We start from the raw sequence: 57,671 nt of genomic DNA, 5'->3' as shown, positions 1-57,671 counted from the left end.
GATATTATTGTTTCCCTTGGTGGTCGTGTGGCTGAGGAGCTTATTTTTGATGATGTGACCACCGGAGCATCAAATGATATTAAGCAGGCTACACAGATGGCTAGAAATATGGTTACTAAATATGGCTTCTCAAAGAGCATCGGCATGATTCATTATGGCGATGATGACGAGGAAGTTTTCATCGGAAGGGATTTGGCTCATACAAAGGGCTTTTCAGATGCTACAGCAAAGGCTATCGATGACGAGGTTAAGAGTATCATCGATGATTGTTATGAAAAAGCTGTGAAAATTTTGCGAGAGAATGAAACAATTCTACACAAATGTGCTAATCTATTGTTAGAAAAAGAAAAGATTAACCGCACAGAGTTCGAAGCTTTATTTGGAGATGAAGTGATAGATGGAAATACCGAAGAAAGCCTCGAAGGAGTCGCTGTAGAAGGTATTAATTGGGGAGAATAGTGCAATATGCACAAAAAATAATTGAGGGTTTTGGCATGTTTGTGCACACTTGAGTGTTGCACCGCCATATAATAAACATCGTAAAAACCCCCCAATACATTATATAATTTTTACTAACCCCATAGTAAAAATACCTTCTCCTAAAAAGACAGCGATCGTTGCTGTCTTTTTTACTATCTAAAAATATTGCTGGCAGAGGGGAGCACAATAATGAATATTCAAGCAATATACTCAGACGGTACATCTGAATACAGATATCCAATGGAGCCAGAGGCTAATTCTCAGGTTACAATCAGTATCAGAGTTTATCATCAGGAGGATGTGGATGTTTTCCTGATGTCGAAGACTGATAATATCAGCGAGAGAATGCATCTTGACCGTACTCGTGGTGAGTTTGATTTTTATTCATGCACAGTAAAGCTGGGAGAGAAGGAATTCAGATATTATTTTGAACTCGTAGTGGGTTTTGATCATTATTATTATGACAGAGTGGGCTTGTGGCGAGATTATCGCGAGCACTATGAGTTTTCTATCATGCCAGGGTTTTCCACACCTGCATGGTCAAAAGGTGCAGTTATGTACCAGATTCTTGTGGATAGATTCAACAATGGGGATCCTTCAAACGACGTAGAGACAAATGAATATCATTATGTAGGTGCGGCTGTTGAGCATGTGACCGATTGGGATTCTATGCCTGCAAATCTTGATGTAGGTCGCTTTTATGGTGGCGATTTAGAAGGGGTTAGGCAGAAGCTTCACTATCTAAAGAGTCTTGGTGTTGAAGTAATATATTTCAACCCGCTATTTGTATCCCCATCTAATCATAAGTATGATATTTCGGATTATGACCATATCGATCCGCATTTTACAATTATAAAAGTGGATGGCGGAGAGTGCCTGTCTTCGGGAGACTACGATAATACTCATGCTACAAAGTTCAAGCAGCGTGCTACTAATAAAGCAAATTTGGAGGCTAGCAATCAGTTTTTTGCTGATTTTGTGGATGAGTGCCATCAAAAGGGTATCCGAGTTATTATTGATGGAGTGTTTAATCACTGCGGTTCTTTCAACAAGTGGCTGAATCGAGAGAAGATATATTCCAAGGAAGAGGGCTATGCACCTGGCGCTTACGAGAGCAAGGATAGTCCATATCATAACTTCTTCAAATTCTATGAAGATAATTGGCCAGACAATAAGAGCTATGATGGCTGGTGGAGTGTTGATACTCTTCCAAAGCTTAATTACGAGGAGTCACCAGAACTTTACCAATACATTATGGATATTGGTAAGAAGTGGGTTAGTCCACCTTATAATTGTGATGGCTGGAGATTGGATGTGGCTGCGGATTTGGGTCACTCTGAGGACTTCAATCATAAGTTCTGGCATGATTTTAGAAATGCAGTGAAGTCTGCAAATCCTAATGCTATTATTTTGGCTGAGCACTATGGAAATCCTACAGCCTGGCTACAGGGTGACCAGTGGGATACAGTCATGAATTATGATGCCTTTATGGAGCCGCTTACCTATTTCCTTACAGGAATGGACAAACATTCCGACGAATTCCAACCGGCCGCTTTAGGTGATGGCGACAGATTCAAGAACACGATGCTACATTTTATGGCAAGGTTAAAGACTCCATCTTTGTACTGCGCCATGAATCAGCTTTCAAATCATGATCATTCCAGGTTCCTTACCAGAACTAATCATACAGTTGGACGAATTGCCACAAAGGGCTCACAAGCAGCAAATGACGGCGTTAGCATACCGGTTATGAAGCTTGCTGAGATGATGCAGTTTACCTGGCCAGGAGCTCCTACGCTTTATTATGGAGATGAGGCGGGTGTATGTGGCTTTACTGATCCAGATTGCCGTAGAACCTACCCTTGGGGCCACTGTAACTACGATTTAGTGGACTACACCAGAGATATCATTATGATTCACAAGCAGAGCCATGCGATTAAAGAGGGCTCTTTCAGATTTTTGAATTGTGGACAGGGATTTGTTAGTTATGGTCGTTTTACAAGTAATGAGCAAATAATAGTTCTCATCAATGTGAATAGGAATGCTATCGACGTGGACGTGCCTGTGTGGATTGCTGGAGTTCCACTCAATGGAAGGCTTGAAAGAATGATTTTAAGTAATGAGGTTGGCTATTCAATCATGCCGACCGATATAAACATTGAGGGCGGAAATTTACATATTTCCATGGGAGCCTATTCCGGCATAGTATACAAAAGAGTTTAGACAATCTTGCAGATTCTTCTAATTTACAAGAATTTATTCTCTATAGTATAATTTTCTCAGGTTTAGGCTAGGTGTTACATACGCTTGGTTGAATATCAAAGCGGGAGAAATTTTATGGCAAAGAATCTCACATGTCAGAGCAAAATCGACATGCAGGCACTTGAGAGACGACATAAAGAGTTAGAGAAAGCATGGAACGATTTATTAAAAGAAAAGAGAGAGGTAGAGGCTAGAATCCACACTCTCGAGCAGCAGGAGAAGCAGTTCAGTCTCAAATGGGATATGCTCATTCAGGAGACGCAGAAGCTTGCTGATGATAAAAGACAGTTTGAACGCAAGAAGAAATTCTATGAGCAGGTTCAGGCTAATTCCTATGAGCCTATGGTGGAGCAGGACAATATAGTCCATGGCGAGCTGTTCTTTTCCGGCGTCTCAAACAAAAAGGACCTTAAGAAGCGTTACAAGGATTTAATTAAGATTTACCATCCTGACAGCGACGCTGGTGATACAGCTACGGTAGCTGAAATAAATCGCGAATACGAGGATCTTAAGGCACAGATGAATTAAATATTTCAGACATATCATTAGGCAGTGGGGCTACGAACTCCATTGCCTTTTTTGTTATAGGATGTCTAAACTCAATCTTATGCGAGTGTAGCGCTTGCCTCTGCATATACTCCATATCTGGATTATAGAGGTGGTCCCCAATCAGTGGGTGGCCAATATATTTAAAATGAACACGAATTTGATGGGTGCGACCAGTTTCAAGATGAATTGAAACCAGGCTGTGCCCGTTTTCTTCTTTAATAACCTTGTAGTGTGTGACAGCTCGTTCACCATTTTCAAAATCAACCTGTCTGGTGATAATAGAATCATCTACACGTCCGATAGGGGCGTCAATAGTGCCAGAAACAGGCTCTAAACATTCTCTGACTATTGCATAGTATTCTCGATGGAATTCCCTGTTTTTGACCATTGTAGATAGGATATTGGCGCTTACAAGGTGTTTTGCTATTACTGTAAGCCCAGAGGTATTCTTGTCCAGTCTGTTGGCGCAGCGGAAAATGAATGGCTTTCCCTGAGATGCATAGTAGTAGGCGAGACCGTTTGCAAGGGAATCCTCATAATGATTAAGGCTTGGGTGAATAGGCAAGCCAGCAGGCTTGTTGATTACGATAATATCTTCATCCTCATAAACTATATCCAGTGGAATCTCGACAGGTGGAATCTTCTCTGAGGACTCTTCTTCATGAATGTTTACGGTTAAAATCTCTCCTGAGGAAAGTCTTCTGTTCATATGTACCCATTCGTCATTGACTACCACGTTGTTTGGCATTTTCTTAACTGCGGTAATATTGGCAGAAGAATAACCTTGAGTCTTGAGATATTTATCTATAGGAAGGCCATCGGCTTCATTTTCAATTGTATATATTAGTTGTCTGTCCATGATTATCATTAAACAGCAAAAGAGCCAGACGTGTCAACGTCCAGCTCTTTGCTTGAAGGAGAAGTAATAAATATATATGAAGAAAAATGAAAAGAAATTACTGCATGGTTGCAACGACACTAACTGTCTTCTTGCTGCCATCAAATGGAATAATATTTCCTTCTATTTCTTTTCCGTCAACAAGCAAGCTTGCAACACCCTTTTGTACCTTGTTAGGGTTCTTGATTTCGATGTTGTAAGTAACGCCGCGGTAAACACGAGTTACATTGAAATCTCCGAACTCTGCAGGAGTACATGGGTTAACAGAAAGTCCCTCAAGTGTAGGATAAATACCTAAAATGTACTGAGAGATATTTGTAAATGTCCAAGCAGCTGTACCTGTAAGCCAGCTATTCTTCGCCTCACCATGGAACTTAGCGTCTGCGCCAGCTACCATCTGTGAGTATACATAAGGCTCAGTTCTGTGAATCTCTGAGATATCCTCAATGTATGAAGGACATGTCTTCTTGTATACCTCGAATGCTCTATCACCTCTGCCAATGCATGTCTCTGCAATAGAAATCCATGGATTGTTATGGCAGAAGATACCAGCATTCTCCTTGTATCCTGGTGGATATGATGTGATTTCACCAAGCTCTAGATGATATCTGGTATAAGCTGGCTGAAGAATCATAACACCGTACTTTGTATCAAGCTTCTCTTTAACCGAATCAAGAGCCTTCTTAGCGTTGCCATCATCAACGCCAACACCAGCCATTACGCACATACCCTGAGGTTCGATGTAAATCTTTCCCTCGTCACATTCCTTAGAACCAACCTTATGGCTGTATGCATCATAAGCACGTACGAACCACTCGCCGTCCCAGCCATCCTTCTCGATAGCAGCAGTCATCTTGTCAACTTCGCCGAGAACTCTTGCTTCCTCAGCAGAATCACCCATAAGCTTGCAGAGAGCTGCATACTCTCTACCATATTTTACAAACATACCAGCGATGAATACTGATTCAGCAACTGGTCCTTCAGAAGGGCCGAAGCACTGGAAGCTCTCTCCTGGATGCTCAGAGAAGCAGTTAAGATTCAAGCAGTCGTTCCAGTCAGCACGACCAATAAGTGGAAGATCGTGAGGACCCTTGTGGTTTACGATGTAATCAAATGAACGCTTTAAGTGCTCCATAAGAGTGGTTGCAACAGACATATCGTTGTCGTATGGAACCATCTCCTTAAGGATTGAAGTATCACCTGTCTCACGGATGTAAGCTGATGTTCCAGCAATGAGCCAAAGTGGGTCGTCATTGAAGCCTGAACCGATATCAGAGTTACCCTTCTTTGTGAGTGGCTGATACTGGTGGTAAGCAGAGCCATCCTGGAACTGTGTAGAAGCAATATCAATAATACGCTCTCTTGCACGGTCTGGAATAAGATGAACGAATCCAAGAAGATCCTGACAAGAATCTCTAAATCCCATTCCACGTCCGATACCAGTCTCATAGTAAGAAGCAGAACGTGACATGTTGAATGTGACCATACACTGATACTGGTTCCAAATGTTAACCATGCGGTTTACATGCTCATCCTTTGAAGCAATGTGGAACTTGCTGAGAAGACCGTCCCAATAGCTACAGAGCTCTGCAAAAGCTTTATCGAAATCCTCAGTAGTTTGATATTTAGAAAGAAGAGCGTGAGCTTTCTTCTTATTAATGATGCCTGGTGCAGCCCACTTGTCATCCTCGTCATTTTCAATATAACCAAGTGCAAATACAAAGGTTTTAGATTCTCCTGGATTAAGAGAAACATTAAGCTGGTGAGAAGCGATTGGATACCACCCAGAAGCGATTGTGTTGTGAAGCTTTCCTTCGATAACAGCAGCTGGCTTGTCAGGTCCGTTGTAAGCGCCTCTGAACTCATCTCTGCTTGTTTCGAAACCATCGATATCGGCATTTACTGAATAAACAGCGTAATGATTGCGACGCTCTCTATATTCAGTCTTGTGATAAATAGTAGAATCAACAACCTCAACCTCACCAATTGAAAGGTTACGCTGATAATTTTTCATATCATCATCTGCGTTCCAAAGACACCACTCAACGTAAGAGAAGAGCTGAATATCTTTCTTGGCATTACCCTTATTAGTAAGAGTAACTTTTGTAAGCTCAACAGGATCATTTATAGGAACGAATGTAACAAGAGCTGCTTCAACATCGTTCTTAACTCCTGTGAATTTGCTGTATCCAATACCATGACGACACTCGTAAGAATCAAGCTCAGTCTTGGTTGGCTGCCAGCCTGGGTTCCAGATTGTGTCGCCATCCTTAATATAGAAATACTTACCATTTGTATCTGGAGTTGTATCATTATAACGATATCTAGTCATACGAAGAAGCTTTGCATCTTTGTAGAAGGTATAACCTCCGCAAGTATTAGATAATAATGTAAAGAAATCCTTGCAGCCTAGATAATTAATCCATGGCAAAGGAGTCTTTGGAGTTGTGATAACATATTCTTTATTGTTATCATCGAAAAATCCGTATTTCATGTGTTCCTCCCTCGAATAATGAATTTATAAGTATCACAAAATGGAGCTCTTAGTAAACGATTAAGTAGTTGAGAGCTAGTACTAAGCCCCAAACTGTGATTAATATGTGAAATAGCGGCCGTAAACGTTTAAGTAAATGGGCATACTATTTACACCTAAAGAATAACATATACGCGATAAAAAGCAATTAGGTAAATGTTTTTTGTGGAAAATGTACTAAACGAGAAAACGAAACTGTCACGAAAGGACAAATTTTCGAAAAAGACTTGTAACCAAACTTAAATCGAGCTATATTTAAGTTGCGAAAACGATTAAGAAAAACGATTAAGCGTTTTAAATACACTCATAGGGAGAGGGCAATGGTTTCATTGAAAGACATTGCATCAGAGTGTGGCGTATCAATAGCTACAGTAAGTAAGGCGTTAAACGACCACAGTGATATTGGTGCAGAGACTAAGATTAGAATTCGAAGAGCTGCCAAAGAAATGGGATATGTTCCTAATGCAGCAGCAAAATCGATGAAAACGAATCGCACTCATAATATAGGAGTCCTTTTTATGGACGAAGCAAACAGCGGTTTGACACACGATTTCTTCGCAGGAGTATTAGAAAGCTTTAAGAGAGAGGTAGAACGAGAGGGTTACGACATTACCTTCGTTTCAAATGATAGAAGTAAACCTGGCAGGGCTTCATATTTAGAACATGCCAGATACAGAAGATTTGATGGTGTGATTATTGCAAATGTTCATTTTGATGATCCGGAGGTTGTAGAACTTGTTAAGAGCAACATCCCAGTAGTCACCATTGATCACATATATAATGAAACAACCACGATTCTTTCTGATAATGTGGGAGGTATGTCAGATTTAGTTGATTTTGTCATTGCGGCAGGACATACAAGAATCGCTTATATACATGGTGCTGAATCAGCCACAACAAATTTACGACTCACTACCTTCCATAAGAAGTTGGAGGAATATGGAATCGATATTCCAGAGGAATATATAAAGGAATCTCCTTACAGAGATACACACGGTGCATATGAAAGAACACTGGAGCTACTTAAGCTTCGAACAAGACCTACCTGCATCTTCTATCCGGATGATTATGCTACCTATGGCGGGATGAGAGCAATTTCGGAGAGAGGATTAAAGATTCCAGATGATATATCAGTTGTTGGCTTTGATGGAATTAAGGTGGCAAGACACATTAGACCACGTCTTACAACATACCGTCAGAATACTGAGGATCTTGGAACCTTAGCAGCAAAGAATCTTGTAGATTTAATCGAAAGACCTAAAACAACATTAATCCAACAGATTGTTGTTAAGGGCAACTTGCTTGAAGGGGATACCCTTAAAAAGCTTAACTAAGGCATTTGGTGGAGAACCCACTCATATAAATGCAATAACCATTAAAAAATACGTGAATAACACGTAAAAAAATTTGGGAGGAACAAAAAAATGAAAAGAAGATTAGTTAGTTTGCTAGCAATAGCAACAATGACAGCAACAATGTTTGCTGCATGCGGAAGCTCAGACACAGCAGCTACAGACACAGCGGCACCTGCTGATGACACAGCTACTGTAGAGGCTCCAGCTGAGGAAACAGCAGAGCTTCCAGAGGACACAGGTAAGGTCCTCAACATCCAGTGCTGGAATGATGAGTTCCAGTCAAGACTTAAGTCACACTATCCTGGATACGAAGAGGTTGACGCTACTCATGGTAAGATTGGTGATGTTGATGTAGTTTGGACAATCACACCATCTACAGACAATGCATACCAGAACAACCTTGACGAGGCACTTCTCGCTCAGGAGTCAGCAGCAGCTGATGATAAGGTTGACTTATTCTTAGTAGAAGCTGATTATGCTCTTAAGTATGTTGACACAGATTATGCAATGGCATTATCAGATCTCGGTATTACAGATGCTGACCTTGCAGATCAGTACACATATACACAGTCAATCGTTACAGATAGCAACGGCAAGTTAAAGGGCTCTTCATGGCAGGCTTGCTCAGCTGGTCTTATCTACAACAGAGAAGCAGCTAAGGAAGTTCTTGGCACAGACGATCCTGATGAAGTACAGGCAGCTGTAGCTAACTGGGATAAGTATAATGAGACAGCAGCTAAGGTTGCTGAGGCAGGCTACACAATGTGCTCTGCAAACGATACATTCCGTGTTTACTCTAACAACGTTTCTGGCAAGTGGGTACAGGACGGCAAGGTTGTTATAGATAAGAACATTGAGAAGTGGATCGATGATTCTAAGGCTCTTGTAGATTCAAAGGCTGAGGATACAGATGATCTTTGGGGTGATGACTGGGCAAAGGGTAAGAACCCAGAAGGAAAGGTATTCTGCTACTTTGGACCAGCTTGGTTCTTCAACTTCTGCCTTAACGCAGATGATGATGCTTCAATCGCTAGCAAGGGCGGCTGGGGCTACTGCGTAGGACCACAGTCTTACTACTGGGGTGGTACATGGATCTGCGCTGCAACAGGTACAGACAATGCTAACCTTGTAAAGGACATCATTCTTACAATGACAACAGATAAGGCAGTTCTTAAGGACATCGCTACACAGGATCAGGATTGTGTAAACAGCAAGTCTGTTCTTGCAGACCTTGCAGGTTCTGATGATGGTAACATCGCACTCCTTGGCGGACAGAACCCATACAAGCAGCTCGCTGATGGTGCTGAGAAGGTGGACCTTTCAAATATCTCAGCTTATGATCAGGGATGTAACGAGGAAATCCAGAAGGCAGCAAAGAACTACTTCCAGGGCAACGCTACAAAGGATGAGGCTCTTGATATGTTCAAGAAGGCAATCGTTGAGAAGTATCCAGAGCTTACAGCTGACTAATACTTAATAGTATTTGATAAAAGTAAGTTAAAAGAGGGGGCGCACGGGTTTGTACCCTGCGCCCCATATTAAAGAAACTAAAAGGGAGCACTTATGAACAAGAAGAGCAAAGTAGTAAGCTACAATAAATGGGGATACATTTTCTTAATACCGTTTGTTGTTATCTTTTTAATTTTCCAGATGATACCTCTGGTATCTACCATTTACAATTCGTTTTTTGAGAATTACCGTTCAGGTCTTACTCAGATTGGTCCTAATTTCATAGGGCTTCAGAATTATGCGACAATCATCACAAATGGTGATTTACCTACTTATTTTGTTAATACAATGATTATGTGGATTATGGGATTCATTCCACAAATCGTTCTTTCATTACTTTTAGGTGCATGGTTTACAGATCCATCACTTAGATTAAAATGTCAAACATTTTTCAAAACGGTAATTTATTTACCAAACTTAATCATGGCTTCGGCTTTTGCAATGTTATTCTTTACATTGTTCTCAGATAGCGGCCCAATCAACTCAATGCTCATCCAGATGGGTGTATTTAAAGAAGCATACAAGTTTATGGGCAATGAGTGGTCAGTTCGTACATTGATTGCTACAATGAACTGCCTTATGTGGTTTGGAAATACGACAATTCTTCTGATGGCCGGGATGTTGGGTATCGACCCATCACTCTTTGAGGCTGCACAGGTAGATGGCGCTACATCTACTCAGATTTTCTATAGAATTACATTACCATTACTTAAGCCTATTCTTATTTTTGTTATGATTACATCGCTTATTGGTGGTTTACAGATGTTCGATGTTCCTCAGATTTTAACAAACGGAACTGGCGATCCAATGCGTTCATCAATGACACTTATTATGTATTTGAATAAGCATCTGTTCAGCAAGAACTATGGTTTGGCTGGTGCGCTTTCAGTATTCCTGTTTGTAATAACTGGTATATTGAGCTTGATTGTGTTCAAGTTTACAAATTCAGAAAAGGTTAAATAGTTGGGATATATAATAAGGAGAATAAAATGGATATGGCAGCAACTAATACAACAAGTATAGCTGGACAGCAGGAAAAAGGTGCATCTGTTCACGCTAGAAGATTTATTTCATACATAGTATTAATTCTAGTATCCTTCTTGTGCCTGTTTTGGTTTTATGTATTGTTTATCAATGCTACAAGAAGTAACTCTGAATTAAGCTTGGGCTTCACTCCGTTCCCGAGCACACATCTGGTAGAAAACTGGGTAAACCTTAGAAGTGGAACATTACCTATCTTTAATGGTATGATTAACTCTCTGGTAATTGCTTTGCTTACAGCAGGCCTTGCAACCTATTTCTCAGCAATGACTGCTTATGCAATTCATGCTTATGATTTCAAGGGTAAGAAGTTTATGTTTACTTTTATCCTTATGATTATGATGATTCCAACACAGGTTACTGTTCTTGGTTTCTTACAGTTAATTGGCAAGATGGGACTTGATAACAATGCACTTGCACTTATCGTTCCTGCGATTGCATCACCAGCTGTATTCTTCTATATGAAGCAATACATGGATTCTACACTTCCTCTTTCTCTTGTAGAGGCAGCCAGAATCGATGGCTCTGGTGAGTTTAGAACCTTTAATCAGATTGTTGTACCACTTATGAAGCCAGCTATTGCTGTACAGGCAATTTTTAGTTTCGTAGGTAGCTGGAATAACTACTTCACTCCAGCGCTTGTACTTCATGATGATACAAAGAAGACTCTTCCTATTCTTTTAGCTCAGCTTCGTTCTGCTGACTGGCTTAAGTTTGATATGGGACAGGTTTACATGATGATTGCATTCTCAATCTTCCCTGTAATCATTGTTTACCTTATTTTCTCTAAGCATATTGTTGGTGGAGTTACACTTGGTGGTGTTAAAGGTTAATAGACTTGATTTATTATTCGGGGTCATGTTAAAATGGCCCCGAAATTTTTTGAAAATAAAAGATTTTCTGAAAGACTTGACAGACTTGACTAGCTGTGATATATTTTGCTAGCGACTAAGAAAAGCAGGTCTTTTTTTTATGCTCTTTTTTCGCCTTGTCAAATTGTTCGCTATGACAAGTGAGTGTAAGTAAGACCAAAGTAGAAATTTAACGGAGGTGGAAGTTGTGCGCACAAAGATAACATTAGCTTGTACAGAATGCAAGCAGCGTAATTACAACATGACAAAAGACAAGAAGACACACCCTGACAGAATGGAAACAAAGAAGTACTGCAGATTCTGCAAGACTCACACATTACACAAAGAGACTAAATAGTCTTAAGGAGGATGTGATTATGGCAGACGAGAAGAACACTAAGTCAGGACGCTTTAAGGGTCTCAAGGCAGAGTTTAATAAGATTGTCTGGGCAGATCCAACAGACGTGTCAAAGCAGACAACAGCAGTTGTTGCTGTGTCAGTAGTTGTTGCGTTGATTATCATCGTATTAGATGCAGTAATCAACAAGGGTGTAAATATCCTAGTTAATTTATAATGGAGGCATCGGATATGGCAGAGGCAAAGTGGTATGTAGTTCATACTTACTCAGGCTATGAGAACAAAGTCAAGACAAACATTGAAAAGGCTATCGAGACACAGCATCTCGAGGAGCAGATTCTTGATGTACGCGTACCTATGGTTGAGGTTACTGAGACAAAGGATGGCGTTAAAAAGCAAGTTTCAAAGAAGATGTACCCTGGTTACGTTCTTATTGAGATGATTATGAACGATGAGACCTGGTACGTTGTCAGAAATACCAGAGGTGTTACAGGCTTCGTAGGACCAGGAAGCAAGCCAGTGCCATTGTCAGAGGCAGAAGTTAAGGCTTACTTACTAGGTGATAACACAGAAAAAGTTAACGTTGAGGTTGATTTCGAAGTCGGAGATACTCTTAGTGTCATCGATGGTACCTGGAAAGATACCGTTGGCGTTGTTAAGTCTATCAATGCTAAGAAACAGACTGTTACCATCAGCGTTGAAATGTTCGGACGTGAAACTCCAGTTGAGATTGATTTCACGGACGTACGCAAGATGGATTAGGAGGAATAGGAAATCATGGCAAAGAAAATCGAAGGCTATATCAAGTTGCAGATTCCAGCAGGCAAGGCTACACCAGCCCCACCAGTTGGTCCAGCACTTGGTCAGCATGGTGTAAACATTGTGGAGTTTACAAAGCAGTTTAACGCAAAGACAGCAGATATGGGCGATACAATCGTTCCTACAATCATCACTGTTTATGCAGATAGAAGCTTCAGCTTCATCACAAAGACTCCACCAGCAGCAGTTCTTATTAAGAAGGCTTGCAAGATCCAGAAGGCATCTGGCACACCTAATAAGACAAAGGTTGCTAAGATCACAAAGGCTCAGATTCAGGAGATCGCAGAGACAAAGATGCCTGATCTTAACGCAGCTTCACTTGAGGCAGCTATGAGCATGATCGAGGGAACATGTAGATCAATGGGCGTTGAGGTTGTAGAGTAATCACAGCTTAGCGAAAACAACGTTCTTACTATTAACTATTTGAGTGGGAGAGCTTAAGGCTCGATAAACCACAGGAGGTAAACATGAAAAGAGGAAAGAAATACGTTGCAGCTGCACAGTCATACGATAAGTCAGTTGCATACGATCCAGCAGAAGCAATCTCTCAGGTAAAGAAGAATGCTACTGCAAAATTTGATGAGACAATTGAGGCTCATATCAGAACTGGTTGTGACGGACGTCACGCAGAGCAGCAGATCCGTGGTGCTGTTGTACTTCCACACGGAACAGGTAAGACAGTACGAGTTTTAGTATTCGCTAAGGGTGCTAAGCTTGACGAGGCTCAGGCTGCTGGTGCTGATTTCGTTGGCGGCGAGGAGCTTATCCCAAAGATCCAGAACGAAGGTTGGGCTGAGTTCGATTCAGTAGTTGCTACTCCAGACATGATGGGTGTTGTTGGTCGTCTTGGTCGTGTACTTGGACCTAGAGGATTAATGCCAAACCCAAAGGCTGGTACAGTTACTATGGATGTTGCTAAGGCTGTTGAGGAAATCAAGGCAGGTAAGATTGAGTATAGACTTGATAAGACAAACATTATCCATGTACCTATCGGAAAGGCTTCTTTCTCAGAGGAGCAGTTAGCGGACAACTTCCAGACTCTTATGGATGCAATCAACAAGGCTAAGCCATCAAGCTTAAAGGGTCAGTACATTAAGAGCATTTCACTTGCTCCTACAATGGGACCTGGCGTTAAGCTTAATGTTGCAAAGGTTTCAAACTAATTGTTGACAATCCAATATACATAATGATATAATGCACAAAGTTGTTGCCGAAGACAGCAGGTGGCGCAAGCCGTAAAGAGTTATCTCTACCAGCCGAGGACGATTAAGTATTTATCGATTACTTATCCCCTGTGTCTTTGGATACAGGGGATTTTTTTAGATGAATAAATCCTCATATAAGCAACACAAGAAATTTATAAGGAGGAAAAATTCGTGGCAAAAGTTGAATTAAAGCAGCCAATCGTTGACGAGATTTCAGCACAGGTTAAAGATGCAGCTTCAGTTGTAGTTGTTGATGCTCGTGGACTTACAGTTGCAGAAGACACACAGTTACGTAAGCAGCTTCGTGAAGCAGGCGTTACATATAAGGTTTACAAGAACACACTTATGAAGCGCGCTTTCGAAGGAACTGACTTTGCAGCCCTTGACGAAGTTCTTGAAGGACCTAGCGCAATCGCTGTTTCAAAGGATGACGCTACAGCTCCAGCAAGAATTCTTGCTAAGTTTGGTAAGACAGCACAGAACCTTGAGATCAAGGCTGGTGTTGTTGAGGGAACTTTCTATGATGCAAAGGGAATGCAGGCAGTTGCAGCAGTACCAAGCAGAGAGGAACTTCTTTCAAAGTTACTTGGAAGCTTACAGTCACCAATCACAAACTTCGCTCGTGTTCTCAACCAGATCGCAGAGCAGGGTGGTGCATCTACAGAGGCTCCTGCAGCAGAGGCAGAGGCACCAGCAGAGGAGCCAGCTGAGGCTCCAGCAGAGTAATTTATTACTCATACCAATTTAATTGATTTATATTTTTAATGGAGGAAAATAATCATGGCAAAGATGACAACAGAAGAGTTTATCGCAGCTATTAAAGAGCTTAGCGTATTAGAGTTAAATGACCTTGTAAAGGCATGTGAGGAAGAGTTCGGCGTTTCTGCAGCAGCAGGCGTTGTAGTTGCAGCAGCAGCTGGCGATGCAGCAGCAGCTGAGGAGAAGGATGAGTTCGACGTAGAGCTTACAGAAGTAGGTTCTGAGAAGGTTAAGGTTATCAAGGTTGTTCGTGAGGCAACTGGCCTTGGTCTTAAGGAAGCTAAGGAGCTCGTTGATGGCGCTCCTAAGCTCATCAAGGAAGCAGCTGACAAGGCTACAGCAGAGTCAATCAAGGCTCAGCTTGAGGAGATCGGTGCAAAGGTTACTCTTAAGTAAGAATTGTTCTGAATTATTTATTGGCAGGTTCGTAAAGAACCTGCCAATTTTTGCTTTTAAATAAATACAAGATTTTTCTTGACTTTACTATTGCTTTTGGCATAGAATGTAGTTTGCACTATTATGGTGCAGTGTGCATTGCTATGCCTTTTTTCATGGGCATTACAAGGGACACATTTCTTTAAAAGATATATCCAAATTTAACTATAAAAATGAGAGGTGGAACGTCAATGGAGAAAAACAGAATACGTCCAGTGAAAGCTGGAAAGAACTTGCGTATGAGTTACTCGAGACAAAAAGAGGTACTTGAGATGCCTAATTTAATCGAGGTCCAGAAGGACAGTTACGACTGGTTCGTTAAGGACGGATTAAAAGAAGCATTCGCAGATATCTCACCTATCCAGGATAGGGGTAACCAGCTTGAATTGCATTTTGTTGACTTTACACTGTGCAAGGATGAGGTGAAGTATACAATCCCACAGTGCAAGGAAAGAGATGCAACATACGCAGCACCTTTAAAGGTAAAAGTGCGCCTTGTTAATAAGGAATCCGGCGACATGCAGGAGCACGAGATTTTCATGGGTGATTTACCACTTATGACAGACACAGGCACATTTGTAATTAACGGAGCAGAGCGTGTTATCGTTTCTCAGCTCGTTCGTTCACCTGGTATCTATTATGCAATCGGTCACGATAAAATCGGTAAGGAGCTTTACTCTTGTACAGTTATTCCTAACCGTGGTGCATGGCTTGAATATGAGACAGACTCCAATGACGTTTTCTATGTACGTGTAGACCGTAACAGAAAGGTTCCTGTTACAGTTCTTATTCGTGCTCTCGGTTTAGGTACAAACCAGGAGATTATTGATGTATTTGGTGAAGAGCCAAAGATTCTTGCTACATTTGCAAAGGATCCAGCTATTACAGAGAAGAACCCACAGGGTAGCTATGAAGGAGGTCTTTTAGAGCTCTATCGTAGACTTCGTCCAGGTGAGCCTCTCGCTAAGGATAGTGCAGAGTCACTTATCCATGGTATGTTCTTCGATCCACGTCGTTATGACCTTGCAAAGGTTGGCCGTTATAAGTTCAATAAGAAGCTTATGCTCAGAAACCGTATCACAGGTCATACTCTTGCAGAGGATGTTGTTGATGTTACAACAGGCGAGATTATCGCTAAGGCTGGTGACAAGATTACACTTGAGATGGCTGATGCTATCCAGAATGCTGCAGCTACTCACGTGTTCATTCAGACAGAGTCTCGCAATGTAAAGGTTCTTTCTAATATGATGGTAGACATCACAAAGTTTGTTAATTGTGATGCAAAGGCTCTTGGCATTACAGAGCTCGTTTACTACCCAGTTCTTGAGAGAATTCTTGAAGAGAATTCTACACAGGAAGATATCGAGGATGCTATTGCTCGTTCAGTAGCTGATTTGATTCCAAAGCACATTACTGTTGAGGATGTATTTGCATCTATCAATTACAATATGCACCTTGAGTACGGCATTGGTAAGGATGATGATATCGATCACCTTGGTAACCGTCGTATTCGTGCAGTTGGTGAGTTGTTACAGAACCAGTATAGAATTGGTCTTTCACGTCTTGAGAAGGTTGTACGTGAGCGTATGACTACACGTGATGTAGAGGATATTTCTCCACAGAACCTCATCAATATTAAGCCTGTTACAGCTGCAATCAAAGAGTTCTTTGGTTCATCACAGTTGTCACAGTTTATGGATCAGAACAACCCTCTTTCAGAGTTGACACATAAGAGACGTCTTTCAGCACTTGGTCCTGGTGGTCTTTCACGAGACCGTGCCGGATTCGAGGTTCGAGACGTTCACTATTCTCACTATGGACGTATGTGCCCTATCGAGACACCTGAAGGACCAAACATCGGTCTTATCAACTCTCTTGCTAGCTATGCGCGTATCAATGAGTATGGTTTTGTCGAGGCACCATACAGACGTATTGATAAAGAAGATCCAGAGAATCCTCGTGTAACAGATGAAGTAGTATACATGACTGCTGATGAAGAGGATAACTACCACGTAGCACAGGCCAACGTCAAGCTTGACGAGGAAGGCCACTTTATGAGAAAGAACGTATCTGGTCGTTTCCGCGAGGAGACACAGGAGTACGATAAGAAGATGTTTGATTACATGGACGTATCTCCTAAGATGGTATTCTCAGTTGCTACTGCTTCAATTCCATTCCTTCAGAACGATGACCCTACACGTGCCCTCATGGGATCAAACATGCAGCGTCAGGCCGTTCCACTTCTTACTACAGAAGCACCAGTTGTTGGTACAGGTATGGAACCTAAGACAGCTGTCGATTCAGGTGTCTGCGTTGTTGCTAAGCGCGCAGGTATCGTTGAGATGTCTGAGACAAATAGAATTATTGTTAAGGCTGACGAGGATGGTACACGTGATGAGTACACACTCTTCAAGTTTACACGTTCTAACCAGTCTAACTGCTATAACCAACGCCCAATCGTATTCAAGGGCGATCATGTAGAGGCTGGCGAGGTTATCGCTGATGGTCCTTCTACAAAGAATGGTGAGCTTGCCCTTGGAAAGAACCCGCTTATCGGTTTCATGACATGGGAAGGTTACAACTACGAGGATGCTGTTCTTCTTTCAGAGCGCCTCGTTCAGGATGATGTTTACACATCTATTCATATTGAAGAGTACGAGATTGATGCTCGTGATACAAAGCTCGGACCAGAGGAAATCACTCGTGATGTAGCTGGTGTTGGTGATGATGCTCTTAAGGATCTTGATGAGAGCGGTATCATCCGTATCGGTGCTGAGGTTCGTGCAGGTGATATCCTTGTTGGTAAGGTTACACCTAAGGGAGAGACAGAGCGTACTCCAGAAGAGAGACTTCTTCTTGCAATCTTCGGTGAGAAGGCAAGAGAGGTTCGTGATACTTCACTTCGTGTACCACACGGAGCATATGGTATCGTTGTTGATGCTAAGGTATTTACTCGTGAGAATGGCGATGAGCTTTCTCCAGGTGTTAATAAGTCAGTTCGTATCTACATCGCTCAGAAGAGAAAGATTGGTGTAGGTGATAAGATGGCCGGTCGTCACGGTAACAAGGGTGTAGTTTCCCGCGTGCTTCCAGTAGAAGATATGCCATATCTTCCAAACGGTCGTCCACTTGATATCGTACTTAACCCATTGGGCGTACCTTCACGTATGAACATTGGTCAGGTCCTTGAGATTCACCTTTCACTTGCTGCAAAGGCTCTTGGCTTTGACATTGAGACACCAGTATTTGATGGTGCAAAGGAAATTGATATCCAGGATACTCTTGAGCTTGCAAATGACTATGTAAATATGCCATTTGATAAGGAAGAGGCTGAGAACGGTGAGGAGACATTCTACGATAAGTATGTTGACGTACTTCGCGAGGATGTTATGGAATACTTATCTACTAACCGTGCTCATAGAGCTCTTTGGAAGGGTGTTCCTATTTCTAGAGATGGTAAGGTTCAGCTTCGCGATGGACGTACAGGTGAGCCATTTGATGGTCCAGTTACAATCGGTCACATGCACTACCTGAAGCTTCACCACCTTGTAGATGATAAGATCCATGCTCGTTCAACAGGTCCTTACTCACTTGTAACTCAGCAGCCACTTGGTGGTAAGGCTCAGTTCGGTGGACAGCGTTTCGGAGAGATGGAAGTTTGGGCTCTTGAGGCTTATGGTGCATCATACACACTTCAGGAAATCCTTACAATGAAATCCGATGATGTTATCGGACGTGTTAAGACATACGAGGCAATTATCAAGGGTGAGAATATCCCTGAGCCAGGTATCCCTGAGTCATTCAAGGTATTACTTAAGGAATTACAGTCACTTGGTCTTGACGTACGTGTTCTTGATGAGAACCGTGAAGAAGTTGAACTCATGGAGACAAGTGAATATGGAAATACAGACCTCAACGCAATTATCGCTGGTAGCGATAGAAACTTCGCTTTCGAGGATGACAGCTCATTTGCACAGGCAGGCTTCTCAAAGAAGACTTTCGATGCTGAGGGCGAGCTTGTAGATGACGAAGATGAAGTTTTCGAAGATGAAGAAGACGATTTTTCTGATATACCAGAAGATTTTGATGAGGAATAATTAGGAAGGGAGCTACAAAATGCCAGAGAATAAAGAAGCGACATATCAACCAATAGCATTTGACGCAATACAGATTGGATTGGCATCACCTGAGAAGATCAGACAGTGGTCTCGAGGCGAGGTTAAGAAGCCTGAGACAATTAATTATCGTACACTGAAGCCTGAAAAGGATGGTCTTTTCTGCGAGAAGATTTTTGGACCTAGCAAGGACTGGGAATGTCACTGCGGAAAGTACAAGAAGATTCGTTATAAGGGTGTAGTTTGTGATCGTTGTGGTGTTGAAATCACAAAGGCATCAGTTCGTCGTGAGCGTATGGGTCACATCGAGCTCGCTGCACCAGTTTCACATATTTGGTATTTCAAGGGTATTCCTTCACGTATGGGACTTATTCTTGATCTTTCACCAAAGACATTAGAGAAAGTTCTCTACTTTGCATCATACATCGTACTTGATGCAGGTGAGACAGCTCTTATGTACAAGCAGGTTCTTACAGAGGCTGAGTACCAGGAGGCTAGAGAGCAGTATGGTAGCAGCTTCAGAGTAGGAATGGGTGCTGAAGCTATTCAGGAGCTCCTCAGAGATATCGATCTCGATGAGGAAGCTACAAGACTTCAGATTGAATTAGATAACGCTACAGGCCAGAAGCGTTCACGTATCATTAAGAGACTTGAGGTTGTTGAGGCATTCCGCGAGTCAGGAAACAGACCTGAGTGGATGATTATGACAGTTATCCCTGTTATTCCACCAGATCTTCGTCCAATGGTACAGCTTGATGGTGGCCGTTTTGCTACATCTGATTTGAACGACTTATATCGTCGTATCATTAATAGAAATAACCGTCTCCGTAGATTATTAGAGCTTGGTGCTCCTGATATCATCGTACGTAACGAAAAGCGTATGCTTCAGGAAGCTGTTGATGCTCTTATCGATAACGGTAGACGTGGTCGTCCAGTTACTGGTCCTGGTAACAGACCTCTTAAGTCACTTTCAGACATGCTTAAGGGTAAGTCAGGACGATTCAGACAGAACCTTCTTGGTAAGCGTGTTGACTACTCAGGACGTTCGGTTATCGTAGTTGGACCAGAGCTTAAGATTTATCAGTGTGGTCTTCCAAAGGAGATGGCTCTCGAGCTTTTCAAGCCTTTCGTTATGAAGGAGCTTGTTGGCAACGGAATGGCACACAACATTAAATACGCTAAGAAGATGGTTGAGAAGTTTGAGCCAGAGGTTTGGGACATCCTTGAAGATGTCATTAAAGAGCATCCAGTTATGCTTAACCGTGCTCCGACACTTCACCGTCTTGGAATTCAGGCTTTCGAGCCAATTCTTGTAGAAGGTAGAGCTATTAAGCTTCACCCACTCGTATGTACAGCGTTCAACGCCGACTTCGATGGTGACCAGATGGCTGTTCACCTTCCACTTACACAGGAGGCACAGGCTGAGTGTAGATTCATGCTTCTCTCACCTAACAACCTCTTGAAGCCTTCAGATGGTGGTCCTGTTGCCGTTCCTTCACAGGATATGGTACTTGGTATTTACTACCTCACACAGGAGCGTGGTACTACTGTTGGCGATACACGTGAGGAGCTTGGCGAGGGTAAGGTATTTAAGAACCTTAACGAAGCAATTCTCGCATATGAGAACAAGGCTCTTACAATGCATGCACGTATTAAAGTTCGTATTTCAAAGACTAAGGCTGATGGAACTGTAGTTACAGGCGATGTTTCTTCAACACTTGGTAGACTTCTCTTCAACGAGATTATTCCACAGGATCTTGGTTACGTAGACCGTACAAATCCTGAGAATGAGCTTGTACCTGAAGTTGACTTCCATGTTGGTAAGAAGCAGTTAAAGCAGATTCTTGAAAAGGTTATTAATACACACGGAGCTACAAAGACAGCAGAGGTTCTTGATGACATCAAGGCTATGGGTTACCACTACTCAACAATTGCTGCCATGACAGTTTCTATTTCAGATATGACAGTTCCACCTCAGAAGCCAGAGCTTATTGCTAGCGCCGAGGAGACAGTTGATAAGATTACTCGTCAGTATAAGCGTGGTCTTATCACAGAAGAAGAGCGTTATCGTGAAGTAGTTGATACATGGAAGGAAACTGATGATCAGCTTACTAGAGACCTTCTTGATGGTCTTGATAAGTATAACAACATCTTCATGATGGCTGACTCAGGTGCCCGTGGTTCTGAAAAGCAGATCAAGCAGCTTGCTGGTATGCGTGGTTTGATGGCTGATACAACAGGTAAGACAATCGAGCTTCCTATTAAGTCAAACTTCCGTGAGGGTCTTGATGTACTTGAGTATTTCATGTCAGCTCATGGTGCTCGTAAGGGTCTTTCTGATACAGCGCTTCGTACAGCCGATTCTGGATACTTGACACGTCGAATGGTTGACGTTGCTCAGGAGCTTATTATCCGTGAGTCTGACTGTGTAGCTGGTACAGGACGTGAGATTCCAGGTATGTGGGTATACGCATTCATGGATGGTAAGGAAGAAATCGAGTCACTCAAGGATCGTATCACAGGTAGATTCTCATGCTACTCAATCTACGATGCTAAGGGCGAGATGATTGTTAAGGCTAATCATATGATTACACCAAAGCGTGCAGCTGCAATCATTGATCGCGGTGTTGACGAAAACGGCAACCCAATTAAGAAGGTTAAGATTAGAAACGTACTTAACTGCCGCTCACACGTTGGTGTTTGTGCTAAGTGCTACGGCGCTAACATGGCATCAGGTCGTGCTGTTCAGGTCGGTGAAGCAATTGGTATCATCGCTGCACAGTCAATCGGTGAGCCTGGTACACAGCTTACAATGAGAACCTTCCATACTGGTGGTGTTGCTGGTAACGATATTACACAGGGTCTTCCTCGTGTCGAGGAGCTTTTCGAGGCTAGAAAGCCTAAGGGACTTGCAATCATCTCTGAGATTGCTGGTACTGTTACAATCGAAGAGGACTCTAAGACAAAGAAGAGAGAGGTAGTTGTTACAAATCCTTCAACAGGTGATGTTGAGAAGTACCTCATCCCTTACGGTTCACGTATCAAGGTTCTTTCAGGACAGGAAATCGAAGCTGGTGATGAGCTTACAGAAGGTTCTGTAAACCCACATGATATCCTTTCTATTAAGGGTAAGTCAGCTGTTCAGGATTACCTTATCCGCGAAGTTCAGCGTGTATACCGTCTTCAGGGTGTTGATATCAACGATAAGCATATCGAAGTACTTTGCCGTCAGATGCTTAAGAGAATCAGAGTTGATGAGGCTGGTGATACAGGATTTATGCCTGGCTCACTTGTTGATTGGCTTGATTTCGAAGAGGCAAATGAGCAGATGGAAGCTGAAGGTAAGGAAGTTGCAACAGGTACTCAGGAACTTCTTGGTATCACAAAGGCAGCTCTTGCTACTAACTCATTCCTTTCAGCTGCTTCCTTCCAGGAGACAACAAAGGTACTTACAGATGCAGCTATCAAGGGCAAGGTTGATCCACTTAACGGTCTCAAGGAGAACGTTATCATTGGTCGCTTAATCCCAGCTGGTACTGGTATGAAGAGATATTCAAATATCCCACTTTCTACAGATGTTGATGCATCAATGCAGGAAGCTTTAGAGGATTTTGTTGAAGATACTGAGGGCGCTGAGGAAGTTGCTTCAGAAGAATTAGTAGAAATCGAAGAGTAATTCATATGTATATAATGACTAGGGCTAGAGAAATCTGGCCCTAGTTTTTTCACAATTTAAGGGTTGACATATCAAAAAACAGGAAATATAATGTTCTAGCATGCGCAAATAGGATAAGTATGCCTTTTTGCCAGCAGAGAAATAAATTAGGAGGTAAAAAAGAATGCCAACATTCAACCAGCTAGTTAGAAAAGGTCGTCAGACATCTGTAAAGAAGTCTACAGCACCAGCACTTCAGAGAGGTTACAATTCTCTTCAGAAGAAGCCTACAAACACTTCTTCTCCACAGAAGCGTGGTGTTTGTACAGCTGTTAAGACAGCTACACCTAAGAAGCCTAACTCAGCTCTTAGAAAGATTGCCAGAGTTCGTCTTTCAAACGGAATCGAAGTAACATCATACATTCCAGGCGAGGGTCACAATCTTCAGGAGCATAGCGTTGTTTTGATTCGTGGTGGTCGTGTTAAGGATTTACCAGGTACACGTTATCACGTAATCAGAGGTACACTTGATACAGCCGGCGTTGCTAACCGCAAGCAGGGACGTTCAAAGTACGGCGCTAAGAGACCTAAGGCAGGTAAGTAATTAAAATAGTCTTACCCAATTAATTGTAATTCACATGCACTTTGGTTAATGTTGTATTTTATTTTTTACATAGGAATAAATACTGCATGAACACATAGTAATTAATGTGAGTACCGTTGATCTAACAAATAATTAGTTAAGGAGGGAAGTATCGTGCCAAGAAAAGGACATACTCAAAAGAGAGACGTTTTGGCAGATCCTATATACAACAGCAAGGTTGTTACAAAGCTTATCAACAACATCATGCTTGATGGTAAGAAGGGTGTAGCACAGAAGATTGTATATGGTGCATTTGACAGAGTCGCAGAAAAGACTGGAAAGCCTGCACTTGAGGTTTTCGAAGAAGCTATGAACAACGTTATGCCTGTACTTGAGGTAAAGGCTAGACGTATCGGTGGTGCTACATATCAGGTACCTATCGAGGTTAGACCAGATCGTCGTCAGGCCCTTGGCCTCAGATGGCTCACAACATTCTCACGTTCACGTACTGAGAAGACAATGGAAGAGCGTCTTGCAAACGAGATCATGGATGCAGCTGGCAACACAGGTTCAGCTGTTAAGAGAAAAGAAGAAATGCATAGAATGGCAGAAGCTAACAAGGCATTTGCTCATTACAGATTCTAATAGGAGGGACAAACAGTGGCAGGAAGAGAATATCCACTTGAGCGTACCAGAAATATTGGTATTATGGCTCATATCGATGCCGGAAAGACTACACTTACAGAGCGTATTCTTTACTATACTGGTGTTAACTACAAGATTGGTGATACTCATGAAGGTACTGCAACCATGGACTGGATGGAGCAGGAAGCTGAGAGAGGTATCACAATCACTTCAGCTGCTACAACATGTCACTGGACTGAGCAGGAAAACTGCAAGCCTAAGAAGGGTGCTCTTGAGCACCGTATCAATATCATTGATACACCAGGCCACGTAGACTTTACTGTTGAGGTTGAGCGTTCCCTTCGTGTACTTGATGGCGCCGTTGGTGTCTTCTGTGCAAAGGGTGGCGTTGAGCCACAGTCAGAGAATGTTTGGAGACAGGCTGACACATACAACGTACCAAGAATGGCTTTCATCAATAAGATGGATATCCTTGGTGCAAACTTCTACGGAGCTGTTGATCAGATCCGTGACAGACTTAAGAAGAACGCTATCGTTCTTCAGCTTCCAATCGGTAAGGAAGATGATTTCCAGGGAATCATTGATCTTTTCGAGATGAAGGCATACATCTATAACGATGATAAGGGTGATGATATTTCTATCACAGACATCCCAGCTGATATGGCAGAGGATGCTGAGCTTTATCACACAGAGCTCGTTGAGAAGATCTGTGAGTTAGATGATGATCTTATGATGGCTTATCTTGAGGGTGAGGAGCCTTCAGTTGATGAGCTTAAGGCTGTACTTCGTAAGGCAACTTGCGAGTGTAAGGCTATCCCAGTATGCTGTGGATCTGCATATAGAAACAAGGGTGTTCAGAAGCTTCTTGATGCTATCCTTGAGTTCATGCCAGCTCCTACAGACGTACCAGCTATCCAGGGTGTAGATATGGATGGCAACCCAGTTGAGAAGCACTCTTCAGATGAAGAGCCATTCGCAGCTTTAGCATTTAAGATTATGGCTGATCCATTCGTTGGAAAGCTCGCATTCATCCGTGTATATTCAGGTACATTGAACTCAGGTTCATACTGCCTTAACGCTACAAAGGATAAGAAGGAGCGTGTAGGTCGTATTCTTCAGATGCACGCTAACAAGCGTACAGAGTTAGACAAGGTTTACTCTGGTGATATCGCAGCTGTTGTAGGTCTTAAGGTTACAACAACTGGTGATACAATCTGCGACGAGCAGCATCCAGTAATCCTCGAGTCTATGGAATTCCCAGAGCCAGTTATCGAGCTTGCTATCGAGCCTAAGACTAAGGCTGGACAGCAGAAGATGGGCGAGGCTCTTGCAAAGCTTGCTGAAGAGGATCCTACATTCCGTCAGCATACTGACCAGGAGACAGGCCAGACAATCATCGCTGGTATGGGTGAGCTTCACCTTGAGATCATTGTTGATCGTCTCCTTAGAGAGTTCAAGGTTGAGGCTAACGTTGGTGCACCTCAGGTTGCATACAAAGAGACATTTACAAAGCCTGTTGACCAGGAATACAAATATGCTAAGCAGTCAGGTGGTCGTGGACAGTACGGTCACTGTAAGGTTAGATTTACTCCAATGGATGCTAACGCTGAGGAAACATTCAGATTTAAGTCTTCAGTAGTTGGTGGTGCTATTCCTAAGGAATACATCCCATCTGTTGGTGAGGGTATTGAGGAAGCAGCTAAGGCTGGTATCCTTTGCGGATTCCCTGTTCTTGGTGTAGAAGCAGACGTTTACGATGGTTCTTACCATGAAGTCGATTCATCAGAAATGGCATTCCACATTGCTGGTTCAATGTGCTTCAAGGAAGCTATGGCTAAGGCAGCTCCAGTACTTCTTGAGCCTATCATGAAGGTTGAAGTTACTATGCCTGAGGAATACATGGGTGATGTAATCGGATCTCTTAACGCTAAGAGAGGTCAGATCCAGTCTATGGATGATCTTGGCGGCGGCAAGATCGTTAGAGCACTTGTTCCACTTGCAGAGATGTTCGGATACTCAACAGAGCTTCGTTCATCTACTCAGGGTCGTGGTAACTACTCAATGTTCTTCGAGAAGTATGAGCCAGTACCAAAGAACGTTCAGGAGCAGATTATCTCTAATCACGCTAAATAATTCTAAATAGTTGAAAAATCTCGATATTTCCATTATAATCGGAAATATCGAGAGTTTAGAACTAAACAGCCCGGAGCGGGCATTAATCTAAGGAGGATTTTTAAAAATGGCAAAAGAGCATTTTGACAGAACCAAACCACATTGTAACATCGGTACTATCGGACACGTAGATCACGGTAAAACTACACTTACAGCAGCTATCACAAAGGTACTTGCTGAGAGAGTAGCTGGTAACGCAAAGGTAGATTTCGAGAACATCGATAAGGCTCCAGAGGAGAGAGAAAGAGGTATCACAATCTCTACAGCTCACGTTGAGTACCAGACAGAGAAGAGACACTATGCACACGTTGACTGCCCAGGCCACGCTGATTATGTAAAGAACATGATCACAGGTGCTGCTCAGATGGACGGCGCTATCCTTGTAGTTGCTGCAACTGACGGTGTTATGGCTCAGACAAAGGAGCACATCCTTCTTTCTCGTCAGGTAGGTGTACCTTACATCGTTGTATTCCTTAACAAGTGTGATATGGTTGATGATGAGGAGCTTATCGAGCTCGTAGAGATGGAAGTTACAGAGCAGCTTGAAGAGTATGACTTCAACGATTGCCCAATCGTTAAGGGATCAGCTCTTAAGGCTCTTGAGGATCCAAACGGCGAGTGGGGCGACAAGATCATGGAACTTATGGATACTGTTGATTCTTACATTCCAGATCCACAGCGTGAGACAGATAAGCCATTCCTTATGCCAGTAGAGGACGTATTCACAATCACAGGTCGTGGTACTGTTGCTACAGGTAGAGTAGAGCGTGGTGTTCTTCACCTTAACGACGAACTTGAAATCATCGGTATCAAGGAAGATACACAGAAGACTGTTGTAACAGGTATCGAGATGTTCCGTAAGCTTCTTGATGAGGCTCAGGCTGGTGATAACATCGGTGCACTTCTTCGTGGTGTTAACCGTGACCAGATCCAGCGTGGACAGGTACTTGCTAAGCCAGGTACTGTAACATGCCACACAAAGTTTACAGCTCAGGTTTACGTTCTTACAAAGGATGAAGGTGGTCGTCATACTCCATTCTTCAACAACTATCGTCCACAGTTCTACTTCAGAACAACAGACGTTACAGGTGTTTGCGAGCTTCCAGCAGGTACAGAGATGTGCATGCCTGGCGATAACGTAGAGATGACAATCGAGCTCATCCACCCAATCGCTATGGAGCAGGGTCTTACATTCGCTATCCGTGAGGGTGGTAGAACAGTAGGTTCTGGTCGTGTTGCTACAATCATCGAATAATTTCGAGCGAACAGCCCAACCCAAATAGTAAAATCAAGGCTTCCGAGAATTTCCTCGGGAGCCTTTTTTAATGCCAAAATAGGAAAACGGGGTTAGTAAAAAATAGTGTCTGGTACTATTCTGGTACTATTTTTAGAAGGTTTAGTACCAGAACATAATAAAAAAGACTTCTTCTCTATGATATGTACCCTCTTTACTGAACTTTTCATTGTCCAGTAAAGAGGGTACATATCATTCTGGTAGAGAGTCTTTTCTTTAATAAAGTTATAATTAATAGACATCAGCCAGATTTTACACTAAAATAGTTATACTGCGCAAAATTTAATGAATGAAAAATTGGGAGAAATAATGAGAAGAAGATTAATAAAAAATACAGCTATTATGACACTTGTAATATCTGTATTTTGTGGGTGTAGTACATCAAAAAATGATGTACCAGAAAATATAAAAGAATTACCAGAAGTAAAAATTGAAAAACAACAAGTTACCATTCATGCGATATCCTATTATTGGGCAAAGGAAGATAACACTGGAATCTATTATTTTGCTGACAAAAAACTATGGAAATATGATTCGAACACTGATTTAAATGAAGTTGTAACTGAAAATCTTATTAATCCATATGATTTTGCAGTGTATGAAGGAACCATTTATACTCTGGAATATGACGAAGCAGATTCAAATGGATTAGGACTTTTTGTTTATGATAAGAATCATGATAAATTTGAGGAATTGATGAGCTTTGATAATCAGGTACATTCGATTATTACATCAGGCCATTATTTAGTTGCGGCTACAGATAATGAAGACCAATATGAAGTATATGATATTTCAACACCAGATAATCCGCAGAAAGTGAATGAAGATGAAGTTGAGATAGTTAAGGAAACACCTGTTGTTGAACAAGACGAAGCCAATGAAAAGGTGATTTATGAAGGTCAAACTATAGCTGACATTAATCAATTAGAAGCAGATATAGTTGAAGTATGGGGCTGGAATGAGTCTTATGCATATATTTGTGCTTCTGTTCAAGGAGAAGATGAGTTTTATAAAATCAATCTCACCAACACAGATGAAATAACAAAGCTTGCTGATGACACAGCGAAAGTGGCTGTGTTTGAAGATACAATACTAACAAAGAATAAGGACGGATTAGTTGAAATTGAAGACTAGATATGTAAAGCAAATAATAATGGTGTTATCACTAACTTCTATTATTGGACTTGTAGGATGTGCAAAAAACGATGAGCCTACAATTCAAAATTCTGAGGAACAAATCACTCAGTCTACAGATAATATTGATATAGAAGCTAATGAGGATGAAGAAAATTATACGATTTCTCCAGAAGATTATTCGAGCTATGAAGGTAGTTGGACGTTAGATGGTGCACCATTAAGAGATTCTGGAGCATGTCTTGATATAAAAATAAGCGATGGAAACAATCTTGAAGGCGATATTTATACTCGTCAGTCATTAAGTGGTCGTGATGCTGAAATTGAAAACATATATGGAGCAGGTTCGTGAATGCACCGATATAGCCGTATATTGTTATCCTATTTATGATACGGATAAGAGATATTATGAGGCTTCTGATTTTTCTGATGATCCATGGATTATTATTAACATAGCTAAAAATGAAATATATGCTCGACATGGATACATTTTTACAGACCCAGATTTATATGATTTCTTTATGGGGCAGCTATGGTATGTGCCAACTGTAGAAGCTGAAGATTTTGACGATTCTGTTTTTAATGAGTATGAGAGGGCTAATCTACAGTTAGTATCTCAATTAGATAAGCACTAAGAGGAATAGAGAAAATGAAAAAGACAATTATACTTATCTTGGCAAGTGTAATCATACTACAAGGCTGTGGTTCAAATAAAGTTGAATCCACCCCTACAATCTCAGAAGAAAAAGAATTAACAACTGAAGAAAAAAATGATTCATTGATACCTTCAAAAGACAAAGTACTTACTGTAAGGAAAAAGTGTTTAGAAGGAATGACTGATGAGGAAATATCGGATTTAACAAGTTGGATTGCTGCGCAAAATCTATCTCTAGAACAGGAATATGTTTATGACGGAGAATTTGAAAAGTACGAAGACCCTGATGCATTAATTTGGAACTTATATGATGAAACTGGTGAAGAAGTTTTGATAGAATATGCTTATGATCCTGATGAAAAAGAGGCAACCTACCCTGAAATGGATGAAACTGAGTATGGGGAAAAGTATGGAGAACCAGTAGTAACATCAAACGAGTACAATGCAGATGCCTATATAGAAAAACTTCAAGCGTTACAGGAAACTATTGATAATGAAGATTTTTCGGCAGATTTTCAGAAGCTCATCGGTTACTACAATGAAATAAAAGAGTCTCATAGTGTTGAAGCTCTGCGTAATATTTATTATATCTATCATGACATGGATTATTATTTATTAAGATATGCGCCAGAGGATTTTTCTGAAGATATGATTGTAGATAAAAGCACAATGGAAACATATTACGGTGTGCTTGATGTCATGAAATGATAGGGAGTAAATGCAACATGAAGAATATCTGGAGAATTATTTACTGTTTACCTTATGGATTAATAATATATTGAATGACAATAAAGGATTGGGACGGTTTTATTTATTTAATTATGTTGTCATTATTCTATAGTTTTTTGCTTATGTGTGCAATTACGATGCTTCAGCAAATTGTTCTAGCCTGCAATCATACTTCATTTGCCTATGAGATTGTTCTGTTTTCTATAATAGTTTATATGATTTCAGTAAAAAATGATGAAGTTGTCTTGTGGCTTATTCCCAATATACAAGTGTTATTAGGACATTATGTAGGTTTTAAGCTGGGTAGAAAAATAAAAAATAAGGTGGATATTACTGATGGCGGGAAACAGATTTCATCAATAATATCTGTAATTGTAGCAGTAGTATTAACGGGTACCTTCTTATTCTATTTTGTTATTTATGGAGATGTTCATTATCTTTCGCCAAAATCTCCAAATGGTGTACAGCTTTATGCTAAAAATGTTGGATTTGGGTTTGATTCATATAGCCATGTTTATGTAAGGTATTCTTTATTTAATTCTAAGGATACAGGTGTAGTATTTTGGGAAGATGATGGACCAAGTCTTTATGGGAAAGATGCAGATTATAAAGTCGAATGGATAGATGACTCACATGTGTCGGTGTCATTTAAGGGTAGTGGTTATTCGGATTATAAAACAGAAATAATAGAATATTAAACCTGTTTCACAAATGTATGTGTAATAGTATATATATCGGAGCTTTAAATATCATAAGTGGAAAAATACTGGGCTTACGTAAAAGCTGCCTATGGAAAATAGTTGTTGACAAGTTTAAAAATCTTGTTAAAATGTACTCAGATGATGCGATTACACATCTATTGGGGTTTCGCCCCCACAATGTGCGAACGACTTTATTGGGGTTTCGCCCCCACAATGTGCGAACGACTTTATTAGGGTTTCGCCCCTATAAGAGCGAGCGAATGTAATCAAGATTAAGGCGAGCTTCGGCTTGCCTTAATTTTATCTAGGGAGAAATATATGAAAATATCATTTTATTATGTTGATGAAGACTACATCAATTATTTAAAAGAAGTAGAAATCAATTCTAGAGGCTTTACAACAGTGCCTAATGTTAGGTATGCAAATTCTAGTAAGTTTGTATATGGTGTTGTTTTAAAAATAGATGATATAGACTATTATGTTCCTATTTCGTCCTACAAAAAGTCACAAGAGGACAACATCATTATAAAAATTGAAGATCATAAAAAGCTTGTGGCTAGAGGCTCGATGAGATTCAATTTTATGATACCTATTCCAAAACAATGCTTAATACCAGTAGATTTTAAAGATTCAATGTTTACTGAACAAGAAAAAGTAATGCTTCAGAAAGAGTATAAAGCATGTAAGAAACTCTTAGTTCAAGCTCAAAAGAGAGCAAAGAAAACATATGATAAAGTTCTAGCTGGCTTAGACACTGAGTTGCTCAAGAATAGTTGCGACTTTAAGCTATTAGAAGAAGCATGTAAGAATTATAGTCCTAAGAAAGAAGAAAAATAGGACTTGGTACCATTCTGGTACCAAAAACTTTAAAAACAGCAAATAATGATGCGAATATAGATAATCGCATAAAAAGAAATACTGAAAAATCAACGATTGTAACTACGATAAACGTAAGCATGAATCGTGAAGGTGGTAGAACAGTAGGTTCTGGTCGTGTTGCTACAATCATCGAATAGTCGCGAGTGACGAGAAGCAAATTCTTAATGAAATAATTAAAATGCTCAGCACAAGCTTGCTTGGAGCTGAGCATTTTTTATTTCATGAATGTTTGCGGCGACAGACGCGAACATGAAGATTGCGTGGCAATCTGAATTTGCGAGCAAACGAGCGTCATACTGCTATTATTTAGGAGATAAAATGAAAAAATCAATTAAGAATATTAATTGAACAGCCCAACCCAAATTTTAAAATTATGCCCTTCGAGGATTTCCTCGGAGGGCTTTTTGTAGTTTGCGCGCCATGGGCGCGCTCTAACGGGTGTAAGTCCCAAACACGCCCAGATAGTGGGAAGTGTATAGCCGAACAGCAAGGGTGTCCATCGTGAGGTGGAATCTGAAGGAAGCTGTAAGCAAATCTCTGGTCCGACGAACAGGAATCACATACAAGGCTAGGCTACGAGAGACAAGTTGGCTATAAGCAACGAAGTCCAATAACTATCACATTTGTAGTAGCAGAGTAAATGTGGCGGATATATGGAGAGAAAGAGCGTGCACCTTAAGCGTGGAGGTCTCACAGAGGTTCCATTAGCCTAGTAACAACGAACTGTGAGAAGTCAGCCGAGCCCATAGTAGCGAAGAAGTCTCTGTAATGGAGATGGAGCAAAGGGGTGAACAATCAACAAGTTTGAGTATGTCTCGCGTTGCAGAGATGACAACATCTGCCGTAACCAATCGGGAAAAGGGTGGTCAAATCAAGCGAGGCGGAAAGGAAAGAACGCATGGACACAAGTAGTCTAATGGAGCAGATACTATCTAGTGATAATCTCAATAGAGCATATCTGCAAGTCGTACGAAACAAAGGTGCAGAGGGAGTGGACGGAATGAAGTACACAGAACTCAAAGAACATCTTGAAAAGAACGGCGATATCATCAAGGAACAGTTGAGGTCAAGAAAGTATAAACCTCAGCCAGTACGAAGAGTGGAGATACCAAAACCTGATGGTGGTGTCAGAAACCTAGGAGTACCAACAGTAACAGACAGATTTATACAACAAGCCATAGCACAGGTCTTAACACCAATCTATGAGAAGCAATTCCATGACCACAGTTACGGATTCAGACCTAATAGATGTGCACAGCAAGCAATCCTAACAGCACTCAATATGATGAATGATGGTAATGACTGGATTGTAGACATTGACTTGGAAAAGTTCTTTGACACAGTTAATCACGACAAACTTATGACTATCATAGGTAGAACTATAAAAGATGGAGATGTTATATCTATCGTAAGAAAATATCTAGTCAGTGGAATCATGATTGATGATGAGTATGAGGACTCCATTGTGGGGACACCACAAGGAGGAAATCTCTCGCCATTATTGGCAAACATCATGCTAAATGAACTTGATAAGGAAATGGAAAAGCGAGGGCTTAACTTTGTAAGATACGCAGATGATTGTATCATCATGGTTGGTAGTGAAATGTCTGCAAATAGAGTCATGAGAAATATCTCTCGATTCATTGAAGAGAAACTGGGGCTCAAGGTCAACATGACCAAGAGCAAAGTAGACAGACCAAGTGGATTAAAATATCTTGGATTCGGATTCTACTTTGATTCAAGGGCACATCAGTTTAAGGCAAAGCCGCATGCAAAATCAGTAGCAAAGTTTAAGAAGAGAATGAAAGAACTCACTAGCCGTAGTTGGGGCGTTAGCAACAGTTACAAGGTGGAAAAGCTCAATCAGCTCATCAGAGGTTGGATAAACTACTTCAAGATAGGTAGTATGAAAACACTTTGCAAGGAAATGGACTCAAGAATTCGTTTTAGATTGCGTATGTGTATTTGGAAACATTGGAAAACTCCACAGAATCGTATAAAGAATTTGATGAAGCTTGGAGTTGATAAAGACACGGCTTGGATTACAGCCTATACGGGCAAGAGGATAGCCTACGTATGCCAACTAAGAGTAATGAACTTTGCGATAAATAAAGAAAGACTAACTCGCTTTGGATTAGTCTCAATGTTAGATTACTACACCGAAAGATGTGTTACTTGTTAAGTTGATTGAACCGCCGTATACGGAACCGTACGTACGGTGGTGTGAGAGGTCGGGAAAATTTATTTAATTTTCCCTCCTACTCGATTATTTGAAAAATGTTTAGTAAAATGTAGAATTATATTACGAAATAGTGAATTCAAATTATCTTTGAGAAAAATCAAGTGTTGTTTGATGTATTAAAAACATAGCCTAAAGTATCATTAAATCATCAATAAACAACAATGATTTTTGGAGGTAAATAACCATGAAACAAAATAATATATCATCTTTTTTAGGAGAGCAGTGTAGAAAGTATCGTAAGATTCTTGGGATTACACAGGAAGAACTTGCAGAGAAAATGAATACCACACCGCAGACAATTAGTAACTATGAGCGTATGGGCATAAAAGATGTAGATGTTGAAAAAGAAATTTCTACAATACTAGGTGTAAATTTACGTGAAGAGACTGAAGATAATGAAGGAACTCCTGGAGAGCTAGGCAAAGAAATTCTTTTCTACTTGATGGAGCATAACGGTAACTGTTTAATAGTTGAGCTATTAAAAGATGATGTTTTGTACGGTATAACAAAGGAACGATTAGATCATGAAATAGAAAAAATTGCAAAGCTAGATTTATGTTGTAGAGATAATTTTAAAACTGATTCTAGCAGCGGAGAATGCATTATTGGATATACCGAAGGAGTGTTTAAAGGAAATAAATTTGATAGATTATTTATTACAGCAAAGGGAATAGTAACAATAAAGAATTTGGCTACAAATACATATCAAGTAGAAAGAATAAATAAATGCATCAATGATGTAAAGTCATACGAAATGCTTTTGGCTTCAAGAACCCATGGCGATAAAGTGAAAAAAGTCCCTGTAGCAAAAGATATGGAAGAATTTCTGGAATTACGTCCTTGGTATAGATTAATTAATGGATTGACAAGAAGTGGAGTATGTAATTATAAAGCAGACTATATAAAATACCTATATACTAATTGGATGAATAAATTTGAATTTGCAGATCCATGGTTATGTCCTGGTTTTTCAACAGAAGAAATAGATGTCCTAATTTCTGGTAAGAATTTTTATTACGATTTAATGTACAGAATGGCTTTTGGCTTTACTAACAAATATAGACTTGAAAATCATATAGTTCGAGATGCAGGTCGTAAGAGTGTATCATATGAGACTGCATGTTACTTTTATGATGAAGAAATAGCAGAACGGAATGGAGATTATAAAAGAAGCCGTTTAGAATGGTTCAAAGCAAATGAATGGGTACTGGTTGCTGATGAAGAAGAATATTTTGAAAGTTTACAGGATGATTATTTTGATGAAATGATGCGTGAATGTGAGAATGATGAACTAGTATTTTTTACAAACGATGCGTTGAGTTCAAATTCTATAATAGGTAAACTGGACCAAAAAAAGAGATTAAGTAGTATCTATAGAGAAAATGTAAGTGATGAGTTTGTTGATGAAGTCATGGAAAATATGTCGTTATTCTACGTATTACCTAAAGAACCCAAAGTAGGGGCAGAGAAGATTAATATTGTTGATGAAAAACTATTGGTTGAGGAATTAAGAAAAAATGTCCCTAACATAGAAGAATATCCTGACAATGTTTTAAAGTGGTTTACTAAGGATCAAATTGAAAGTTTTATCAGAGAAAACTACAAAAAGCCAGAGTATTATAATGAGTTAATAATTCAAGAACAGTTAAATGAAATTGAAAAGCTTATTCCCGAAGCAAAAGAGGAATACTATCGTTTTCCTAAAAGCTGGGAAGAGAATGGGCTTGCTGATTTAGTTCGTGAGGTTTGTTGCTTAAATATGTAATTACAAGGGGTACAAAATGGAATCATATGAATATAATGGTGAAAAATATTATTTCAAAAAAGGAAAGTGGCTGAAGTCTGATTATACTGTGGCACCAATCTCGATTGTTAATTCGCTGAATAAGTTATTAATGGAAAATGAAGATTTTGAAACAGAAACTGTGGATGAGATAATTAAATTGCTAGACGGTGCTAAAATGTCTGGGAATACAGGGTTTGCTTTAAAACTAGCTGAAGAGTCACTGGAAAAGGCAACGCTTTCAGAAGCAAGAGCATTGTTGCCAAGAATTACATCATTGTATCGGATAAAAAATAGACCCGAGCGAGCTGTGGAGCTAGGTGAACACTATATAAGAGTATATGAAAGTAAAATATGGTCTCCATCTTTGTTTACTTCTCTTGCAGCTGCTTATTGCGACTTAAATAAATTGGAAGAAGCTAGAAAGTATGCAAATAGGGCAAGGGCAATATCTGGAAATAATAGTACTATAGAATTGATGAGTGTATATTCTAGGTTAAAGAAACTTGAAGAAGAAAGTCCAAATATAGTACGACATGATAAAGTCGTTGAAAAAATAATAGAGTCAACAGAACCTAGCACTTCATTAAATGATATCGAAATGGAAAGTGTGGAGCAGCATTTTACTCAAACAAATGAAATAGACGATAAATCACTCTTTAATAAAGAGAGCGAGAATACTTTAATATATGAGGAAAAGGAAGAAATAAAACCACAGGTAGTTGAGAAAACGCTTAAGAAGAAAAAAACTTATGATGACTGGGTCGAAGAGTATCCAGACAGGGTAGTTATTAGAAAAGAAGGATTTTTTTATACAGTAAAAGATGAGTGCGCTACCGTAATTGCATCAATCCTGAGATACAATATTGGAGAGTATTATGGGCGATATATAACAGGATCTCCTTCTCTAGAAATAATGACTAATGAATTAAAGAATCATCATATAAGCTATGTGGCAATTGTAAGTGATGAAATAGTTGATGAAGAGGTATTTACGGATAATCAATTCTATGCTTGGGTGTCTGAAAAAGAACGACTAGTGTCTTTGGAACGAATCCGTGAAAGAAAAAAACGGAACATTACAAAACTAGGTAAAGATGGTATTGAAGATATTCTTAATTTTATTGACGTACTGAATCAAGGAACAGACCCTATTACTGGAGAAATTTATGACGAGGAACATTTTCTAAATACTCCGGAAATGAAGGTTATATTGGAAATAGCAAAAAAGAGACTTCAAAGTAAAATATCAATAGAGGAAAGAAAAGCATCTGAAGATGACTTAAATCAAGATGAGCATCTGATATTTTGTAAACTTAAGGGATGTCGTATGGATATAGCTAGGGAATATGGAGTCCCACCATACACAATCTGCCATGATAGTACTTTGGCTGAGTTAAGCAAGGTGAGACCTAAGGATATAGATGAAATGCTATTGGTTCCAGGCGTGGGGGAGAAGGCTATTGAAAAATATGGAGAAGCATTTTTGAAGATCATAAACGAAGCGGAGTAGAAGACATAAATTTCGTACTTGATTTTTCCATCTAAAATTTGTAAACTAATTTAACATTATTAGAGTGGAGAGCAAGTAATAGTATGTCAAATAAGGGCAGAATAGATATATCAGCTTTAAGTACACCGCCTGAAAAACATGAATTTGAGATGGCGAAATTCTTCGCAGAGTTAGGAAAGAATATTACATTCATTGAGCCAAGTAGAATTCCTGGGACACACACTCCAGATATAAGAATGGATGGTGTAGAATGGGAAATGAAATGTCCGTTTGGTAATGGTAAGAGGACTATCGAGGACAATTTCAGAAAGGCAGTACAGCAGTCAAAGTACATTATTTTTGATTTAAGACATACCAAGATACCAGAGAAGCAATGTATAACGCAGTTGGAAAAAGAGTTTTATGCGCGTCCATATTTAAAAAAGTTACATGTTATCAGAAAGAATGGTGATCTTTTGACATATCCACCCAAATAGTGAAAGTTGACAATTTCAGAATTCGTGTTATTATTTAAGTAAGATAGGACTCGACCCATCGCTGGATTTAGCGAAGGGCCCAGAGTCTTTTTCTTATATATGAGACTTTTTATCTTGCTCTGGTACCATTCTGGTACCAAAAATTTAAAAAACAGCAAATAATGATGCGAATATAGATAATCACATCAAAAGAAACACTGTAAAATCAACGATTGTAAATACGATAAACGTAAGTATGAATCGTGAGGGTGGTAGAACAGTAGGTTCTGGTCGTGTTGCTACAATCATCGAATAATCGAGAGCGAACAGCCCAACCCAAATTATAAAATTATGCCCTTCGAGGATTTGATATGTACCCCTTTCTCTGGTTGTCCAGAAAAAGGGGTACATATCATTTCCTCGGAGGGCTTTTAGTACCATAAAAGTGTAGTAGTTAGAGAGTAATTAACTCTAACTTCTGCACTTATTTTTTTATAATAAGGGGAGTAATTGGTCTGACGTGGGGCTTTTTGGATTAATCATCCGCAATAAAAACCGTTAACCAACCCCTTATTATAAGCATTCGATTAGGCAGGTAGGGAGCGACACCCGCGTAACCAACTAAACTGAATGGTAATAAGTGCGGTTGGAACAATTACTAAATTTTATGTAGAGGGAGGTTTAGAATGATAAGCGTAGGTGTTGATGTTTCTAAAGGTAAAAGTACTGTATGCGTTATGAAGCCATACGGAGAAATTGTATTAAAACCGTTTGAAGTACAGCATACAGAAAGTGAGCTCAGCGAACTTGAGAAGATGTTAAGGAAGCTGGATGGCGAAGTAAGATTGGTTATGGAAGCCACAGGTGTATACCATTTGCCATTGCTAACTTTTTTTCTTGAGCGTGGGTATTTTGTGTCGGTAATAAATCCATATGCCATGAGAAAATATGCTAAAGATAACAGCATTCGTGGCGCTAAAACAGACAAATTGGACTCAATTGTCATAGCAAACTATGGTATTGAAAAATGGTATAAGCTTCAAAACTATGACAAAGATGAGGCTATATATGCTGAGCTTAAGTTGCTTGGGAGACGTTACAGATTCTATATGGAACTACACATTAAAGCGCTTCAAGAATTAACTCATATGTTAGATTACACAATGCCAGGCTTAAAAACTAAATTTAATAGTTGGGATGAAAAGAATAATAAAGATAAACTTAGTGATTTTGTAGAACGCTTCTGGCATTATGACCTGATTATCGGAATGAGTCGTGATGATTTTGTGGTGGCCTATTGTGAGTGGGCTAAAGAAAAGAAATACCAAAAGAGCCAATCAAAAGCTGAAGAAATATATGAATTGGCATCTAATGGTATTCCTACGTTATCTTCAAGTACTCCATCTACAAAAATGTTAGTACAAGAAGCTATATCTGTGTTGAGAGCAATTGATGATACCCTCAATACAATTCTAACACGAATGAAGGAACTTGCTAAGAGTTTACCTGAATATTCTACTGTTAGAGCAATGGGTGGGGTTGGTGATGTATTGGCACCTAAGTTGATTGCTGAAATTGGAGATATAAGAAAACTTCATAGCGCAAAAGCACTTATTGCTGTTGCGGGAATAGATCCTCCTCCATATGAATCAGGACAATTTGTAGGTTCAAACCGGCGCATAACGAAAAGAGGTTCATCAACGCTACGAAAAGTAGGGTATGAAGTTATGCGAGTGTTGAAGAGTCACCCTGAACCAGAGGATAATGCTGTATACAATTACATCCTGAAAAAGGAAGCTGAAGGTAAAACAAAGAAACATGCAAAAATAGCAGGTTTAAACAAGTTTTTAAGGATATATTATGCAAGAGTAAGTGAAGTGTATAAATAGAAAAATATAGTTAAAGGCTGGTCTACCGCCAGCCTTATTGTGATGCAATTAATTATTTAAAAAGTATATTTGAAATTCATGCTTGATTTTTGTTAGCAGGTTTTTATATCCAAAAATATAACGGCAAAATAAAACGAGATTACTATAGTGTATAATGATGTTTTATATTGCCGAATATGATATAATATTATCGAATATATTTGTTGGAAAGGGTGTAAATATGCAATATATTGGTGTAAGTGCTGCGGCAAAAAAGTGGAATATCTCTGAACGAAGTGTAAGAAATTATTGCCAGAATGGAAGAGTTCCTGGCGCTGTACAGGATAAATCTGCATGGTTAATCCCGATTGATGCTCAAAAGCCCGCTAGAAAACAGCGCAGTGGGAAGATTCCGACTGATGTATTATCTCGTTTGAAGATGGAGAAAGATGCGGGTATTAATGGCGGATTGTATCATAAGATTCAAATAGATATGACATACAATTCAAACCATATAGAGGGCAGTAGGCTTACTCATGATCAAACCAGATACATATTTGAGACTAATACCATAGGTATTGAAGAGAGTTCGGTTAATGTTGATGATATTGTAGAGACTGTTAACCACTTTAGATGTATAGATTTATTAATAGACCAAGCGAATTATAAGCTTAGCGAAGCATTTATAAAGCAGCTACATTTTGTTCTAAAAACAGGAACTTCTGATAGTAGGAAAAATTGGTTTAATGTAGGTGATTATAAAAGACTTGAAAATGAAGTTGGTGGGATGCCTACTACGCTTCCCACGAAAGTAGCAGGAGAAATTAAAACACTCTTGAAGGACTATAATTCGATAAATACAAAGACTCTTGATGATATAATTGATTTTCATTATAGATTTGAAAAAATACATCCATTCCAAGATGGAAATGGTCGTGTAGGTAGGCTTATTATGTTTAAGGAATGCCTAAGAAATGATATCACCCCCTTTATTGTTTATGACGATTTGAAGGAGTTCTATTATAGAGGACTAAAGGAATGGAATCATGAAAAAGGCTATCTAAGGGATACCATTTTGACATGTCAGGATAGATTTAAAGTATATCTCGATTATTACGGAATCCAGTATAATGATTGATACTAAACAAAAAGTTTTATTTATGATGGTGATATTGGCAGAGGTAGAAGCTGAAGATTTTGATTTTAACTGGGGGCGTTAATGTTTAAAAATCGACTAAAAAATGATAAAGGTAGAAAATTATGTTTTTCATATAAAGTCCTTAGTTTTTATGTAGCAATAATAACACTTTCTGTTTTCATAACAGCATGTGTTGAAAGAACAAATAAATATGCAGAAGACTATGAATATGTATGGAATTTATTAGAATCAAATTATCCATATTTTAGCTATATAGAAAATGAAGGCATAGATATTGAGGATGTAAAAGAAAGATATAGAGACGAAGTTATTAACATTGAAGATGAAGAAAGCTTTGCAGAAGTACTCTCAAGAATGTTTGATGAGCTTGGTGGATTAGATCATTTATCAGTTGTAGATAACTATATTTACATAGGGTATTGGTCTGTACTTAACAGCGGTGGATTTGGAAATGAAAGGATAGATACTGCTTTCAGGAAGAGGTTAACCAGTAAAAAATTGGCGCCAAGGTATAGTTTGCAGAATAGCAAGGAACTTGATGTTAATTGGGAAGACATGTATCCACAAGTGGAAATACAGTACATAGAAGATATCAACACCTTGCTTCTTAAAATTCCGTCTTTTTCCCAAGATTTAATAGATAGAGATAAGGATGTACTGGTAAAAGCATTTGCTGATTACCCCAAAACAGAAAATGTTATTTTTGATATTTCGGGTAATTCTGGTGGTAGTGATAAATATTGGATTGAAAATCTAGTTGAACCTTTCGGTGGAAGCTACGAACAAAAATCAATTTTATATTTTAAGGAATCAGATTTAACAGAAGAGTATTTGGGAAATGATATGCTTAGTGATATAGCATCATTAGAAAATGTTCCTAAATGTGTGCTTGAGCTTAATTTAGATAAGTATATAGATAATAGACTGTCTGTTAGTGGAGAAACAAAAATAAAATCAAACTGTAAGGATATAAAGAAATGGGTGTTAATTTCAGGAAATACATATTCTTCGGCAGATAGCTTTGCCAAGTTTTGCAAAGATACAAATTGGGCTTGTTTAGTTGGTGATAGTACAGGAGGAGCAGGGGGAGGAATAACTCCAGTGCTTGAATTATTGCCAAATTCGGGATTACTGGTTAGATTTGCCATTGATGTAGTTATTGATGATGATAAGCTTAACGTAGTAGAAGGAACTAGTCCTGATATACAGTGCATAAAAAATGAAACGACTTTAGATAAATGCATTGAACAAATAAGGCAAGATAGCCAAGCTGGACTTTAGAAACACTTTTGGAGTTTTGTTTTTTGAATTGAAAATTAAGAAAATAACATCATAAAGGAGATATTTACTTGCGTAGAAAATACTTAATAATAATCCCTCTTATACTATTAGTGTGCATTGCTGGAGTACTTATATTTTTAAAATCAAGAATAACATTTTACGAGGACTCATACAAAAGAAATTATACCTATTCGGGAGTATTCGACACTATTACAGCAGACTACAATGGTTGTAAATATAATTTTGAAAGCAACATAGTAGATGAGAAGGAAGCAGCTTCACTGGTAAAAGCTTTTGATAAGCCAAGAAAGCAGATTATAAAATCATCAGATAAGGTGACTCAAGAAAAATTAAACATTTATGTGGTGGCTGATGACAGAATAGTAGGACCAGTTGTAGAGGCTGACGCCCTATTTCTACCGAAAAAATATCTTTATGAATATGATTATAGATATTGGATTGTTCAGCTGATGCTGAAAAAAGGCCAATGCAAAGAGTCCTTTGAAGAATATAAGAATATTTTCAATGTGGAATCTGCTGAACAACCAGTGATTTTTTCGACTACAGGATTTAGTGAAGAACAACTGGAAACTGTAGATGAAACCGAACTGTTCATAGATGGTGATAATAATTGTATATTTAAAACTGATGGGTCTGAATTTATTATAAATAGTAATCTAATAGATGATAGTACCTATGAAAAAATAATAGACATCATCAAAGTCGAATCTATCACAAAAGAAAATCTGAAACAGCTTTTAGAAGATATAAATATTGACCAGTCTATGTATGGTGGAAATGTTGATGATATTACCTATCATATAGAAAATAAAGGTGGAAGAAGTTATACAAGCATAGATTCAGACGGGAAAATAGATATCACATTAAATAATTTGACGGAACGCACACTAGAACATGAATTGATGCATGGCTTTTTTGTAGATTATACTGATTTAAATAAGTATTGGATTGAAGAAGGCTTTTGTGAATATGTAGCGTATATTTTATACCCAGAAACTAAATTGGTTGAGGGTATAAGTAAAATGTCGGTTGATGATTCATATGAAGATGGTGATTTTAAGCGTTACCTACAATCTAAAAATTACGATGATAATGATATAGGAAGAATGTATTTTGATTATGTTGTAAATCGTCTGTATCAAGGTAAAGATGTTTCGGATTATCCTAAGTTAAAGGAAAAGGTGGCAACAAACTTTGGACCAAACGAACAATCAAAATATTATGGTTTAGATCTATCATACACAGAAGCCATGAGTTTTACTGCTTATTTGATAGAATTGAAGGGTCTTGATGGCTTATTTTATTTCATGGCTTCTGAAAAGTCATATGAGGAGTTTTATGGAAAATCTTACTATATACTAGAAAAAGAATGGAAAAAAAGTATAGGTGAAAATTGAAAAACGTAGTTTTTTACAGGAGTTTTGTTAAACTTGGCGTTTTTATAAATCAAGATAGTAGTGGTGTGCTTCAAGTTGTTTTGTTTTTGATAGTGCTATTTGCAGAGGTAGCTTGGCTAGAGATTGAACATATCATTATTAAAACTACTATAGGAGAAAAGGTATGAAGGTAGGGATATCAGCATGCTCTAATGGGCATAGCAGAGAGTGGATAAGTCAGGTAGAAGAATTAGTTGATGTATTAACCCCAATGGGCGTGGAAGCTACCTTAGCTGAGCACATCGAAGCCAAGCTTGATGAATTCAGCGGAACAGATAGGGAACGCGCCGATGATATAATGGCTTTGTATAAGGATGATTCCATTAGTGCGATTTACGATATTTCTGGTGGAGATTTAGCTAATGGTATTTTGAAATATCTGGATTTTGATGTAATAGCAAAGTCAAATAAAACCTTCTGGGGATATAGTGATTTAACAACTGTAATCAATGCTATTTATACTATGACAAGTAAGTCTTCTGTATTATATCAAGTAAAGAATATGGTCTATTCAGAGGCTGAGTTGCAGAAAAAAAGATTTAAAGCTTATTTGGATGGTAATGAATCAGAGCTTTTCAATATAGATTACAAGTTCCTTCAAGGTGATAAGATGGAAGGCATAGTGGTTGGTGGAAATATAAGATGTCTTCTTAAATTGGCAGGCACTAAGTATTGGCCAAATATGAATGGGAAGATTATTTTATTAGAATCATACGGAGGCGGCTCAGGCCAGATTGCTACATTACTTAATCAGCTAGATGATATGGGTGTATTTCAGCAAATAGCTGGAGTATTACTTGGAACATTTACAGCATATGAAAAATCGAATTTAGAATACTCAGTGTTTGATCTTCTAAAAATGCATATTAGTGATGAGTTACCGGTGGCTTGTACAAGGGAAATTGGTCATGGCCATGATTCAAAGGCAATATATATTGGTAAAGAGATGACATTTTAGATTATTATGCTATAATCCTCGGGGGGAAAATAAAATCGAGGTAGATTAAATTGTTTCAAAGAAATAAAGACAATGATACACCAAAAAAGATAGTATTAAACATACTTATGGCAGCAGTTAGCCTTTTTGTAAACGGATTTGGTGTATATCTTACTATTCAGGCGAATATCGGCGCATCACCTTGGGATGTGCTTAATCTTGGTTTATCTAATACCTTTGGAATCCTTTACGGCACAGCAGCTATCATAGTATCTTTTTCGATTCTCGGAATAGATATTTTAATGAAAGAGCCTATCGGAATCGCTATGATAATAGATTCTATTGTAGTAGGTAAAACTGTAGATCTTTTTAATAGAATAAATTTAGTTGAAAAGTGTGATTCAATTTTCTTGGCAATTCCAATGATGATTTTAGGGTTATTCATAATGGGTTATACACAGTTCACATACATGAGTGCATCCTTAGGATGTGGTCCACGTGACACTCTACTTATTGGATTAACAAGAAGAACTAAGCATGTATCTATTGGCTTAGTAAGCATCATGTTACTTGCCACAGCTACTGTAGTTGGTTGGCTACTTGGTGGATCTGTTGGAATAGGTACAATTATTTGTGCTTTTGGAATGGGACCAATTATGCAGTTCGCATTCTTTACTGTGAAGTTTAATGCCACGGAGATTAGGCATCAGACTATATTAGAATCATTTAGAGTGATTAAAAATAAGTAGATATTGAAAGCTTCGAGTTTTTCTCGGAGCTCTTTTTGTTTGCAAATCTATCTGGTATTGCTATAATTTGAGTAATTATTTAGTATACAATTTAAGAGGAGTGTCTCATATTCCTGCGGGAGTGAAAGGAGAAATGTTATGGTTACACTATTCAACAGAAAGAAGCTATACGAAGACTATTCATCTATGGAAATAGCAAGAATAACAGAGCTTCTAAAAGCTAATAGCATCAGTTATGAGACTAGAACAAAGAGGAATCAGTCAAATTTTGATATGGCATTGCATTCTTCTATGACAACTAGCATTGGTAATGGTGGTGCATATTCTGGTGGGCAGGCTATAGGGAACCTAACATTTCTTTATAGAGTTTACGTGAGCAGAGCTGATTACGAAAAGGCAAAGAAGCTTATAGAGGAGTAGCCCAAAGGAGGAGACCTTGATTACATACAGAGCGATTCAACTAAAAGATGGAAGAGAGTGCATTCTAAGAAATGGAGAGCCTGAGGATGCATTAGATTTTATGAAATATTTTACTGATTCTCACGGAGAGACAGAGTTTTTAACTACTTACCCAGATGAGACAGAGCACAATGAGCAGATGGTGGCTGCCCATCTACGAGGGAGAAAAGATAGCTCTCATGATATTTAAATAGTAGCCATAGTGGAAGGAAAGCTCATTGGCAGTGCTGGAATTGATATGATTCGTGACAGGGATAAGACCAGACACAGAGCCGAGTTTGGAATCACCGTAATGAAGGATTACTGGGAACTAGGAATTGGAAATGAGTTGACGGCAATGTGCATAGAAGCGGCAAAGGAAGCAGGATATCTTCAACTAGAATTAGATGTTGTAGCCGACAATGAGGCAGCGCAGAACCTATACAAAAAGCATGGTTTTATAGAATATGGTAGGAATCCAAGAGGCTTTAAAACAAGAGAAGGTAAGTGGCAGGAGCTGGTTTTAATGAGGTTGGAACTTGATAATTAACCTAATAGAAGTAGGTACACCAATGAGCAACTAGGATAGGGAGAAGCCATGACAGAAAAAATCTACAAAACACCAAAGGGAGATATCCACTACTGGATAAATACGGAAGGTACTAATCCACATTATCAGCTGGTTTTTTTACCAGGATTAACGGCTGCCCACAGATTATTTGAAAAGCAGCTTCAGGAGTTTGAGGGGAAGTATCCTGTATTTGTATGGGATGCACCTGGACATGACACATCATATCCTTTTGAGATGACATTCTCGCTGAAGGATAAAGCCGTATGGGTAGATGAAATCCTAAAGGAAAATGGTTTTGATAATCCAGTAATAATAGGTCAGTCTATGGGAGGATATCTGGGACAAATGTATGGGCAGCTTTTTCCCGAAAAGCTAAAGGGGTTCATCTCCGTAGATTCAGCACCACTTCAAATTCAGTATTATACAAAGCTTGAGCTATGGCTTCTTCATAGAATGGAGCCAGTGTATCGCTATTATCCATGGAAAACTTTGCTTAGACAGGGTACAGATTATGTAGCAACTTCCGAATATGGAAGAGCCCTCATGAAAGAATTTATGATGACCTATGATGGTGATAAGGAGAGATATGCTAAGCTTGCAGGTGGTGGCTATAAGCTTCTTGTGGAGGCAGTAGAAGAAGCGCTTCCGTATGAAATCAAGTGCAAGGCGCGTCTCATTTGTGGAACAAAGGACCACGCAGGCTCTTGTATAAGGTATAATAAAGCATGGCACAAGAATACGGGGCTTCCAATTCACTGGATAGAGGGAGCGGGGCATAATTCAAATACAGACAGGCCGGAGGAAATAAATGCAATCATAGCAGATTTCCTAAAGGAATTAGAAGGTAATAAGTAAATGAAAAGCAATGATAAAACAAATGTAATGCGAGTCTTAGACTCAAAGAAGATAAAGTATGAAAGTCACACCTATGAGGCAGATCCAACTCTTACAGGAGAGCAGATAGCTGGGATTTTAGGTGAGGATACAGAAAAGGTTTTCAAGACACTAGTGACACAGGGCAAGACAGGTGCCTACTATGTTTTTGTAGTTCCAGTAGAGGCGGAACTTGATTTAAAGAAGGCAGCCAAGGCAGCAGGCGAGAAATCTATCAGCATGATTAAGCAGAAGGACCTACTTGGACTTACAGGCTATGTGCATGGTGGCTGTTCACCAATAGGAATGAAGAAGCAGTTTCCAACCTTTATTCATGAAACAGCAGAAGCCTATGAAAAAGTATTTGTTAGCGCTGGAAAAGTGGGAGCTCAAATAGAATTAGCCCCAGCCGACTTGATAAAAATAGCAAACATTAAAGCGGCAGATATCATATAAAATCAGTGTGATACTTCTGTGACATATCTTTTTATATACTTTATTCAACAAATGACAAAGAGTTTGAGGAGGGAAAAGATATGGTAGTAGTATTCGCAGCAGCAGTTTTATTTGGTATTGAAATTACTAGCATCATACAACTTAGAAGAGAAGCAAAAGAATTGAAGCGTGAGATGGTATTGGAAAATCCAATTGGTGATGCTTACAGATACAGATTTGTAGAAGCAGATTATGAAAGAGTTCAGGATGAGCTTATCAAGTTTGCTGATGAATTAGCATATGCAATTTAATAGAAATAAAAGCACGAGGCTCCTGAATCATTTTATGAAGGCCTTGGTATGAAGACAAAAGAAAAAATAATGGAATATATTTTATAAAACTATTGACCTTCCACCTTGTGGAGGGTTTATATTCTAGATAAAGATAAGGCCAAATCTTTTGTGTTACAACCTTTAATGGGGGCGTTTTAATGAAAATCAACCAGGTAGAAGAGCTAGTTGGAATCACAAAAAAGAATATTCGTTTTTATGAGGACCAGGGGTTGGTTACTCCAAACAGAAATTTAGAAAACGGTTATCGAGATTATTCCCTGGAAGATGTAAAGGTGCTCAATCAGATTAAGCTTCTTAGAAGACTGGAGGTTCCAATCGAAGAAATCCGAAGGCTGCAAACAAAAGAGATTTCATTGGATGTATGTTTGCATGAGCAGATAAGAGAATTTTCTAAGCGGCAAAAGGATATGGACATTCTTTCTCAGCTTTGTCAGGAAATCATTGATTCATGTGATGAACTAGAGGATATGGATGTAGAAAAATATCTGGATGATATGAAACGCCTTGAGAGGGGAGGCGTAAGCTTTATGGATATCAATAAGGTTGATGTAAAAAAAGCAAAAAGAGGTCCCAAAATTGCAGCAGTAGCATTCATAATATTTATGATAGCCATGATTGCAGTGATGGTTTTGGGGAAGATGTCTGACCCAGAGACTCCAATGTTTTTCATAATTTTTATGATTGCTCTTTTTGTAGTGGCAATTATTGGAGTTTGTTTAGCATTATCACAAAGATTAAAAGAAATTGATGGAGGAGAACAAAATGAAGCTAATAAGTATTGAGAACATTCCTGGACAGAACTACGAGGTTATTGGTCTTGTAAAGGGGACTATCGTACAGTCAAAGAATATCGGTAGAGATTTCATGGCTGGCATGAAGACTATTGTAGGTGGCGAGCTTGCTGGTTACACGGAGATGCTTGTTGAGGCTAGACAGATTGCTACAAAACGAATGGTAGACGAGGCAGAGCAGCTTGGCGCAGATGCCATTATTGGAATTCGTTATTCTGGTTCTAGCGTAATGCAGGGGGCTGCTGAGGTTCTTGCCTATGGCACTGCAGTGAAGTTTATAGATTAACATGGTTCTTGAATTTTTACCCTTCCGCTTATATAGTGGAAGGGTAATTTTTTATAGAAAGACATTTATTGATATGACGGAAAAAGAATTTTTAGATAAATACGCATCGTCTCTAAACGTACAACAGCTGGAGGCCATTAAAACAATTGATGGACCGGTGCTTCTTTTAGCTGTGCCTGGAAGTGGAAAGACTACGGTGCTTGTGAACCGCCTGGGTTACATGATTTATTGCAAGGGTATTGCACCGGAAAATATCCTCACGCTTACATACACAGTAGCCGCTACGAAGGATATGTCCCAAAGATTTGAAAAGATTTTTGGTTCGGAGCTTTCAGACAGGCTTGAGTTTAGGACAATTAATGGTATATGTGCCAAGGTGATAGCTTACTATGGTCGCATGATTGGAAAATCGGCCTTTGAGTTGTGCTCAGATGAAAAGGATACAGGTCGTCTCCTTAGTAATATATATCTTCAGGTGATGAGGGACTACCCAACTGAGAGCGATATTAAAATGCTAAGAACGCAGATTACCTATTGCAAAAATATGTGCCTTCCAGCTGAGGACATAAAGAAGCTTGGTAAAGAGAATGACATAGATTTATTACGTATATACGATAAATACAATGCGGAGCTTAAAGCCCAGAGTCTAATGGACTACGATGATCAGATGGTTTATGCATATAAGATTCTGAAGGCTTCGCCGGTGGTTTTGAATTATTTTCAGAATCAGTATAAGTATATCTGTGTGGATGAGGCACAGGATACCTCAAAAATTCAGCATATGATTATTTCTCTGTTGGCAGGGAAGTCAGGAAATCTTTTCATGGTTGGAGATGAGGACCAGAGTATTTATGGATTTAGGGCAGCTTATCCAGAGGCACTTTTGAACTTTGAGGAGGAACATATTGGAGCTAAGGTTCTTGTTATGGACAAGAATTATCGTTCCAATGCAAATATTGTTCAGGCTGCAGATATTTTCATTCAGCATAATAAGGAAAGACACAAGAAGCATATATGTCCCACAAAGGCGGCCAATAGTAATCTAAATATAGTGAGCATAGAACGCGAGGCGCAATACGTATATCTGAAAAAAGTGGCGGAGCAGACAGCTACCAGAACCGCTGTATTATATAGAGATAATGAAAGTGTATTACCGCTGGTGGATATTCTAGAGAGAGAAAGAATTCCATATAATATCAAGAACATGGACATGACTTTCTTTAGCCATAGAGTGGTGCTTGATATTGTGAATATTCTTCGGTTTGCCTTTGTGCCAATGGATGAAGAGGTTTTCATGAAAATCTATTACAAGCTGCAGGCATATATCAGCAAAAGTGCTGCACTTGAAATGTGTATGCAGGCAGAGATTCATCATTCAGGAATACTAGAGGCAGCAGAACTGATTGATTTGAATCCTCATGTGCTTGGTAATTGCCGTTCGCTGAGAACCCATTTTAAGAACATGGCAAATGAATCACCTTACAAGGCTATAATAAGAATTACAGATTATATGGGCTATGGTGAGTATCTTGCAAACAATAATATTGATGACAATAAGATTTTCATCCTGAAAATGCTTGCAAAAAAAGAAAAAGATATTCCATCGTTTTTAAATAGATTGACAGAGCTCAGGCAGATTCTTTTGGAAAAGGAGCATGTGTTAGGTTGTAAATTTGTATTGTCTACTATTCATTCTAGCAAAGGTCTTGAGTATGACTCAGTATTTTTGATTGATTCCATAAATGGGGTATTTCCAAATAAGGTTGTGCGAAACATGGAAAAAGCCACGGCTCAGGAGAAGAAGGACTTTGAAGAAGAGCGAAGAATCTTTTATGTTGGAATCACCCGCGCAAAGGATAACCTGACTATTTTCAAGTATAAAAACAAGCCTTCTATCTTCATCAAGGAGCTTAATGCCTGATTTTTTACCTCTGATAAATAAAAATTTACCTCTTGTCCCAAATTGTTGTGTAGTAAAAAAAGATATGTAAAATATAAATCATAGGAGGCGCCAATAGTTATGAAGATAAATATTGACGTAGATGATTCATTACAGCAGGACATGATAACCATTCACTGCCGAGAGATAACAGAGGAGATATTAGAGCTGCAGCGACTGTTGTCACAGAAGCAAATGGGGGCACAAAGAATATCAGCCTACATCGACGACACGGAGTACTACGTGGAAGTCAAATCAATAATATTTGTTGAGGCTGATGGGAACTACATATCAATCCACACTGGGAAATCCATCTACAGGATACGACAAAAACTTTATGAGCTGGAAGAATTGCTACCGCGAGAATTCTTGAGAGTGTCGAAATCAACTATCGTAAATACGGAACTGATTTCTTCTATTAAAAAGAATATCACAGGAGCAAGTGAGATTTCCTTTAGGAATTCAACAAAGAAAGCTTATGCATCAAGGAACTACATTAAAGCACTGATTGAGATTATGGATGAAAAGAGGATAAAGAGATGACAAAATCAAAAATTAAAAACATAGTTAGAGGTCTTGCAATTATCGTATTTGCGGTATGCCTTTTGTTAAGCAAAAATAATTCATTTAATGATTATCCAATGATAAAGATTGGAATGTGCGTAATTCTTGCACTGATTCTGGTTGAGCAGTTAATCGAGAAAAGCTGGGTTGGTGTTTTCTTCCCACTGGGTGTTGGAGCCTGTCTTTTCCAAAATGAGTTAGGTCTTGGAGGAATACATTTTGCAGTTATTATCTTGGCATTTGTACTTATAGGAGTTGGTTTTTCAATGATTTTTGGCAAAAAGCCTGCACATATTAACATTATTCATGATGGTGATGAGCACAAATTAGAAATAGGTGGAAATTCAGAGTATTGGGAAGAGGATGGTAATTTTGATTTAGACAACAGCCTTGGAAGCAAAACTCAGTATCTTACAATCAACAACATGAAGAAGGGCACGATTGATAACGCGCTTGGCCAGATGACAGTGTATTTCAACGGAACTACGGTTGATCCTGATGGTGCATTCCTTGATATAGATAATGGAATGGGAAGCCTTGCAATTTATTTCCCTAAGGAGTTTAGAGTATCCTTCAATTGCGATAACGGCATGGGTAAAATCAATATGCACGGTGAGGGCTCTCAGGACCTTAATCAGCCATTAATCAAGGCCGACGTTGATAACGGAATGGGACAGATTGATTTCTACTTTGAATAACTAAAAACAGGTAATCCAAAAAGAGCTAAGGCTGAATTAAACCGGTCTTAGCTCTATTATATTGTCGCCATATTCAATATGGTTCTTATTCAGGAAATCAACAAAGCCTGCCATATCCGCTGGCTGTATCATCTGATGAGGCATGTGGGCATCGCAGCCAATTACGAAGCGAGCGCCCATGTCTGAGGCAAGAGAGAAAAATCTGTCACAAGGATAATTTCGTCCCAGCTCAAAGCCCTGCATGTTAATTTCTAGTGGAACATCTAAATCGATGGATGCCTGAATCAAAGGTCTCATTTCCTTTTGGAAAACTTCATTTGGCCCCACAAAGTTGATTAGGTCGGGATGTGCCAAATAGGAAAATAATCCGGTTTGCATGCCCTTGATAGTTAAATCAACGTAGGCCTTCAGGTCGTCCACACTATCTGTCATCGCACCTGTATAGAAGCCATTGAATTCATCAGGTACAAAATGTTGTCCCTGAATGATGTAATCAATTGGAAACTGGCGAAGATGTTGAATAAGTGAATCAAAATATTTGTCAGTATATTCGACTTCATATCCGATAAAAAGCTTTATATCTTTCTTGTATTCATCCCTAAGTTTTACAAGAGTGCTGGTGTAATCCTCTACTTCCTCCATACGCATCCTGATATGAGAATAGTACTCTGCTGGATAAGGCTGTGGAGTGTGGTCTGAAAATCCAAGAATTTTGAAACCATTTTCAATGGCGCTTTCTATGTATTCACGTTCGGTACCAGAGGCGTGATTGCATCTGACGGTATGTGTATGATAATTTGCGAGCATTTTGTCCTCCGAAAATCCATAAAAATAAGTTAAATTTCCTCGTCAAAATAATAATCTTCTACCAAAGGAAAAACAAGTGTTGACACTGTAATATGGTGAAAAGTATACTCATTTTAATGGTCTTTTGAGAAGGGAATTTTTAGGTAAATAATGAAGATTTATGAACAAAGATCCGCTCCAATTTGTGAGGCCTTGGAGCGTTTTAAAAGAAAAAGAGTCGTGCCTTTCGATGTACCAGGTCACAAGCGTGGCAGGGGCAATCCTGAACTGGTGGATTTGTTGGGAAAACAGTGCGTTGGATTGGATGTTAATTCAATGAAACCGCTGGATAATTTGGGACATCCGGTTTCTGTTATCAGGGAAGCGGAGATGCTTACAGCGGATGCATTTGGTGCTGCGCATGCATTTTTGATGGTTAATGGAACTACAAGCTCGGTGCAGACTATGATTCTTTCGGTTTGCAAGGCTGGGGATAAGATCCTTATTCCAAGAAATGTCCACAAGAGTGTAATAAATGCAATGGTTCTTTGCGGTGCGGTTCCAATTTATGTTGATACAAAGGTTAATCCTAAAATTGGAATAGCACTTGGTGTGGAGGTTGAGGAAGTGCGACGAGTGATGGATGCAAATCCAGATGCAGTGGCCATTCTTATCAATAACCCAACCTATTATGGCGTGTGTTCTAATTTAAAAGAAATTGTTAAGCTTGCCCATGAGCGTGGAATGAAGGTGTTGGCTGATGAAGCACACGGAACTCACCTCTACTTTGGTGACCATCTTCCAATGTCTGGTATGGAGGCAGGTGCAGATATGGCAGCTGTTTCTATGCACAAATCTGGTGGAAGTCTGACTCAGAGTTCGATTCTTTTGTGCGGTGAAAATATGGATGCCGAGTATGTGCGTCAGATTATCAACCTTACACAGACTACCAGTGCATCTTATCTTTTGCTTTCAAGCCTGGATCTTTCCAGAAGGAATCTAGCCCTTCACGGCAGGGAGTCTTTTGAGAAAGTGGCAAAGATGGCTGAGTATGCGCGTAATGAAATCAATGAGATTGGTGGTTACTATGCTTACGGTAAAGAACTGATTGATGGCGACAGTGTCTATGATTTTGATGTGACTAAGCTTTCAATTTATACACAGGGTATTGGACTGACAGGTATAGAGGTCTACGATTTGCTTCGCGATGAGTACGACATTCAGATTGAGTTTGGTGATATAGGAAACATTCTTGCATATATTTCAATTGGTGACAGAATTCAGGAAATTGAGCGACTTGTTGGTGCGCTTGAAGATATCAAGCGTCTCTACGGCAAGGATACAAGCAACCTGTATTGTGGTGAGTTCATTCAGCCGGAAAATGTATTGACGCCACAGCAGGCATTTTATGCTGAAAAGGTTCAGCTTCCATTGAATGAGACTAATGGAAAAATCTGTGCGGAGCTTGTAATGTGCTATCCACCAGGAATTCCAATTTTGACACCAGGTGAGAGAATCACGGAAGAGATTATTGAATATATAAATTTTGCAAAGGAGAAGGGGTGCAGCTTGCAGGGAACAAAGGACCCTACGGTGGAGCTGATTAGTGTAATTAAGTAATGGATTTTTGGTTTTCACAGATGGAGACTGAGCATGTAAAGACTAGCATTCGCGTAAATAAGCAGCTTTACAGCGCCCAGAGCGAGTATCAGCGTATAGATGTTTTTGAAACTCAGGAGCTGGGAAAGATGATTGTGCTTGATGGTGAAATCATTTTCTCAGAGGCTGATGAGTTTATTTATAATGAGATGATTGTTCATGTGCCGATGGCGGTACATCCTGATGTAAAGAATGTACTTATCATTGGTGGAGGTGACGGAGGAGTTGCCAGAGCTCTCATTGAATATCCCGAGATTGAGCACATTGACGTGGTTGAGCAGGATGAGATGTTCCTTGAGATTAGCAAGAAATTTTTCCCAGAGACAGCAAAGGGCTTTGATGATGACAGAGTAGCTGTTACACATATGGACGGACTTAGATTCTTGCGTAGATGCAGGGATAAATACGATTTAATTATCAATGACACTACAGACCCATTTGGTTATGCGGAAGGTCTGTTTACAAAGGAATTCTACGGAAGCTGCTTCAGAGCTCTCAAGGAGGATGGAATTATGGTTTATCAGCATGGTAGTCCATTCTACGATGAGGATGAGGAAGCCTTCAGAGCAATGCATAGAAAGGCTTACAAGAGCTTCCCAATCAACAGGGTTTATCAGGCAAACATTCCAACCTGCCCATCAGGCTACTGGATGTTTGGCTTTGCTTCCAAAAAATATCATCCACTGAAGGATTTGGATGTTAAGCGTTGGAAGTCAAGGAATATTAAAACATGGTACTACACCACCAATCTTCACAAGGGCGCCTTTATGCTTCCAAAGTATGTAGAGGATTTGCTAGAGGAAGAGGAAAGAACAGCAAAGAAAGAGAATAAAGAAAATTTATAAGTAATAGGAGAAATTGAAAATGGCAAGATTATTAATTATTGGATGTGGCGGCGTTGCGCAGGTAGCAATCTCAAAGTGCTGCCAGAACAGTGATGTTTTTGAGGAGATTATGATTGCAAGTCGTACAGTATCAAAGTGCGAGGCAATGAAGGAAAAGCTCCAGGATAAGACCAAGACAGTTATTAAGACTGCTCAGATAGATGCAGATGATGTAGAGGCACTTACTAAGCTCATCAAGGATTATGCGCCTGATGCAGTACTTAATGTGGCACTTCCATATCAGGATTTAACTATTATGGATGCATGTCTTGCAGCAGGCGTTCATTATATCGATACAGCTAACTATGAGCCAGAGGATACAGATGATCCAGAGTGGAGAAAAATTTATGAGAAGAGATGCAAGGAGCTTGGCTTCTCAGCATACTTTGATTATAGCTGGCAGTGGGCTTATCAGGATAAGTTCAAGGATGCCGGTCTTACAGCCCTTCTTGGAACAGGATTTGATCCAGGTGTAACAAGCGTATTTGCTGCTTATGCTAAGAAGCATTATTTTGATGAGATTCATACAATCGATATTCTTGATTGCAATGGTGGTGATCATGGTTATCCATTTGCTACAAACTTTAATCCAGAGATTAACCTTCGTGAGGTTTCTGCTCCAGGTTCATACATGGAAAATGGCAAGTGGATTGAGATTCCAGCTATGAGCATTAAGAGAGAGTACAATTTTGATGGTGTTGGAATGAAGGATATGTATCTCCTTCACCACGAGGAAATTGAGGCACTTGGCCGCAACATGCCAGAGGTTAAGAGAATTCGTTTCTTCATGACATTTGGTCAGAGCTATCTTACACACATGAACTGCCTTGAGAACGTTGGTATGCTTTCTACAACACCAATCAACTTCAACGGTCAGGAAATCGTGCCTATTCAGTTCCTTAAGGCTCTTCTTCCAGATCCAGCATCACTTGGTCCAAGAACAGTAGGTAAGACAAACATCGGATGTATCTTTACAGGAATCAAAGATGGCAAGGAGCGTTCTATTTACATTTACAATGTATGCGACCACCAGGAGTGCTATAAGGAGGTTGGCTCACAGGCTATCTCTTATACAACAGGAGTGCCAGCAATGATTGGTTCAATGATGGTTGTTACTGGCCAGTGGCAGCAGCCAGGTGTATTCACAACAGATGAATTTGATCCAGATCCATATATGGAGGCTCTTAATAAGTGGGGCTTGCCATGGCAGGTAGTTGAGAACCCAGTTCTCGTAGATTAATTTTGTGAGGCAGAAGATGTTACTTTCGCAGGTGTCAACTCCATCTTATGTGATAGATGAGGGGAAGCTTATTGAAAATCTTGAAATATTGAAAAGAGTGCAGCAGGAGGCGGGTTGCAAGATATTGTTGGCACAGAAGGCCTTTTCAAACTTTTGTGTCTATCCATTGATTGGTCAGTATCTTGCAGGTACTACAGCCAGTGGAATCTTTGAGGCGCGACTTGGAAAAGAAGAGATGGGCAAAGAAAATCATGTCTTTGCACCAGCCTTTAAGGATAGTGACATGGATGAGTTGGTGAAGATATGCGACCATATTATCTTCAATTCCACAGCACAGCTTTTAAAATATAAAAAGAAATGCATTGATGCTGGTGTAGGCATAGGACTTAGACTTAATCCAGAGTGTTCCACACAGGGTGACCATGCAATCTATGACCCTTGCGCGCAAGGCTCAAGACTTGGTGTAACAAAGGCAAATCTTGAAAAGGCGCTGGAGGCAGAACCAACACTGTTGGATGGGGTGGAAGGACTTCATTTCCACACATTATGCGAGCAGAACTCTGATGATTTAGAGACTACATTAGCTGTCTTCGAGGAAAAGTTTGGAAGTTATCTACATCAGATGAAATGGCTCAACATGGGCGGTGGACATCATATCACAAGAGAAGATTATGATGTGGATAAACTGATTGAATTGGTCTGCCATATTCGTGAGACCTACAATGTTGAAGTTTATCTTGAACCTGGTGAGGCAATTGCCCTGAATGCAGGTTACCTTGTTACAGAGGTTATGGATGTTGTTGATAATGGAATCAAGACATTGATTCTTGATGCATCAGCAGCCTGCCATATGCCTGATGTTTTGGAGATGCCATACCGCCCACCACTCAAGGACTCTGGTGAATGGGGGGAGAAGCCATATGAGTATCGTCTTTCTTCCTACACCTGCCTTGCTGGAGATATTATAGGGGATTATTCCTTTGATAAGGAGATGGTTCCAGGGGATAGATTGATTTTTGAGGATATGGCAATTTATTCCATGGTAAAAAATAATACATTTAACGGCATACCTCTTCCTAGCATATATTTACAAA

The 57,671-nt window shown here is 39.5% G+C and carries 55 protein-coding genes, 1 pseudogene and 1 other annotated feature (2 of these 57 running past the window's edge); of the genes and pseudogenes, 52 read left to right on the top strand and 4 right to left on the bottom strand.

Annotated elements, in window-relative coordinates:
- From ftsH to FXF36_RS08805, 3 genes are all read left to right on the top strand, one after another.
- Positions 1-459, top strand: the end of a protein-coding gene (gene ftsH / locus FXF36_RS08815; RefSeq protein ID WP_263008661.1) for an ATP-dependent zinc metalloprotease FtsH. The gene continues 1,401 nt to the left of window position 1, outside the view; 459 of the gene's 1,860 nt are visible here — the last part of the coding sequence; its start codon lies off the left edge, out of view; it ends in the stop codon at positions 457-459.
- A gap of 210 nt (positions 460-669) precedes the next feature.
- Positions 670-2,703, top strand: a complete 2,034-nt coding sequence (locus tag FXF36_RS08810) for a glycoside hydrolase family 13 protein (RefSeq protein ID WP_151623403.1) — start codon at positions 670-672, stop codon at positions 2,701-2,703.
- 114 nt (positions 2,704-2,817) lie between these two features.
- Positions 2,818-3,270: a molecular chaperone DnaJ gene (locus FXF36_RS08805; RefSeq protein ID WP_151623402.1), complete on the top strand. Its 453-nt coding sequence runs from the start codon at positions 2,818-2,820 to the stop codon at positions 3,268-3,270.
- On the opposite strand, the gene FXF36_RS08800 is transcribed toward FXF36_RS08805, so the two are convergent.
- Positions 3,251-4,150, bottom strand: coding sequence for an RluA family pseudouridine synthase (locus tag FXF36_RS08800; RefSeq protein ID WP_151623401.1), 900 nt, complete (start codon positions 4,148-4,150; stop codon positions 3,251-3,253). The genes FXF36_RS08805 and FXF36_RS08800 overlap by 20 nt on opposite strands.
- Before the next feature lie 97 nt (positions 4,151-4,247).
- Entirely contained in the window at positions 4,248-6,683 is a 2,436-nt protein-coding gene (locus FXF36_RS08795) for a glycoside hydrolase family 94 protein (protein WP_151623400.1), read from the bottom strand.
- Positions 6,684-7,042: 359 nt separating this feature from the next.
- On the opposite strand from FXF36_RS08795, the gene FXF36_RS08790 reads away from it, so the two are divergent.
- From FXF36_RS08790 to FXF36_RS08680, 23 genes are all read left to right on the top strand, one after another.
- A complete protein-coding gene (locus FXF36_RS08790; RefSeq protein WP_151623399.1) occupies positions 7,043-8,056 on the top strand; it encodes a LacI family DNA-binding transcriptional regulator in 1,014 nt (337 codons plus the stop codon).
- 90 nt (positions 8,057-8,146) lie between these two features.
- On the top strand, positions 8,147-9,547 hold the full coding sequence (locus tag FXF36_RS08785) for a type 2 periplasmic-binding domain-containing protein (RefSeq protein WP_151623398.1): 1,401 nt from the start codon (positions 8,147-8,149) through the stop codon (positions 9,545-9,547).
- 93 nt (positions 9,548-9,640) lie between these two features.
- Positions 9,641-10,549 (top strand): carbohydrate ABC transporter permease, encoded by a 909-nt coding sequence (locus tag FXF36_RS08780; RefSeq protein ID WP_151623397.1) that lies wholly within the window; start codon positions 9,641-9,643, stop codon positions 10,547-10,549.
- Between the two features lie 26 nt (positions 10,550-10,575).
- Positions 10,576-11,460 (top strand): carbohydrate ABC transporter permease, encoded by an 885-nt coding sequence (locus tag FXF36_RS08775; protein WP_151623396.1) that lies wholly within the window; start codon positions 10,576-10,578, stop codon positions 11,458-11,460.
- A 226-nt stretch (positions 11,461-11,686) separates the two neighbouring features.
- Complete coding sequence (gene rpmG / locus FXF36_RS08770; protein ID WP_080552267.1) at positions 11,687-11,836, top strand: 50S ribosomal protein L33; 150 nt, start codon at positions 11,687-11,689, stop codon at positions 11,834-11,836.
- 19 nt (positions 11,837-11,855) lie between these two features.
- Positions 11,856-12,053: a preprotein translocase subunit SecE gene (gene secE / locus FXF36_RS08765; protein ID WP_151623395.1), complete on the top strand. Its 198-nt coding sequence runs from the start codon at positions 11,856-11,858 to the stop codon at positions 12,051-12,053.
- 14 nt (positions 12,054-12,067) lie between these two features.
- Positions 12,068-12,598: a transcription termination/antitermination protein NusG gene (gene nusG, locus FXF36_RS08760; protein ID WP_090167942.1), complete on the top strand. Its 531-nt coding sequence runs from the start codon at positions 12,068-12,070 to the stop codon at positions 12,596-12,598.
- A 15-nt stretch (positions 12,599-12,613) separates the two neighbouring features.
- Positions 12,614-13,039: a 50S ribosomal protein L11 gene (gene rplK, locus FXF36_RS08755; RefSeq protein WP_151623394.1), complete on the top strand. Its 426-nt coding sequence runs from the start codon at positions 12,614-12,616 to the stop codon at positions 13,037-13,039.
- 83 nt (positions 13,040-13,122) lie between these two features.
- The gene (rplA, locus tag FXF36_RS08750; RefSeq protein WP_151623393.1) at positions 13,123-13,818 is read left to right on the top strand and encodes a 50S ribosomal protein L1; all 696 of its coding nucleotides are present in this window, start codon (positions 13,123-13,125) and stop codon (positions 13,816-13,818) included.
- Between the two features lie 29 nt (positions 13,819-13,847).
- Positions 13,848-13,983: a sequence feature (ribosomal protein L10 leader region), on the top strand.
- A gap of 48 nt (positions 13,984-14,031) precedes the next feature.
- Entirely contained in the window at positions 14,032-14,586 is a 555-nt protein-coding gene (gene rplJ / locus FXF36_RS08745; RefSeq protein WP_151623392.1) for a 50S ribosomal protein L10, read from the top strand.
- A gap of 54 nt (positions 14,587-14,640) precedes the next feature.
- Complete coding sequence (rplL, locus tag FXF36_RS08740) at positions 14,641-15,015, top strand: 50S ribosomal protein L7/L12 (RefSeq protein WP_015548553.1); 375 nt, start codon at positions 14,641-14,643, stop codon at positions 15,013-15,015.
- A 230-nt stretch (positions 15,016-15,245) separates the two neighbouring features.
- A complete protein-coding gene (gene rpoB / locus FXF36_RS08735) occupies positions 15,246-19,151 on the top strand; it encodes a DNA-directed RNA polymerase subunit beta (RefSeq protein ID WP_151623391.1) in 3,906 nt (1,301 codons plus the stop codon).
- Between the two features lie 19 nt (positions 19,152-19,170).
- Positions 19,171-22,845: a DNA-directed RNA polymerase subunit beta' gene (gene rpoC, locus FXF36_RS08730; RefSeq protein ID WP_151623390.1), complete on the top strand. Its 3,675-nt coding sequence runs from the start codon at positions 19,171-19,173 to the stop codon at positions 22,843-22,845.
- A gap of 163 nt (positions 22,846-23,008) precedes the next feature.
- Complete coding sequence (rpsL, locus tag FXF36_RS08725; RefSeq protein WP_151623389.1) at positions 23,009-23,428, top strand: 30S ribosomal protein S12; 420 nt, start codon at positions 23,009-23,011, stop codon at positions 23,426-23,428.
- Between the two features lie 153 nt (positions 23,429-23,581).
- Positions 23,582-24,052, top strand: a complete 471-nt coding sequence (rpsG, locus tag FXF36_RS08720; RefSeq protein WP_151623388.1) for a 30S ribosomal protein S7 — start codon at positions 23,582-23,584, stop codon at positions 24,050-24,052.
- 15 nt (positions 24,053-24,067) lie between these two features.
- A complete protein-coding gene (fusA, locus tag FXF36_RS08715; protein WP_151623387.1) occupies positions 24,068-26,185 on the top strand; it encodes an elongation factor G in 2,118 nt (705 codons plus the stop codon).
- Positions 26,186-26,291: 106 nt separating this feature from the next.
- Positions 26,292-27,479, top strand: coding sequence for an elongation factor Tu (tuf, locus tag FXF36_RS08710; RefSeq protein WP_151623386.1), 1,188 nt, complete (start codon positions 26,292-26,294; stop codon positions 27,477-27,479).
- 348 nt (positions 27,480-27,827) lie between these two features.
- On the top strand, positions 27,828-28,652 hold the full coding sequence (locus tag FXF36_RS08705) for an LVIVD repeat-containing protein (protein WP_151623385.1): 825 nt from the start codon (positions 27,828-27,830) through the stop codon (positions 28,650-28,652).
- Between the two features lie 19 nt (positions 28,653-28,671).
- The gene (locus FXF36_RS08700) at positions 28,672-29,004 is read left to right on the top strand and encodes a hypothetical protein (protein WP_151623384.1); all 333 of its coding nucleotides are present in this window, start codon (positions 28,672-28,674) and stop codon (positions 29,002-29,004) included.
- Complete coding sequence (locus tag FXF36_RS08695; RefSeq protein ID WP_167511337.1) at positions 28,976-29,287, top strand: YARHG domain-containing protein; 312 nt, start codon at positions 28,976-28,978, stop codon at positions 29,285-29,287. The genes FXF36_RS08700 and FXF36_RS08695 overlap by 29 nt, the downstream gene beginning before the upstream one ends.
- A gap of 14 nt (positions 29,288-29,301) precedes the next feature.
- Positions 29,302-30,015 carry a hypothetical protein gene (locus tag FXF36_RS08690; RefSeq protein WP_151623382.1) on the top strand — a complete coding sequence of 238 codons (714 nt, stop codon included), beginning with the start codon at positions 29,302-29,304 and terminating at the stop codon, positions 30,013-30,015.
- 74 nt (positions 30,016-30,089) lie between these two features.
- A complete protein-coding gene (locus FXF36_RS08685; protein WP_151623381.1) occupies positions 30,090-30,734 on the top strand; it encodes a hypothetical protein in 645 nt (214 codons plus the stop codon).
- A 321-nt stretch (positions 30,735-31,055) separates the two neighbouring features.
- A complete protein-coding gene (locus tag FXF36_RS08680) occupies positions 31,056-31,574 on the top strand; it encodes a type III toxin-antitoxin system ToxN/AbiQ family toxin (protein WP_090160585.1) in 519 nt (172 codons plus the stop codon).
- On the opposite strand, the gene FXF36_RS08675 is transcribed toward FXF36_RS08680, so the two are convergent.
- A complete protein-coding gene (locus FXF36_RS08675; RefSeq protein ID WP_151623380.1) occupies positions 31,555-31,746 on the bottom strand; it encodes a hypothetical protein in 192 nt (63 codons plus the stop codon). The two genes, FXF36_RS08680 and FXF36_RS08675, sit on opposite strands and share 20 nt — an antisense overlap.
- 768 nt (positions 31,747-32,514) lie before the next feature.
- On the opposite strand from FXF36_RS08675, the gene ltrA reads away from it, so the two are divergent.
- The 22 genes from ltrA (at position 32,515) to FXF36_RS08575 (ending at position 52,008) form a co-directional block, all read left to right on the top strand.
- A complete protein-coding gene (ltrA, locus tag FXF36_RS08670; protein WP_151623379.1) occupies positions 32,515-33,798 on the top strand; it encodes a group II intron reverse transcriptase/maturase in 1,284 nt (427 codons plus the stop codon).
- Between the two features lie 244 nt (positions 33,799-34,042).
- The gene (locus tag FXF36_RS08665; protein ID WP_151623378.1) at positions 34,043-35,623 is read left to right on the top strand and encodes a helix-turn-helix domain-containing protein; all 1,581 of its coding nucleotides are present in this window, start codon (positions 34,043-34,045) and stop codon (positions 35,621-35,623) included.
- A 16-nt stretch (positions 35,624-35,639) separates the two neighbouring features.
- Complete coding sequence (locus FXF36_RS08660; RefSeq protein WP_151623377.1) at positions 35,640-37,154, top strand: HRDC domain-containing protein; 1,515 nt, start codon at positions 35,640-35,642, stop codon at positions 37,152-37,154.
- An 83-nt stretch (positions 37,155-37,237) separates the two neighbouring features.
- Positions 37,238-37,630 carry a CdiA C-terminal domain-containing protein gene (locus FXF36_RS08655; protein WP_151623376.1) on the top strand — a complete coding sequence of 131 codons (393 nt, stop codon included), beginning with the start codon at positions 37,238-37,240 and terminating at the stop codon, positions 37,628-37,630.
- A 665-nt stretch (positions 37,631-38,295) separates the two neighbouring features.
- Positions 38,296-39,498, top strand: coding sequence for an IS110 family RNA-guided transposase (locus FXF36_RS08650; protein WP_151622368.1), 1,203 nt, complete (start codon positions 38,296-38,298; stop codon positions 39,496-39,498).
- A 220-nt stretch (positions 39,499-39,718) separates the two neighbouring features.
- A complete protein-coding gene (locus FXF36_RS08645; protein WP_151625735.1) occupies positions 39,719-40,615 on the top strand; it encodes a Fic family protein in 897 nt (298 codons plus the stop codon).
- Positions 40,616-40,696: 81 nt separating this feature from the next.
- Positions 40,697-41,917, top strand: a complete 1,221-nt coding sequence (locus FXF36_RS08640; RefSeq protein ID WP_151623375.1) for a S41 family peptidase — start codon at positions 40,697-40,699, stop codon at positions 41,915-41,917.
- Between the two features lie 68 nt (positions 41,918-41,985).
- Complete coding sequence (locus FXF36_RS08635) at positions 41,986-43,335, top strand: hypothetical protein (protein WP_151623374.1); 1,350 nt, start codon at positions 41,986-41,988, stop codon at positions 43,333-43,335.
- A complete protein-coding gene (locus FXF36_RS16310; RefSeq protein WP_167511336.1) occupies positions 43,332-43,502 on the top strand; it encodes a hypothetical protein in 171 nt (56 codons plus the stop codon). The genes FXF36_RS08635 and FXF36_RS16310 overlap by 4 nt, the downstream gene beginning before the upstream one ends.
- A complete protein-coding gene (locus tag FXF36_RS08630; RefSeq protein WP_151623373.1) occupies positions 43,499-44,332 on the top strand; it encodes an LD-carboxypeptidase in 834 nt (277 codons plus the stop codon). Before FXF36_RS16310 ends, FXF36_RS08630 begins: the two co-directional genes overlap by 4 nt.
- Before the next feature lie 107 nt (positions 44,333-44,439).
- The gene (locus FXF36_RS08625) at positions 44,440-45,060 is read left to right on the top strand and encodes a YczE/YyaS/YitT family protein (protein ID WP_243143483.1); all 621 of its coding nucleotides are present in this window, start codon (positions 44,440-44,442) and stop codon (positions 45,058-45,060) included.
- Positions 45,061-45,198: 138 nt separating this feature from the next.
- Entirely contained in the window at positions 45,199-45,480 is a 282-nt protein-coding gene (locus tag FXF36_RS08620; RefSeq protein ID WP_151623372.1) for a putative signal transducing protein, read from the top strand.
- 16 nt (positions 45,481-45,496) lie between these two features.
- Positions 45,497-45,709, top strand: coding sequence for a hypothetical protein (locus FXF36_RS16610; protein WP_243143482.1), 213 nt, complete (start codon positions 45,497-45,499; stop codon positions 45,707-45,709).
- Between the two features lie 12 nt (positions 45,710-45,721).
- Entirely contained in the window at positions 45,722-46,048 is a 327-nt protein-coding gene (locus FXF36_RS16605) for a GNAT family N-acetyltransferase (protein ID WP_243143481.1), read from the top strand.
- 48 nt (positions 46,049-46,096) lie between these two features.
- Positions 46,097-46,924, top strand: a complete 828-nt coding sequence (locus FXF36_RS08610) for an alpha/beta fold hydrolase (RefSeq protein WP_151623371.1) — start codon at positions 46,097-46,099, stop codon at positions 46,922-46,924.
- Positions 46,925-47,398 carry a Cys-tRNA(Pro) deacylase gene (ybaK, locus tag FXF36_RS08605; RefSeq protein WP_151623370.1) on the top strand — a complete coding sequence of 158 codons (474 nt, stop codon included), beginning with the start codon at positions 46,925-46,927 and terminating at the stop codon, positions 47,396-47,398.
- An 80-nt stretch (positions 47,399-47,478) separates the two neighbouring features.
- Entirely contained in the window at positions 47,479-47,688 is a 210-nt protein-coding gene (locus FXF36_RS08600) for a hypothetical protein (RefSeq protein WP_151623369.1), read from the top strand.
- 179 nt (positions 47,689-47,867) lie between these two features.
- Positions 47,868-48,512, top strand: coding sequence for a MerR family transcriptional regulator (locus tag FXF36_RS08595; RefSeq protein WP_151623368.1), 645 nt, complete (start codon positions 47,868-47,870; stop codon positions 48,510-48,512).
- Positions 48,493-48,807 (top strand): YbjQ family protein, encoded by a 315-nt coding sequence (locus tag FXF36_RS08590; RefSeq protein ID WP_151623367.1) that lies wholly within the window; start codon positions 48,493-48,495, stop codon positions 48,805-48,807. Before FXF36_RS08595 ends, FXF36_RS08590 begins: the two co-directional genes overlap by 20 nt.
- A 73-nt stretch (positions 48,808-48,880) precedes the next feature.
- Positions 48,881-50,728, top strand: coding sequence for an ATP-dependent helicase (locus FXF36_RS08585; protein ID WP_151623366.1), 1,848 nt, complete (start codon positions 48,881-48,883; stop codon positions 50,726-50,728).
- 99 nt (positions 50,729-50,827) lie between these two features.
- Positions 50,828-51,289 (top strand): LytTR family DNA-binding domain-containing protein, encoded by a 462-nt coding sequence (locus FXF36_RS08580; protein WP_151623365.1) that lies wholly within the window; start codon positions 50,828-50,830, stop codon positions 51,287-51,289.
- A complete protein-coding gene (locus FXF36_RS08575; protein ID WP_151623364.1) occupies positions 51,286-52,008 on the top strand; it encodes a LiaF transmembrane domain-containing protein in 723 nt (240 codons plus the stop codon). The genes FXF36_RS08580 and FXF36_RS08575 overlap by 4 nt, the downstream gene beginning before the upstream one ends.
- 36 nt (positions 52,009-52,044) lie before the next feature.
- Here FXF36_RS08575 and FXF36_RS08570 read toward each other — a convergent pair whose 3' ends face one another.
- Complete coding sequence (locus FXF36_RS08570; protein ID WP_151623363.1) at positions 52,045-52,815, bottom strand: histidinol-phosphatase; 771 nt, start codon at positions 52,813-52,815, stop codon at positions 52,045-52,047.
- Positions 52,816-52,965: 150 nt separating this feature from the next.
- Between FXF36_RS08570 and FXF36_RS08565 the strand changes: the two genes are divergently transcribed.
- The 4 genes and pseudogenes from FXF36_RS08565 to nspC all read left to right on the top strand — a co-directional run.
- A complete protein-coding gene (locus FXF36_RS08565) occupies positions 52,966-54,414 on the top strand; it encodes an aminotransferase class I/II-fold pyridoxal phosphate-dependent enzyme (RefSeq protein WP_151623362.1) in 1,449 nt (482 codons plus the stop codon).
- On the top strand, positions 54,414-55,298 hold the full coding sequence (gene speE / locus FXF36_RS08560; RefSeq protein ID WP_151623361.1) for a polyamine aminopropyltransferase: 885 nt from the start codon (positions 54,414-54,416) through the stop codon (positions 55,296-55,298). The genes FXF36_RS08565 and speE overlap by 1 nt, the downstream gene beginning before the upstream one ends.
- Positions 55,299-55,317: 19 nt before the next feature.
- The gene (locus FXF36_RS08555; RefSeq protein ID WP_151623360.1) at positions 55,318-56,577 is read left to right on the top strand and encodes a saccharopine dehydrogenase family protein; all 1,260 of its coding nucleotides are present in this window, start codon (positions 55,318-55,320) and stop codon (positions 56,575-56,577) included.
- 16 nt (positions 56,578-56,593) lie between these two features.
- Positions 56,594-57,671: pseudogene (gene nspC, locus FXF36_RS08550) on the top strand (carboxynorspermidine decarboxylase) (its annotated part continues 2 nt past the right edge of the window); the annotation flags it as partial.

It is taken from the genome of Pseudobutyrivibrio xylanivorans, assembly GCF_008935055.1.
GTDB classification, from domain to species: domain Bacteria; phylum Bacillota; class Clostridia; order Lachnospirales; family Lachnospiraceae; genus Pseudobutyrivibrio; species Pseudobutyrivibrio xylanivorans_A.
This window is presented reverse-complemented; position numbering and strand designations above follow the sequence as displayed.

Excerpts from the sequence above, each read along its gene's own strand:
- FXF36_RS08810 (WP_151623403.1), top strand. The coding sequence starts at position 670 with ATGAATATTCAAGCAATATACTCAGACGGTACATCTGAATACAGATAT.
- FXF36_RS08805 (WP_151623402.1), top strand. The coding sequence starts at position 2,818 with ATGGCAAAGAATCTCACATGTCAGAGCAAAATCGACATGCAGGCACTT.
- FXF36_RS08800 (WP_151623401.1), bottom strand. The coding sequence starts at position 4,150 with ATGGACAGACAACTAATATATACAATTGAAAATGAAGCCGATGGCCTT.
- FXF36_RS08795 (WP_151623400.1), bottom strand. The coding sequence starts at position 6,683 with ATGAAATACGGATTTTTCGATGATAACAATAAAGAATATGTTATCACA.
- FXF36_RS08790 (WP_151623399.1), top strand. The coding sequence starts at position 7,043 with ATGGTTTCATTGAAAGACATTGCATCAGAGTGTGGCGTATCAATAGCT.
- FXF36_RS08785 (WP_151623398.1), top strand. The coding sequence starts at position 8,147 with ATGAAAAGAAGATTAGTTAGTTTGCTAGCAATAGCAACAATGACAGCA.
- FXF36_RS08780 (WP_151623397.1), top strand. The coding sequence starts at position 9,641 with ATGAACAAGAAGAGCAAAGTAGTAAGCTACAATAAATGGGGATACATT.
- FXF36_RS08775 (WP_151623396.1), top strand. The coding sequence starts at position 10,576 with ATGGATATGGCAGCAACTAATACAACAAGTATAGCTGGACAGCAGGAA.
- secE (WP_151623395.1), top strand. The coding sequence starts at position 11,856 with ATGGCAGACGAGAAGAACACTAAGTCAGGACGCTTTAAGGGTCTCAAG.
- nusG (WP_090167942.1), top strand. The coding sequence starts at position 12,068 with ATGGCAGAGGCAAAGTGGTATGTAGTTCATACTTACTCAGGCTATGAG.
- rplK (WP_151623394.1), top strand. The coding sequence starts at position 12,614 with ATGGCAAAGAAAATCGAAGGCTATATCAAGTTGCAGATTCCAGCAGGC.
- rplA (WP_151623393.1), top strand. The coding sequence starts at position 13,123 with ATGAAAAGAGGAAAGAAATACGTTGCAGCTGCACAGTCATACGATAAG.
- rplL (WP_015548553.1), top strand. The coding sequence starts at position 14,641 with ATGGCAAAGATGACAACAGAAGAGTTTATCGCAGCTATTAAAGAGCTT.
- rpoB (WP_151623391.1), top strand. The coding sequence starts at position 15,246 with ATGGAGAAAAACAGAATACGTCCAGTGAAAGCTGGAAAGAACTTGCGT.
- rpoC (WP_151623390.1), top strand. The coding sequence starts at position 19,171 with ATGCCAGAGAATAAAGAAGCGACATATCAACCAATAGCATTTGACGCA.
- rpsL (WP_151623389.1), top strand. The coding sequence starts at position 23,009 with ATGCCAACATTCAACCAGCTAGTTAGAAAAGGTCGTCAGACATCTGTA.
- tuf (WP_151623386.1), top strand. The coding sequence starts at position 26,292 with ATGGCAAAAGAGCATTTTGACAGAACCAAACCACATTGTAACATCGGT.
- FXF36_RS08705 (WP_151623385.1), top strand. The coding sequence starts at position 27,828 with ATGAGAAGAAGATTAATAAAAAATACAGCTATTATGACACTTGTAATA.
- FXF36_RS08700 (WP_151623384.1), top strand. The coding sequence starts at position 28,672 with ATGGTGTTATCACTAACTTCTATTATTGGACTTGTAGGATGTGCAAAA.
- FXF36_RS08690 (WP_151623382.1), top strand. The coding sequence starts at position 29,302 with ATGAAAAAGACAATTATACTTATCTTGGCAAGTGTAATCATACTACAA.
- FXF36_RS08685 (WP_151623381.1), top strand. The coding sequence starts at position 30,090 with ATGACAATAAAGGATTGGGACGGTTTTATTTATTTAATTATGTTGTCA.
- FXF36_RS08680 (WP_090160585.1), top strand. The coding sequence starts at position 31,056 with ATGAAAATATCATTTTATTATGTTGATGAAGACTACATCAATTATTTA.
- FXF36_RS08675 (WP_151623380.1), bottom strand. The coding sequence starts at position 31,746 with ATGATTGTAGCAACACGACCAGAACCTACTGTTCTACCACCTTCACGA.
- ltrA (WP_151623379.1), top strand. The coding sequence starts at position 32,515 with ATGGACACAAGTAGTCTAATGGAGCAGATACTATCTAGTGATAATCTC.
- FXF36_RS08665 (WP_151623378.1), top strand. The coding sequence starts at position 34,043 with ATGAAACAAAATAATATATCATCTTTTTTAGGAGAGCAGTGTAGAAAG.
- FXF36_RS08660 (WP_151623377.1), top strand. The coding sequence starts at position 35,640 with ATGGAATCATATGAATATAATGGTGAAAAATATTATTTCAAAAAAGGA.
- FXF36_RS08655 (WP_151623376.1), top strand. The coding sequence starts at position 37,238 with ATGTCAAATAAGGGCAGAATAGATATATCAGCTTTAAGTACACCGCCT.
- FXF36_RS08650 (WP_151622368.1), top strand. The coding sequence starts at position 38,296 with ATGATAAGCGTAGGTGTTGATGTTTCTAAAGGTAAAAGTACTGTATGC.
- FXF36_RS08645 (WP_151625735.1), top strand. The coding sequence starts at position 39,719 with ATGCAATATATTGGTGTAAGTGCTGCGGCAAAAAAGTGGAATATCTCT.
- FXF36_RS08640 (WP_151623375.1), top strand. The coding sequence starts at position 40,697 with ATGTTTAAAAATCGACTAAAAAATGATAAAGGTAGAAAATTATGTTTT.
- FXF36_RS08630 (WP_151623373.1), top strand. The coding sequence starts at position 43,499 with ATGAAGGTAGGGATATCAGCATGCTCTAATGGGCATAGCAGAGAGTGG.
- FXF36_RS08625 (WP_243143483.1), top strand. The coding sequence starts at position 44,440 with ATGGCAGCAGTTAGCCTTTTTGTAAACGGATTTGGTGTATATCTTACT.
- FXF36_RS08620 (WP_151623372.1), top strand. The coding sequence starts at position 45,199 with ATGGTTACACTATTCAACAGAAAGAAGCTATACGAAGACTATTCATCT.
- FXF36_RS08610 (WP_151623371.1), top strand. The coding sequence starts at position 46,097 with ATGACAGAAAAAATCTACAAAACACCAAAGGGAGATATCCACTACTGG.
- ybaK (WP_151623370.1), top strand. The coding sequence starts at position 46,925 with ATGAAAAGCAATGATAAAACAAATGTAATGCGAGTCTTAGACTCAAAG.
- FXF36_RS08600 (WP_151623369.1), top strand. The coding sequence starts at position 47,479 with ATGGTAGTAGTATTCGCAGCAGCAGTTTTATTTGGTATTGAAATTACT.
- FXF36_RS08595 (WP_151623368.1), top strand. The coding sequence starts at position 47,868 with ATGAAAATCAACCAGGTAGAAGAGCTAGTTGGAATCACAAAAAAGAAT.
- FXF36_RS08590 (WP_151623367.1), top strand. The coding sequence starts at position 48,493 with ATGAAGCTAATAAGTATTGAGAACATTCCTGGACAGAACTACGAGGTT.
- FXF36_RS08585 (WP_151623366.1), top strand. The coding sequence starts at position 48,881 with ATGACGGAAAAAGAATTTTTAGATAAATACGCATCGTCTCTAAACGTA.
- FXF36_RS08580 (WP_151623365.1), top strand. The coding sequence starts at position 50,828 with ATGAAGATAAATATTGACGTAGATGATTCATTACAGCAGGACATGATA.
- FXF36_RS08575 (WP_151623364.1), top strand. The coding sequence starts at position 51,286 with ATGACAAAATCAAAAATTAAAAACATAGTTAGAGGTCTTGCAATTATC.
- FXF36_RS08570 (WP_151623363.1), bottom strand. The coding sequence starts at position 52,815 with ATGCTCGCAAATTATCATACACATACCGTCAGATGCAATCACGCCTCT.
- FXF36_RS08565 (WP_151623362.1), top strand. The coding sequence starts at position 52,966 with ATGAAGATTTATGAACAAAGATCCGCTCCAATTTGTGAGGCCTTGGAG.
- speE (WP_151623361.1), top strand. The coding sequence starts at position 54,414 with ATGGATTTTTGGTTTTCACAGATGGAGACTGAGCATGTAAAGACTAGC.
- FXF36_RS08555 (WP_151623360.1), top strand. The coding sequence starts at position 55,318 with ATGGCAAGATTATTAATTATTGGATGTGGCGGCGTTGCGCAGGTAGCA.